The following is a 57,671-nucleotide window of genomic DNA, read 5'->3' as shown; positions in this document are numbered from 1 at the left end:
CAACGTTTTAAATTTGATAAAGCTTTTATTTCATGTGGTTCGTTTGATACGAGTGATTGTTATGAATTTGATCTGGAAGAAGCGCATGCAAGTCACATTATGATTCAAAAAAGTCAACTGAGTTATCTCTTAGCGGATAGTAGTAAGCGAGATGCGCATGCGTCGTATCGTATTGATGGTTTTAGCGAAATTGATTATATGATTTCTGATTATGCTAAACCTCAGAATATAGAATATTTTAATCAGAAGCATTGGTTACAGATTTAACTTATAGAAAATGAAGCCTGAGACTTCGTCTTTTTTAAATAAAAGAAGACGCCTCAGGCTTTATTTAATTTTACGAATGGTAACACCTGAGGCTTTGCCCAAGTATAAGTGCCACTAGCAATGAATATTTTTTCGTTGCAGTGGCACTAAAAAACAGCAGACCTCAAGTGTCAAAGGTCTACTGCTTTTATTGAAACGTCCTATCTTAACGTTAGTCTTTTACGGGCATATAAAAGGGGATAGTTGAAAATGACCAATCCAAAAGAACAACTTGTATGTGGGGGGAATGTTTTTCAATTGGTATTGATAATCATTTTCAATTAACATTATACATGATTGATAATGATTGTCAATTAGAAATATATACATTTTTTCGATTTAATTTAAATATAATGATAATGCTAGAGGGACTTTTTCTAAAGACAGTCTACTTATTCGACTATCTATTAAGGTGGTTCATGGTAAAATGATACTAGTTTCATAACAAATCATTTACAATTTTGAATTACATCTTTAGAAATACGAGTTAATTGTTTAAGATGTAGCGTGAGGTGCAAATATGACAAATATTTTAATCGTAGAAGATGAGCAAAATCTTGCTAGATTTATAGAGCTTGAGTTAACTCATGAAAATTATACTGTTGATATAGAGAATGATGGAAAGGCAGGTTTGGACAAAGCATTATCTAAGCCCTATGATTTATATATTTTAGACTTAATGCTTCCAAACATAAATGGTCTAGAAATTTGTAGACAAATTCGTCAAAAAACAACTACTCCAATTATCATCATTACTGCGAAAAGCGAGACATATGATAAAGTAGCTGGGTTGGACTATGGGGCAGATGACTACATTGTAAAACCCTTTGATATAGAAGAATTGCTTGCAAGAATAAGAGCGGTATTGCGCAGACAGCCAGATAAAGATGTTTTAGATATCAATGGTATTATCATTGATAAAGATGCCTTTAAAGTTACTGTTAATGGCCATCAATTAGAATTAACTAAAACAGAATACGATTTACTATATGTTTTAGCTGAAAATCGTAACCACGTCATGCAACGTGAACAAATTCTCGATCACGTATGGGGGTATAATAGTGAAGTAGAAACGAATGTCGTTGATGTTTATATTCGTTATTTACGTAATAAACTCAAACCTTTTAATAAAGAAAAATCCATAGAAACAGTACGTGGCGTAGGGTATGTGATTCGATGATTAAGCGTCAAAAATTAAAATATAAATGGATGCTTATTACGACGCTCATTACCTTCACGACAATATTACTTTTCTGCTTAATTATTATTTTCTTTTTAAAAGATACTTTACGAAGTAGTGAAATTGACGAAGCTGAAAGAAGTTCAAATGATATCGCCAATCTGTTCCATTCTAAATCTTTAAGTGATATATCTGCATTGGATTTAAATGCATCCTTAGAAAATTTTCAAGAAATATTGATTTATGATGATAAGGGTAGAAAGTTAATTCAAACATCAAATGATAATACACTTGCTTATGATAACAAAATTGATTTCAAACATCCTGAACGTATACATATTCATAGAAGCCACGGTATTAATTACTTAGTAATAACTGAACCTATACGTTCGAAGGAATTTTCTGGATACAGTGTATTAGTCCATTCTCTTCAAAATTATGATAATCTCGTTAAATCACTTTATATCGTTGCACTTGCTTTTGGATTAATTGCAACCATTATTACTGCCGGCGTGAGTTATATCTTTTCTTCGCAAATTACTAAACCAATAGTTACAATGTCCAATAAAATGAATCAAATTAGAAGAGATGGTTTTCAAAATAAACTTGAATTAACTACAAATTATGAAGAAACAGACAATTTAATTGATACCTTTAATGAAATGATGTATCAAATAGAAGAATCTTTTAATCAGCAACGTCAATTTGTCGAGGATGCTTCACATGAATTAAGAACGCCACTACAGATTATTCAAGGTCATCTCAATTTAATTCAACGTTGGGGAAAAAAAGATCCAGCAGTTTTGGAGGAATCTTTGAATATTTCAATTGAGGAAGTGAATCGAATAACAAAACTTGTCGAAGAACTACTTTTACTTACCAAAGATAGAGTCAATCATAATGTTTTGGAATGTGAAAATGTAGACATAAATAGCGAGATTCAATCACGTGTGAAGTCACTGCAACACCTACATCCAGATTATACCTTTGAAACACATCTTGCTACTAAACCTATCCAATTAAAAATTAACCGTCATCAGTTTGAACAACTTTTACTCATATTTATTGATAATGCAATGAAATACGATACTGAACATAAGCACATTAAAATTGTTACTCAACTAAAAAATAAAATGATTATGATTGATATTACTGATCATGGTATGGGTATACCAAAAGCTGACTTAGAATTTATCTTTGATCGATTTTATCGTGTAGATAAATCACGTGCACGTAGTCAAGGAGGCAATGGATTAGGACTATCAATAGCTGAAAAAATTGTACAACTTAACGGTGGCATGATTCAGGTTGAAAGTGAACTACAAAATTACACGACTTTCAAAATCAGTTTTCCAGTACTAAATTAAATAAATAGTATTATTTAAGTAACGAATGATTACGATTAAACAAGTTACAAATAAATTATTACAGGGCTTAAATATTAACAATCCTTAAACTAGTACTATAAATAATCAAATCCATCGACATCTATCATTATAAATAAAGATTCCAGTCACTACACTAAGATGCTGACTAGAATAGCTATATCATGTCATACTAATGAGAGGACACCTTCTTCACAAAGATTCTCTTACTATAGAATCGACGAGCTAAACTTGATAGACGGAGATAGCAATTATACGGGAGCGAGACTATGAATTTGGAGTAAATTCTGTCTTGCTCCTATTTTGTATAATAATAGGTAAATGTACTTTAACAATATATGAAATAATGCTATGATAACCATGTAAGCGTTTCATCATTTTTGTGGAGGGTGTTAAATGACTAAGAACAAGAAAGAATTTACAGAGGCTCCTGTAAACTTCGGTGCAAATCTTGGCCTTATGCTAGATTTGTATGATGATTATCTACAAGATCCATCATCCGTACCTGAAGATTTACAAGTCTTGTTCAGTACAATTAAAACAGGTGAAGCTCATATCGAAGCTAAACCTACCACTGATGGGGGTGGTTCACAAGCGGGAGATAGCACAATTAAACGTGTTATGCGCTTAATCGATAATATTCGTCAATACGGACATTTAAAAGCAGATATTTATCCAGTAAATCCTCCAGAGCGTCAAAATGTTCCTAAATTGGAAATCGAAGATTTTGATTTAGATAAAGAAACTTTGGAAAAAATATCATCTGGAATTGTCTCTGAACATTTTAAAGACATTTATGACAATGCCTATGATGCAATTGTTCGTATGGAAAGACGTTACAAAGGACCGATAGCTTTTGAATACACTCACATTAATAATAATAAAGAACGTGTGTGGTTAAAAAGAAGAATTGAAACGCCTTATAAAGCAAGTTTAAACGATAATCAAAAAAAAGAACTTTTCAAAAAACTCGCACACGTAGAAGGTTTTGAAAAATATTTGCACAAAAATTTTGTTGGAGCTAAACGTTTTTCAATTGAAGGTGTCGACACGTTAGTTCCAATGCTTCAACACACAATCACATTAGCAGGTAACGAGGGGATTAAAAACATTCAAATCGGTATGGCTCACCGTGGACGTTTAAATGTATTAACGCATGTCTTGGAAAAACCTTATGAGATGATGATTTCAGAATTTATGCATACAGATCCAATGAAGTTTTTACCAGAAGATGGTAGTTTAGAATTAACTTCAGGTTGGACTTCAGATGTGAAGTATCACCTAGGTGGCGTTAAAACGACTAACTCATACGGAATAGAACAGCGTATTTCTTTAGCGAATAATCCAAGTCATTTGGAAATCGTTGCACCCGTTGTTGCTGGTAAAACAAGAGCAGCCCAAGATAATACACATCAAGTAGGAGCTCCATCTACCGACTTCCATAAAGCAATGCCGATTATTATACATGGTGATGCGGCATATCCAGGTCAAGGTATTAATTTTGAAACGATGAACTTAGGTAGTTTAAAAGGATATTCTACAGGTGGTTCACTTCATATTATTACAAATAATAGAATCGGTTTTACAACTGAACCTATTGATGGACGTTCAACAACGTACTCTTCCGACGTAGCTAAAGGTTACGATGTTCCAATACTACACGTAAATGCCGATGATGTAGAAGCAACAATTGAAGCTATTGAAATTGCAATGGAGTTCCGTAAAGAATTTCATAAAGATGTAGTTATTGATTTAGTAGGTTATCGTCGTTATGGGCATAATGAAATGGATGAGCCTTCTATTACTAATCCAGTTCCATACCAAAATATTAGAAAACATGATTCAGTTGAAATTTTATATGGTAAAAAGTTAGTTGATGAAGGTATTATTTCTGAAGACGAAATGAATGAAGTCATTGACAGTGTTCAAAAAGAAATGCGAACAGCACATGATAAAATTGATAAAAATGACAAAATGAATAACCCAGATATGGAAAAACCAGAATCACTTCAACTACCTTTACAAAGTGATACGAAAGATTTCTCATTTGATCATTTAAAAGAAATCAATGATGCAATGCTTGATTACCCAAAAGATTTTCATATGCTAAAAAAGCTCAATAAAGTACTTGAAAAACGTAGAGAACCTTTTGAAAAAGAGGAGGGGCTCGTCGATTGGGCTCAAGCAGAGCAACTTGCATTTGCAACCATATTACAAGATGGAACTTCAATTCGTTTAACAGGTCAAGATAGTGAAAGGGGAACATTTAGCCATAGACATGCTGTGCTTCATGATGAAGAAAATGGTAATACATTCACACCATTGCATCATGTACCTCAACAACAGGCTACTTTTGATATTCATAATTCTCCATTATCTGAAGCAGCTGTAGTTGGATTTGAGTATGGTTATAACGTCGAAAATAAAGGTAACTTTAACATATGGGAAGCTCAATATGGCGACTTTTCTAATATGTCTCAAATGATGTTTGACAATTTCCTCTCAAGTTCTCGCGCAAAATGGGGTGAGCGTTCAGGTTTAACACTTTTCTTACCACATGCTTTTGAAGGGCAAGGACCAGAGCATTCATCGGCACGCTTAGAAAGATTTCTACAATTAGCCGCTGAAAATAATTCAACTGTAGTTAATCTATCTAGTGCAAGTAATTACTTCCATTTACTACGTGCGCAAGCCGCTAGTTTAGATACATTAGAAATGAGACCATTAATTGTCATGTCACCTAAGAGTCTTTTAAGAAATAAAACAGTAGCTAAACCTATTGATGAGTTTACATCTGGCGGTTTTAAACCTATCATCACAGAAGATATCGATGAACAAAAAGTCAAAAAAGTGATTTTAGCATCAGGAAAGATGTATATTGACCTAAAAGAATATTTAGCTAAAAATCCTAACGATTCTATTCTTCTCATAGCAGTAGAAAGATTATATCCGTTCCCAGAAGAAGAAATTAAAGAAGTATTAAAATCGTTACCTCATCTTGAAAATGTGTCATGGGTTCAAGAAGAACCTAAAAATCAAGGTGCATGGTTATTCGTGTATCCTTATCTAAAAGCACTTGTTGCTAATAAATATGATTTAAGTTATCACGGCAGAATACAAAGAGCTGCACCTGCTGAAGGCGATGGAGAAATTCATAAACTTGTACAAACTAAAATTATTGAAAGTAGCATTAACAATTAACTAGGGGGAAAATAAGTATGGCAGAGGTAAAAGTTCCAGAATTAGCAGAGTCAATCACAGAGGGTACCATTGCAGAATGGTTAAAAAATGTAGGCGATAATGTAGATAAAGGTGAAGCTATCTTAGAACTAGAAACAGATAAAGTTAACGTCGAAGTAGTTTCTGAAGAAGCTGGGGTATTATCAGAACAATTAGCCGAGGAAGGCGATACAGTTGAAGTAGGTCAAGCTGTAGCTGTAGTAGGAGAAGGACAAGTAAACACATCTAACGATAGTTCTAACGAATCTTCACAAAAAGATGAAGCTAAAGAGAAAGAAACGCCAAAACAATCTAATCCGAATTCTAGTGAAAGTGAAAATACACAAGATAATAGCCAGCAACGTATCAATGCAACACCATCTGCACGTCGACATGCGCGTAAAAATGGCGTTGATTTAAGCGAAGTATCCGGAAAAGGCAATGATGTTCTAAGAAAAGATGATGTTGAAAATAGTCAAAAATCTTCAAGTCAAACAGCTAAAAGTGAAAGCAAATCACAAAACAGTGGTTCTAAACAATCTAATAACAATCCATCAAAACCTGTTATTCGTGAAAAAATGTCTCGACGCAAAAAAACTGCTGCAAAAAAATTATTAGAAGTATCAAATCAAACAGCTATGCTTACTACATTTAATGAAGTTGATATGACAAACGTTATGGATTTACGTAAACGTAAAAAAGAACAATTTATCAAAGATCATGATGGTACTAAATTAGGATTTATGTCCTTCTTTACTAAAGCTGCCGTTGCAGCTCTCAAAAAATATCCTGAAGTAAATGCTGAGATAGATGGCGATGATATGATTACTAAACAATTTTACGATATTGGCATTGCAGTATCCACTGACGATGGATTACTCGTACCATTTGTTAGAGATTGTGATAAGAAAAATTTTGCAGAAATTGAACAAGAAATCGCTAATTTAGCCGTAAAAGCTCGTGATAAAAAATTAGGCCTTGATGACATGGTTAACGGTTCGTTTACCATCACTAATGGCGGTATCTTTGGCTCAATGATGAGTACACCGATTATAAATGGTAATCAAGCAGCTATCTTAGGTATGCATTCAATTATTACACGTCCAATTGCAGTTGATAAAGATACAATTGAAAATCGTCCAATGATGTATATCGCATTAAGCTATGATCATAGAATCATCGATGGGAAAGAGGCTGTAGGATTCTTAAAAACAATCAAAGAACTCATTGAAAACCCTGAAGATTTATTACTTGAATCATAATTTGGAACCTAACATACTTAAAAAACAACGACGTAAATCGTCGTTGTTTTTTTGTTCAATATGTCTAAAGTGTAATGATAATCTTATATATATAAATATCTGTAAAGAAATCAAAATAACACGATGTCTTTACAGATATACTTTAGTATTAACCTATCATTGAGCAAGAAATATAACTTCTATAATCGCTAAGATAATAAACACAACAAATGCGATAGTAAAATATTTAAATCTTGGTTGTTGTTTATGATTTAAATTTGTAAATACTTCAATTGCGGAATAAACTGCTATTAGCACAGTAACTGCAAATATAATCCATAAATTAGACATACTCATGCCTCCTTGATTACTTCTTTAATTACATTTTAATACATACAAAATATTTAGCCAATCTGTATGTTTTATTTTTCTAATAAATAACAAATCAACAACTAATAAATATCTGTCTTTATATGAGTGTTCATCATATTCAAGTGTTACAAAATACGTTATAATGTTACCTGTAAAGATAAATAGAGGAGTGTCAGTTAATGAGTGGACTTAGAAGTGTCACTTTAGGAACAAACGATTTATCTAAAACGAAAGAATTATTTAACCACATTATTGGTTTACAACATTCAACTAAAAATGAACATGCCATAAGATTTGGTGACGCTAATTTAAGTCCTGGAACGCGTGTTCACTTTGTTGAAGTTCCAGAGGAAGATTATAAAAATCTACACATAGATAGCGTTGGACTTAGAACACCTTCTGATTCTGGATTAGTAGAATATCAAAATATTTTTGACAACTTTAATATATCCTATAGTTCAATCACTGAACTTAATGGTCTTAAACATTTTACTTTTGAAGATCATAATCAACAAAAATTTGATATTTATTCTAACGAGTTAAATACGGGTATAGGATTAGGTATGCCTGCTTTTGATAGTCCTGTTAACCCTTTACATCAAGTTCAAGGCTTAGGTCCAGTCATTATTAAGGTGAACGAGTTATCTGTCACCACTTCAATTCTCACACAAGTATTTCAATTAGATTTATTTGCTGAGTATCTTCCACATGAAGATGCCCAACAACCGATTCAAGTGTTTCGTATAGGTGAGGGTGGTCTTGGTGGTGAAATCCACTTATTTGAAAGCGATGAAGATATTCAAATGAATACACACGGGCCAATTGAGCAAGTGGAATTCTCTACAAATGATACCCAATTGTATCTTCAAGCAAAAAATCGTTTAGATGAGATTGGTGTTCCATATCAAACTCTCGAACAGGATACTTCAGAATCTCTTAGAATCACTGAAAATAGTGGCATTTCATTTATTTATACACTTGAAAAGTAAATATGATTTAAGGATGGTTATTACATGTTACATGAAACTTGGAAAGAACGTACACCAATTAAAAAAGTAGAAGTGACAAATACTGATGCCAAAAAATTTACAGTTGCAGATATGCTAACTATCGGCAAACAGTATGATGTTATTAACGAAACTGAAGAATATTATCAAATTATAGATAATTCTGGTTTAGTAGGTGGCTATTACAAAGACTACTTTAAAGAGATATAATTTAATCTTTTTCAACCAAATGCGTTATCATTGCATTGGAAATATTTTTCAATCATCAGTTTACATTAACTCGATAATGACTAAATAAGTCATTTATTTTAATCATTTTAAATAAGACTAAGACTATGCACCAAAAACTAATGTCTTAGTCTTTTTTAACATTAAAGGATGGAAATTATGGTACAAACAGTTTACAAAAATTCAGATCAAACAGTTTTTGAAGATGCTAAAGCTTTATTTCAATTAAATAAGAATATACTACTAAAAGGGCCAACAGGATCAGGAAAAACCAAGCTTGCCGAAACGTTAAGTCATGTTATGAAATTGCCTATGCACCAAGTTAATTGTTCAGTAGATCTAGATACTGAAAGCTTATTAGGTTTTAAAACAATTCAAACTAATGAAGAAGGTCACCAAGAAATTGTCTTCATAGACGGTCCTGTAATAAAAGCAATGAAAGAAGGTCACATTTTATATATAGATGAAATTAATATGGCAAAACCGGAAACATTACCTATACTTAACGGTGTATTAGATTATCGACGTCAATTGACAAATCCTTATACTGGTGAAGTGATTAAAGCAGCACCTGGATTTAATGTAATTGCTGCTATAAACGAAGGTTATGTAGGAACATTACCAATGAACGAGGCTTTAAAAAATAGATTTATCGTCATAGAAGTAGATTATATCGATGGTGACATTCTTAAAACAGTCATTAAAGAGCAAAGTAAATTACAAGATGAACAATTGATTCAAGATATTGTTAAATTTAATGAAGATTTACGTACTATGACCAAACAAGGTCAAATTTCTGAAGAGGCTGCAAGTATTCGAGCTTTAATCGACCTTAGTGATTTAGCAACTGTCATGCCTATTGAACGTGCTGTACAACGTACAATTATTGATAAATTAGAGGATGAGCGAGAACAACAAGCGATACTTAACGCTATCGAGCTCAATTTTTAAAGAGGGATAAAAATGAGTGATCGTTTTATAAAATTCAACGATGAACAATTAGATGCAAAACAAGTAATGATGTTACAAGACTTAGCACGTTTACTTTTAAAAAATGAGCAAACGCAAGTTAAAATACAAAAATTCCCTTACTATAATCCTTATAGTAATACACTCATTGCGAGTTGGTTTTGGTCTCATAGACCGAAACATATTGAACAAGCTGGACTAAAAACAGATGTCTTACTCGCAACGTATGGATATCTGAATATGGATCTTTCAATCATCAATCAAGTTTTACACAACAACGATTTTGAACACCCTAAGTTCTTTCATCAATTATTTAAACTTTTAGAGGACGTACGTATATTTGAACATATTAGACAACAAAGACCTAGTACTACAAAAATGATTGATTTACGCATAGAAACACGATTATCTTTTACAGAATCTCAAATTAATTTCTACAAAACTAAAACTGTATATACTGATTTACTTTTTCTTTATTTAGAACATGCATTTTTAAGTCAAAACTTTTTTAATATTCCATCCATACATCCAGCATTTGATGATATTTTAGTTCATATGTATCAGTACTTACCAAATATTTTTCAGAATCAAACATCAGAAGATAATATGTATTTAGCAGAACGTATTATGTATCAAGTGGATGATTTATTAAAGGAAGATATGCTAAATGAATATTACTACTTACCTCAAAAATTATATGAAGATATTTATGCAGATAGTTTTGAAGACTTAAAGCGTACAGATGCGAGCAATACTGATGGTAAAGATAATCAACAGACAGACGAAGATGTAGAAACAGCTGAAGCTGAAACAAAAGCCGCAGACAGTGAGTCTAAAGGCGGGGCATATTTAGAAATGGAGCTACATGAGGGTGAAAACAGTGAAGTTATGGCTGATAATGATACGGCTCGAGAAGGCGACAGCACTGATGATATGACTGATATGATGACCAAAAAAGGAAAAGGGTCAGAAAATACACTTGATCATGATGAAGGTGGATTTATAGGACAAAACCAAGCTTTTGCTTTAAAAGGCATTAATAAAGACGTAAGTATTGAATGGAATATCCCTGATATTACACCTCAAAATGTGATAGATTATCAATATTCAAAAAATGATGTACAGTTTGAAATTAAAGATTTAATACAAATTATCAAAAAGACCATCGACAGAGAACATGAAGATGAAAGACATAATTTAACAAAGGGCCGTTTACAAAAAGACCTTATTAATTGGTTTATTGATGATCAATTTAAGTTATTTTACAAAAAACAGGATTTAAGTAAGACATTCGATGCAACATTCACCTTACTCATTGATGCATCAGCGAGTATGCACGATAAAATGGATGAAACGATTAAAGGTGTCGTCTTGTTCCATGAAACATTAAAATCTTTGAATATTAAACATGAAATACTAGCATTTAATGAAGATGCTTTTGAAGCTGACCAACGTCAACAACCAAATATCATTGATGAAATCATTAATTATAATTACTCTATCTTTGAAAAAGAAGGCCCACGTATCATGACATTAGAACCTCAAGACGATAATCGTGACGGCGTAGCTATCAGAATTGCGAGCGAGCGTTTATTACAAAGAAGTCATGAACAACGCTTTTTAATCGTATTCTCAGATGGTGAACCGTCTGCATTTAATTACAGTCAAGATGGTATTTTAGATACGTATGAAGCTGTTGAACGTGCGCGTAAATTTGGTATAGAAGTATTTAATGTCTTTCTTAGCCAAGAGCCAATTACTGAAGACATTGAACAAACCATTCATAACATATATGGCCAATTTGCTTTATTTGTAGAAGGTGTGGAACATTTACCGAGTCACTTATCACCATTACTAAAAAAATTGTTACTTAAATCTTTATAAAAGTTAGTTTATCAATTCAAAATCTCTAACTTGTAACTTCATAGATATAAATCATTACGTATTTTTGACGAAGTAATTACATCAATTGTACAATGTTTTAATTTTCTGAAATTTTATATAGACTAATATTTCTTTATTATGATAGAATATTGAATGTTGCATTATTAGATAAAAAGGAGCAGCATTATGAATAAAAATACGTGGATTATAGGCTTTACTTTATTCGCTATGTTCTTTGGCGCAGGTAACCTTATATTTCCAACACAACTTGGACTCGAAAGTGGTCATTTCTTTTGGCCAGCCATACTAGCCTTTGCACTAACGGGTATTGGATTACCGCTTCTTGGCGTTGTGGTAGGCGCACTTGATAAACATGGTTATATTGGGTCTTTTAATAAAATATCACCACGATTTTCGTTAATCTTTTTAATTATCATATATCTCACTATAGGACCATTATTTGCGATACCACGTACAGCTTCAACTTCATTTGAAATGACTGTGACTCCTATTGCACAAAATAGTGGGAATTTAGCATTATTTATTTTTACAGTAATCTATTTTTTGATCGTTCTTTATTTATGCTTGAATCCTAATAAGATGATAGATCGAATTGGTTCATTACTTACACCTTTATTACTTATTACCATTGTCGCTATGATTATTAAAGGTTTTGTAGATTTTAGTGGACATTCTTCAAATTACGGAATGACAAATGCTTATCATTCCAATTTAAGTGGATTTTCACAAGGATTTACACAAGGTTACCTTACAATGGATGCTATCGCTTCAATTGCATTTTCAATGATTGTTGTTAATGCGATTAAAACAACAGGAATACAGCATGCTGATAAAATCTTTAAACAGACCATTATTGCTGGTCTCATCGCTGCAATCGCATTAGTATTTATATATATTTCGCTAGGGTACATAGGCAATCATATTAATATTCCTTCAGACACTCTAAAGGAATTGAAAGCTAAAGATCAAAATATAGGGACGTATTTACTCACAACAATGGCAACGAAGGGCTTTGGAACTTTCGGAAAATACTTACTTGGTATTATCGTATCATTAGCATGTTTAACTACTGCTTGTGGATTAATTGTATCAGTAAGTGAATATTTCCACAGAATACTACCTAAGATACCTTATAAAGTATTTGTGATATTTTTCATTTTAGTTAGTTTCATTCTAGCTAACCAAGGACTTAATTCCGTAATTAAAATGTCAGTCCCTGTACTCAGTGTGATCTATCCAGTGGCTATTACAGTTATTTTGTTAATACTCATTGCTCGCTTCATACCTACAAAACGTATTGCACAACAAATACCGCTAATTATTGTAGCAATTGAATCAATCTTAAGCTTAATAACGACACAAGGGTGGATACGTATTTCATTTATAGATGATTTACCTTTAAAAGAATATTCACTTGAATGGTTCCCAATTGCTGTTGTAGCAACTCTTGTTGGTTATATGATTAGTTATTTTGTTAAACAATCTAACATTGTATATCAAAAAGAATAAGTAAATTTAAAATAAAAAGCACTCGTCAAATAAGTGATTGACTAAATCTAAATCACATGTGACGAGTGTTTTTTATTATTTACGCATAGCTAATAGATGCTGTTTCAAATCTTTTTCTAACTCATTAAGTTCTTTCTCTGCAACTTGACGTTTCTGTCTACCATCTTCTTGAATTTGAAGTGTTTGTTCAATTGTTTCAATAATGTCATTTTGTGTTGTCTTTAACGTTTCGATGTCCACGATGCCACGCTCATTCTCAGCTGCCGTTTCAATAGCATTTTCCTTTAACATTGACGCATTTTGAGTAAGTAACTCATTCGTAGTATCGGTAACCGAACGTTGTGCTGAAACAGCATTTCTTTGTCTCATCAAAGTTAGGGCAATAGCCATTTGATTTTTCCATAAAGGAATACTTGTTAAAATTGAACTTTGAATTTTTTCGGCTAAAGCTTGGTTGACATTTTGTATCATACGGATTTGAGGTGCAGTTTGAATAGCAATTTGCCTAGATAATTGTAAATCATAAATGCGCTTATCTAAACGATCCACAAACTGTTCCATATCAGCAGTTGCCTGAATATCCATTTGATTACCAGTTTGATGCGCCTTTTCACGTAACTGTGGTATGGTTTCTGTCAATATCTCTTTTTTCTTTTTTTGAGCCGCTAAGATATATAAAGTAACGTTATCAAAATAAGTTTTATTTTGCTGATATAATTGATCAAGAAATTCAACATCTTTAGTTAACTGATCTTTATGTTTTTCTAATTGAATAGTAATACGATCAATTTGAGAACTTACAGATTGCATTCTAGAAAACACTTCATTAATAGAAGCTTTAGTACGTTTAAATAAACGCTTTAATCTAGATTGTTTTTCTGGATTTATGTCATTTGGATTTACAGATTTTAATTTTCCCATTAATTGACTTAAAGTTTCCCCAACTGGTCCCATATCTTTTGATTGAACATCATCTAAAATTTGATGCGAAAAATGAGACATCTTTTGTTGAAGATTAGCACCATATTTTAACAATCCTTCATGATTAAGTGGCTCAATTTGCTCACTTATTGATTTAATTCTTTGTTTATCATTTTCAGTTAATTGGATTTCAAGATCTTCAGCGATTGTATGATGATCAGTTGATTGATTATTCATATAGTAATCAAGTGGATGTGACTGATTACTACTTCGTTCACTTACCATCTCACTCATCTCTCCATTTCTATTAATTATTATGTCGACGTTGCTGTTCTAATTTATTTAATTCTATTTCAACATCTAGTCGCTCATAATCTTCCTCATTAAGCCTTTTAAGGTCAGCAATGAGCGTTCTCTTTATTTCATCTAGAGTAATACGTGTTTGTTCTAATTTTAGCTTTTCATCTTGCGACTTACGTGGCATTCTTGCAAGACGTGTATACGAGTCTACTAAGTTAAGTGCATTATCCAAATGAGAATAGAAAAAGCTTTCAACTTTAAAAAACATCGCGGGTCTTTGCTTAATGCTTGTATGAATAGAACGAGAAATTCGATATATATCATTTACTTGTCTAAAATCTTTGATTGAACGAATATTAATAAATGACTTTAAGATATTTCTAATTTTAGTATGTGCATGATGAAGCTGTGATTGAACATATCTGTAATCTCTTCTTGATAAACCAATTTCATTAAGATACTTTCGTGAAGTGAGCCTTTGCGTAGGGAAGTATGATGCAATGAAACTACCAAAACTGATAAGCATGTCTATAATGAATGATAAATCCAACGCAAAAACAGTAATAAGCCAAACAATAAAGGCCACTGGTATACCCACTAACACTCCAAATATACGTGAAATGTTATATCTCAAGTGTCATCTTCCTTTATATTAAAGTCTTATATTATAAACCTAAATTGTCTTAAACTCTGATAAAGATTCATCAAGGTCTAATTCTTCAATATTGTAATTAGACACTTGTGAAGCCGGTGAAGCACCTTGGATTACAGAATCAATAAACTGTTCTAATTCTGTATCGTCGCCCTGAGCATATATATCTACGTAGTCCTCAACATTTTGGACTGTACCTTTAATATTAAATTGATGAGCAATACGTTGCGTGTAAAATCTAAATCCTACACCTTGTACTGTACCAAAAACTTGAATATGTTTACGTTGCATAAAATCACCTCTTGTCTTTATTATACGTATTTTAATTGTAAAAAACTAATATTTGCTATTCAAAAAATTGTTTATATCACAAGTCTTGAAACTTGATTTTAAAACATGAAAAGTTAAAATTATTGATGTAGCTTTATAGTAGGGAAGGGGAAATTAATATGTGGACAGTAGTCAAGATCAGGGCTGACTACGAAGGTTGGTGGCTATTTGAGGATTGGCCACAAAAAATTGTGGAACAATCAGAATTTACTACATACGACCAAATGTTGGATTATTACATAAATGTATTAAACCATAGTAAGAAATGTTACGACAATTATGTAGTAGGGAAGTATAATATACATGCTTTTTACAACAATTGCGATTTAAACTTTTGTGAAGACTGTGAGGAAGATTTACAAATATTTTATAGTTTTATTATTTTAAAAAATAATGAGGTTTATTTTAATCTTCCAAAAATAGATTGAATGATAATTTTCTATAATTGTATTGCAATTTAGCTATGACTAAACTATAATGATTATTAAGCAATTGTTTTATTCCATATTGCAAAGAATATTTGATTTATATTAAATTTTAGACATGTATTTTTTGTAATATGCGAATAATGCATATTGAAAGAATTTAGTCTTGGAGGTTTCAGAATTATGAAACAAGGTACAGTTAAATGGTTTAATGCCGAAAAAGGTTTTGGTTTCATCGAAGTTGAAGGAGAAAACGACGTATTCGTACACTTCTCAGCAATTAACCAAGAAGGATACAAATCATTAGAAGAAGGTCAATCAGTTGAATTTGAAGTAGTTGAAGGCGATCGCGGTCCTCAAGCTGCAAACGTTGTTAAACTATAATAAATAGATTGTAATCATTGACTTTAACTAACACCTTACCAAGCAGTAAGGTGTTTTTTATATCAATACATACCGTATCACAGAAGGAAATTGATTTTAATTTCTTTCTGTTTTTTTATCCCCAAAATAAGAATTATGAGTATCTCATTATTTTTGCATGTCTGTGTCTAAAGACAAGCAAAACTTTCGTTAAATAATATAGCCTGCAATATAATTTTTTATTGATTTATTAATGTAAACTCTTTATAATTTAAAAAGATAAGTAGGGGGGAGGAGACAATGTTATGCCAAATCCTTTTAAATTATTGCAGGTTTCAATTGGTCGTTTTTATTTTGGTTACCGTGGTCGTTTCATTAAATGGTAAATTTTAAAATTGAAAAATTAAGACTAAATAATTTATTCATATCACTAAGTATTGTTATTATTACTACTATTGTACTAAATATAAGCATTGGAATAATAGCATACCTTAAATTATCTGAATATTGTGAATTTTTATCGATGATTCTTTCTCTTATAATAAGTTTTATAATAATACCTACTTATCTCTCTTCAATATTTAATTATAAAACTAATCCATTTAAATTGTTAACTATAAAAAATTTACTTTCATATTTTATAATCTTATTAATTTTAATAGTTTATGTTGATGATTATAAGTTAATCATATTTTATTTCCTTATAGCTTTAGGGGAAGAATTTTTATTTAGGGAAGTAGTATTTAACATTTTGCTAAATAACTTCAGTTTATTAACTTCTATTTCTATTGGTTCTTTACTATTTGCTTTAATCTTACATCTCAATGAGTCATTAGAATCTAATCTATTAATAAGATTTCCCTCAAGTATAATTTTGTATGTTATAAGATATAAATTCAAACTTAGTTTTTCAATTATAACTCATTGGATATATAATATTTTTATTGTAGTAATGAGGTGATTTTCATGAAATCAATATTATTATCCCTATTTTTAAACTGTTTATTTTTCTCAATTTTAGCTCTTTTAGAATTACGCATTGATGTTTACTTGGCAAATTTATTAATTATTTTAGTCCCATCTATTACATCAGCTATCTTAATTATTTTCACTTCAAAAACAAAATTATATTTATGGTTAAATGTAATTTCAAACCTAATTTTTTACATTATTTATAGTAAATATATCATGCATCTAGATGGTTATCTATCCTATATCGAGAGGGCGCAAATCAATAATAGTGATATAGAAATTAAAATATCTCCAAATATGCTTGAATTATCTCAGATTATATTTTTATTTTTTGTTTATTTAATACCTCAAATGATTGTAGTTTTTATTAAACATAAAAGAGGTGAAATCAATGCTAGAATTTAGAAATGTATATAAATCTTTTAAGAAGAAAGAAGTATTATGTGATGTTAATTACAAATTATCTGCTGGAGAAAAGGTTGGTCTTATAGGTTCTAATGGGTCTGGAAAATCAACATTAATGAAACTTATAGCTAAAACTCAATTACCATCTAAAGGAAATGTTTATTTTAACAATATAGATATACATAAATCTCACAATATGATAAAAGATTTTTCTTTCATGATAGGACAAATATATTATCCTGAGTTAAATGCAAGACAAAATATTGAAAATTACCTAAAAATTAATAATAAGATTAGCTATATAAGTGAAATTCAAACGATGCTAAACATTGTAGGTTTAGAAGATAATGAAAAGAAGGTTAAAAATTATTCGTATGGAATGAAACAAAGACTTTGTTTAGCTATTTGTTTAATTACCAAACCAAAAGTAGCTGTATTAGACGAGCCATTCTTAGGTCTGGATCCGTTAGGGGTAAGGGAATTAAATAATATCATTGATAAATATTCAAAAGAAAAAAACACTTTATTTTTAATATCTAGCCACCAGTTAAAAGAATTAGAAGATCTTTGTGATAGATTTCTATTACTCGAAAACCATCAAATTAGAGAAATTGACTTACATAATAGAATATTCACTCAAAAGTTAATATTCAAAAATACTTTAAACAATGCTCCAGAACTAAAAGCTAATTTCAATTTCATTAAAAAAATTGATGGAAATTCAATAACAATTATAAATAAGGATGAAGAAGTAGATCTTACAAATTTACTTAATTTAGTAGGTAAAAATCCCTTAATAAAAATAGAAAGTAATGATAATCTATTATCTTCATATTTCTATAAAGAGTAGGTAATATTATGTTTAAATTTAACTTCTTTTATATTTCAAAGATTCGTGCAACATGGATGCTTTACCTCATTGGGATTTATCCTCTCTTGATATTCCTAGCTGAATTACTTAATAGTAATTTTCTTTCATTATCAGCAACTCATAAGAATAGTGTAAGCTTTTTAGAATTATTTATCGCAATTTATGATACTCAACAAAAAGCAATGCTATCACTTATAATTATTGGATATTTATCTTCTTTATTATTTTATAGCGAAATTAGCACAGGAAGACTATTGTTTTATAAGGATCAAAGTCGCTACAAAATTTTTAATTCTAAATTAACATCTATTATTTCTAGTTATTTTATATTCTTATCCATTTTATTATTATCAACGTTAGTAGTTTATTTGTTTTATGTTAACAACCATGAATATTCATCTCATTCTTTTATGTTAAATAACTCAGAATTAAATCATACTCTAATCTTAAATCTTCTTGGAATCTTTTTAACTGATTTATTCTTAATTTTCTATGTTGTTATTTTTTCTGTGAAATTTAATTCTGGGATAACTATTATCAGTATGATTTTATGTTACGTGGTCATAAAGATTACAGACAATATTAATAAAATCAAGTTTTTCCCTTCAAATTTCACAAATTTAGATACCGATAAAAGTTTTATTTTCAACTTATCAATAATGAGCTCTATTACTATTGTTTATATATTCATTATTTACCTCTTAGCAATTACGATTTTCAGAAAAATTCAATTTTAAATTTCATTTAATTTAATGTAAGTATAAACGCCTCGGATAGATATACTGTACCTATCCAAGGCGTTTTCAAATAGTTTTTAATCGAAATCATATTGATAGTAGTTGAGCTTTTACTCGCTCACTTTTTAGAATTATTTCGTATCATTAATAATTAACTGTCTCAATGATTGACGTTTAATCACTTCACGTGCTTTTCCATCTTTCAAGAAAAATACTGGAGGTTTTTGCATTTGATTATAATTTGAAGCCATTGAATAATGATACGCACCAGTAGAAAGTACTGCTAGGTAATCACCTCTATGAACAGAAGAGGGTAATTGGGCATCTCGTACGATAATATCACCAGATTCACAGAGTTTACCTGCAATTGTTACAGATTCATTAGCTTTTTCATTTCTGTTAACTAACAACGCCTCATACTGTGCACCATAAAGTGCAGTTCGTATGTGATCACTCATTCCGCCATCAACTGATACATATTTATTAACTCCAGGGATATCTTTAATTGTACCAACCTCATATAAAGTGATACCTGCTTCTCCAACAATTGAACGGCCAGGTTCTATCCCAATTTCAGGAATATTGTACTGCAATGCTTGCGCAGTTTCTTTAATAGCTTCAGTAATTTCAGATATTCCTTGCTCAATAGGGAAACTTTCATCTCCTTCGACATATTTAATTCCGAAACCACCGCCTATGTTTAGTAAACTCACTTCAATTCGTTCACTTGCTAACCAATTAAGCACAATTTTAGCTGTCTTAATCATCGCCTCAGTGCCTTCGATTTGAGAGCCAATATGGAAATGTATACCTTTAAGTTGCAAATGTTTCGTTGCTTTTACTTTATTAACTGCATTTAATGCTAGACCGTGTTTGATTGATAATCCAAATTTACTATCTTCCTGTCCAGTTTGAATAAATTCATGTGTATGGGCTTCAACCCCAGGATTTACACGTAATACAACATCTACATTACTATCAGCATATTTATCAATAAGATCTATTTCCTCGAGCGTATCCACTACAAAATAACCAATCTGACTATCTAATGCATATTGAATCTCGCGTTTCGTCTTGTTGTTCCCATGGAAGTGAATACGTTTCGAATCAAATCCTGCTTCAAGAGCAGTATAAAGTTCACCTTCAGAAACAACATCTAATTGTAAATTTTCTTCATCAATTAATTTAACCATCTGAATACAAGTGAAAGCTTTTGAGGCATAAGATATATTGTAGCTTAAACCACTTGCTTCAAATGCTTTATGATATCTTCTTATCTGATTACGAATTTGGTCTTCATCGTAAACAATCGAAGGTGTACCAAAACTTTGTGCAATAGTTTTTAAGCTTGTACCTCCCATTGTCAGTTCGCCATTATCATTATAATTAACTACCATTTATAAATACTCCTTCATAAGAGAATCGTGATTCATTGCGCTTAATTGTTCTGAATTTGCGCCAACACCTTTAAATGTAAATTCATCTATGCGTATATCCTTATTATATAATATGACTTCGTCTTGTGCATGAACTTCGTCATCAACTTCAATAAACATATGACTCATCATTAGTGCTCTAATTGGATATCGCTTGCCATTAATTATAGCTTCGTGTTTTGCTCTTGATTTTAGAATACCATCGCCATAACCTATATCAACAACAGCTAATTGAGTGTGGTCATTCTTTACTTCAAAGGCGAAACTATATCCACAATAATCACCTTTATTTACATCACGAACTTGTATAACATTACCTTTAACAGTCAAAGATTGAGTAATGCGTTCTTCATTTATAAGACTATATGGTCTTGAACCATAAAGGGCAATTCCAACTCTAGCATGAGTGTGATGAGGAAGTAACATTTGATTCTCACGAAAATAACTTGCACTATTTTGTGAATGTATCATATCAAAATGATAATTTTCATTTAAAAGTGTATTTATCAAGTTTAACCAAGCATCACGTTCCATTTTATATTCATCTACGTCAAATTCGTCTGCATACCCAAAATGCGTCCATATTCCTGAAATAATCATTTTATCTTGATTATTTTGATCATGATCTTTTAAAACTTCACGTATTTCTTCGATATTTCTAAAACCGGAACGATGTAATAAATTTTCATATTCTAAATGTACATGAATGCCTTTTAAATCTTGTTTATATTTATAATAATAATTTAAAGAGGGGAGTGTCATATGAATATCATAACGTTTTACTAAATCAAAATCATAAACAGGATTCATTAAAAATATAGTTGCTTCAGGTGCTATTTTTCTAACTCGTATAGCTTCATTTAATGAAGTTGTGCTAAATGTATTAATTTCCGCTTTTAAAAATGTTTTCACTGCAAACTCAAGTCCATAATGATATGCATTGTTTTTTACAACTGCCATTATTGGTTCGTTATTTTTTACTTTTACTGCATTCTGATAAAATGCTTCTGTGTCTAATGACCAAATTGCTGTCAATTGCTTTACACCTCTTTATAATTTCTTAACAAATGCTCGTAATAATTTACAACGTCAATTAATATTTTCTCATCAAAATTAAGATGGGCAGTATGAAGACCAGTCACAAAACCTTTTTCATTGTTTTGAGTACCAACAAATACAAAATATGAAGGGGCAAGTTGTTGACCATAAAAACTAAAATCTTCACCGAACAGGAAGGGTAGTTTTTTTTCAACTATTTCTAAATTTGCACCTTTTATAGCGTTCTCAACGGCTTGACGTAATTGTGGATGATTCATTGTTGGTGGATATCCTTCTTCAAATTTAACCTCACATTCAACATTAAATAATAATTGAACACTTTTCGCAATTTTATGCATTTGGTGTTTTACAATAGCTAAATCTTCTGTGTCATATGTACGAATTGTACCTTCAAGATAACCATGACTCGGTACTGTATTAATAGCTTCACCAGCTTCAAAATGACCCATATGAATAATGTTACGTTTCAATCCATTCAAATGAAATTGTTGGATTTGGCCGATTTGACTTAAGACATGCTGTAACCCCTCACCACATGAATGACCTTGCTCCTTATCAGCAACATGACTAGATAATCCTTTTAAAAAGAAGCGATATTCAGTGGCACTTGCAGTGATTTCTTCATCTCGAATTACAATTTTACCTTCTTTTTCAAACGGATTAACGTGAAAACCAAACACCGCTTCAATAGGGTACTTGTCAAAAGCGCCAGCTTTGATTAAACGATTAGCTCCTCCACCGGTTTCTTCGGCAGGTTGAAATATAAACACTACATTATGAGGTAATTCAGATTTGTCATACAATGCTTTACACCTTTTAACAAAAAGCATAAGTGCTGTCGTATGACCATCATGACCACACGCGTGCATGACATTATCATTCTTACTTTTAAAATCAATATCATTTTCTTCATAAATTGGTAACGCGTCTATATCTGCTCTGAATGCAATAGTGTGGTGACTATTACCTTCCAAATAAGCAATAACACCAGTTTTAAGTGGTCGGTCGTAAGGTACGCCTAAATCCTCTAAAAAAGATGTTATATACGATGTCGTTTCAAATTCATGTAAACTTAATTCTGGATACTGATGTAAATGTCTTCTGTGCAATGTAACGAATTCTAACTCGTTCATAAAATTATCCATCCCTTATATAACTATTTCTTTAATATTTCAATGTGTATCATTCTATAATAAAAAGGCGAAATTAATGATTAATGCATCATATATAAATTAATCATTGGATTCCACCTTGAACATATTTTTTATCTACACAATTATTCTATGTCGTTATTCATTATTTAATTTACGCAGTGCAGACACAATCTCACGTTTTGAGTCTTGAACTTCTGAAGTTTGTTTAATTACTTTAGCAGGCGTACCAGCAACTACAGCTCCAGCTGGCACATCTTGAGTTACAATAGCTCCAGCTGCTACAATAGCACCTGCACCAACGCGTACACCTTCAAGAATAACAGCATTTGCTCCAATTAAAACATTGTCTTCAATGACAACTGGGGAAGCACTTGGAGGTTCAATGACACCAGCTAAAACAGCACCTGCACCAACATGAACATTTTTTCCTGTTGTAGCTCGGCCACCAAGTGTTGCGTTCATGTCTATCATTGTTCCTTCTCCTACAATAGCTCCAATATTAATCGTAGCACCCATCATAACCACAGCACCATCTTCAATGATTGCTTGCTCACGAATAAACGCACCTGGCTCAATACGAGCATTTGTGTTTGTTAAATCTTTAAGCGGTATAGCTGAATTACGACGATCCATCTCAATTTCTAATTCAGTGATTAATGAATGATTTTGTTGATAAAATTGTTTCCATTCATCTGCTTCACAGAAAATTACTTTTGAATGTTCAGAGCCAAAAACTTTAAAAGATTCTGGGAATGTGACATTTTCAAAATGACCATTTACATAAACTTTGAGTGGTGTTGATTTCTTAGCATCACTAATATATTGAATGATTTCTTGAGCTGATAAATGTTGTACCATAAGTTGAATAACTCCTTTGATTTATAGATTATTAAAAGTATAAAAACCTGGGTTTTTGTGAATTAATTTTTCTGCAGCGCCAATGGCACCATTTGCAAAGATATCTTTTGATTGTGCTTTATGTGAGATAGTAATTGTTTCATCAGTACCTGCAAATAATATGTCATGTTCCCCGACAATCGTACCACCACGAACAGCATGTATACCTATCTCATCATGAGTTCTCTTCTCTGTTTTTTCGTGTCTATCATAAACAGGCGAGACATTGTCACGTAATTCTTTAATGACATCATACAATTTAACTAATGTGCCACTAGGAGCATCGACTTTTTTATTATGATGCGCTTCTGTAAGTTCGATATCGAAATCTTGAAGTAGGGGAACTGCAGTTTCTAATATTTTAGTTAATGCATGGACACCGTAACTCATATTTGCACTAAAAAATACAGGTGTTCTTTGACTTAGCGTTTCCAATTTTTGTATTAACGTTTCTTTTTCACCTGTAGTTGCTATGACAAGAGGCAAATTGAATTGTTCTTCTAATAGAGGAAAGAGCAATTCAGGATTTGAAAAGTCAATAGCAACATCAGCTTCTTTACATTCACTAATGTGTTGATATTGTGAATAAGGTGTCGACGCTTTTGAAGTTCTATCTATAACTCCAACAATTTCATGACCTTTATCTTCAGCTAATCGTGCAACTCTTTGATTCATTGCACCATATCCAATTAATAGTATGTTCATTATTGTTCACCTGCTTTAAATTGTTCAAATGCTCGTTCAACTTGTTTACATTGTGCTTCTTCTAAAGGCACTAATGGTAATCTCACTTCGTAGTGACCATAACCCAAATATGTGGTAAGAACTTTAATAGGTATTGGGTTAACGTCAAGTGACAACGCTTCTAACAATTTCTCGATAGGTTTAAAGTAATTAGTAATATCGGTTTCATTTTGTCTTTGGTCATATAAATATTGAAATTCTTGTGGAATTACATTCGCAATTACAGAGATGACACCATTACCTCCACGTTGATAGAACTTCACAACATTGTCGTCATTCCCACTATATAATGCAAATTCATTTGTATTAATACGTTGTTTTACTTGATCAAAATAATCAAAATCATTTGTCGCATCTTTTAAAGCAACGATATATGGATTATGACTGAGAATTTCAACTGTTTCTGGTTCTATCGTCATGTTTGTTCGTGATGGCACATTGTAAAGAATTACTGGTAATTTCACTTCATTTGCGATTGTCTCAAAATGTTGAATTAAACCACGTTGATTCGTTTTGTTGTAGTAGGGCGTAATCAACATGACTGCATCTGCACCAATTTCTTTAGCACGTATTGAAGCTTGAATTGATTTATACGTATTATTAGTGCCAGTACCCGCAATAACAGGAACGCTATGATTCACGAGTTTAACTACTGTTGCCAATACTTTCTCTTTTTCTTCGTCACTTAATGTAGGACTTTCTGCTGTAGTGCCATTCACTATAATTGCTTGAATATTGTTATTTAAAAGAAATTTAACATGTCTTTCTAATGCGTCGAAATCAACCTCATTATTGGTAAAGGGAGTCGCTAATGCTACACCAACGCCTTCAAACATGTGTGTCATATTATCTTGCTCCTTTCAAAGTTAAAATTTGTTCTAACACTTGAACTGCATTTAATGCTGCGCCCTTGAGCAAATTATCAGAGGTACACCATACATGGAACGTATTTTCAAGAGAGTCATCTCGGCGGATACGTCCTACAAACACTTCATCTTTGCCAGTAGAATGAATGGCTAATGGATATTCATTTTTACTTGGATTATCTACAAGAACAACACGTTGATCTTGTGCAAATAATTCTTGTATCTCTTTAACTGTAGTGTCTTGATTTAAAGTCACATCGATTTCAATACTGTGACTATCTTGTACTGGTACACGTACACATGTGGCAGTCACTTTTAAGTCTTGGTCGTTGAGAATTTTTTTCGTTTCATCAATCATTTTTTGTTCTTCTTTTGTATACCCATTTTCAAGAAAAACATCTATATGTGGTAATACATTATTGTAAATTGGATACGGATATGCTTCAGGTTCTTTTCCATTAGCACCTTCAGCTAAATCTCTTTTACCTTTAACACCAGAACCTGATACGGCTTGATAAGTCGTATAAGCGACACGTTTTAAACCATATGCATCTTGTAAAATTTTAAGAGGTACAACTGATTGAATTGTAGAGCAATTTGGATTAGCAATAATACCACGTGTAAATTGAGGCTCATTCACTTCTGGAACAATTAAATCGACATCTTCAGCCATTCTCCATTGGCTAGAATTATCAATAACAATGGCTCCAGCCGCTTCAAATAGTGGAGCAAAGTGCTCACTTGTGCTACCTCCTGCACTCATTAAAATATAATCAAAATGTTCACTTGCTGCTTCATCAGTTAATTCTTGAACAGTATACAATTGTCCTTGAAATTCAACTTTTTTTCCTGCTGAGCGAGCAGAAGAAAATAATACTAATTCATCAAAAGGTATTTGTTTTCGATCTAGTGTCTCTAACATTTTTGTTCCAACTAATCCGGTTGCTCCGGCTACTGCTAATCTTGTCATAATAAATAGTCACTCCATTCTTAATATTGGTAATTTTTAGAAAATTTATAATAAATATATCATATGAATGCTAAATTTCGAAGGCATGATACAATTCTTCTACTGCTTTTTCACCATTTTCTTCGTCTATTACATAAGAAATGCTAATTTCCGATGTCGTCGTTTGATAAAATGGAATATCTGAATTGATAAGTGTCGTAAAAGCTTTTGATGCTACTCCTGACATATCTCTCATACCTGATCCAATTAAAGATATTTTGACATATGCTTCATTAATTTTATAATCAAGTGCTGAAAAGTGTGTTGATAAATTTTCCAGAATTGAAGAAATTTGATGTGCATCACTATCTTTAATTGAAAAAGATAATTGTAAACCTTCTAAATTTACAATTTGAGAAATCATATCAACATTTACAGATTCTTCTTCCAATGCGGTAAACAATTGTGTCAGTAACTGATTATCCGGTAGGGGATAACTTATCGTGACGTGCATCATGTGTGTATCCAATGCGACACCAGTTACTGCTTTTTTCTCTAATAAATCACTTTTAGACATAATCCATGTTCCTTTCACATTTGATAACGTTCTTCCTAAGTAAAGTGGAATATCATAATTCTTAGCTAATTCAACACTTCTCGTTTCAAGTACACCTGCACCAAGCGCGCTCATTTCCATCATTTCCTCATAAGAGACATATTCTAAACGCTTCGCTTCATTAAGTATTCTAGGATCTGTTGCATACACACCATCAACGTCAGTGTAAATTTCACAAGGTGTCTGATTACTTGCTGCTAAAGCTACAGCTGTTGTATCAGAACCACCTCGTCCAAGTGTAGTAAGTTCGAAATCTTCATTTATACCTTGAAACCCAGCTACAACTAAAATGTCATGATTTTTAAAAGCCTCATTAAAAATATTAGGATTAATTTCTGCTATTTTACTTTTTAAGTGATGTCCTACAGTCTTAATGCCAGCTTGATAACCTGTCATCGCTTTAGCATTTACACCTATATCATTGAGTACCATAGAAAGGTAAGAAACCGTTTGTTGTTCACCCGTTGTTAATAGCAATGCAAGTTCTTGATCTTTAGGGGTAGAAGTAAGACTTGATACATTATTCATCAATTGATCAGTTGTCTTACCCATAGCACTGACAACAACGATTAATTCTTCACCATCTTCAATGCGTGTTTTAAGCATTTCAGCGATATTTTTTATTTTTTTAAAATCACTGACGGAAGAACCGCCAAATTTTAAAACACTTCTATTCAATTTCAGTCCTCCTATAATTAGAGGAGACATACACAGTATAAAAAAGAACAAGTTCGGAATGCCGAACTTGTTCTACATTTATGTACAAGTGATGCACTCCATTATTTAATAATAATGACAAACTTATAGCTCTTAACCATTAAGTCCAACGATTCATAACTGCTATTATGAATCATTTCGGCATCTCACCCTTTTAACTCTATAATTGTTAGCAGACAAATTATCTAAAGTTTACTCATGATTGATGCGCCTCATCAAAATCTTATTCAATTGATATGTTTTCATTATACATAGACAATATATCTATGTAAACCAATATTTTAGATTTTTTAAAATATACTGAAAATTTAAGGGTGAATTCACACGATAAGTCATTTTTATAAATTTAATACGCTTATTACAAATTAAATAGCTTATCTAGATTTTCTAAGTATTAGTATTTCAAAGTATATATTTTTAATTTTTTCAATGTTAAAAGCTTATAGCTGAGACGATAACAATAATTAATCTAATATTCATACCGAATAAAGATTAAACTTTATATAAACAAAGAGCCCGGGACATTGATAAATATCCCAGACTCTTGTGTAAATGTTAAAACAATTATTAATTATTTTGTAATACACCAATTTCTTGTAAGTATTCCTCATAAGGTACTTCTTTAGAAAGGGCACCAGCTTGATTCAAGTCAATCACTCGATTTGCGATTGTATTAATAAATTCAAAATCATAAGAAGTGAAGATGATAGAACCTTTAAATGATTTTAATCCGTCATTTACAGCAGTGATACTTTCCAAATCTAAATGGTTTGTTGGCTCATCAAGTAAAAGTACGTTAGCACTTGATAACATCATTTTACTTAACATGCAACGTACTTTTTCTCCACCTGAAAGCACGCTTGCTTTTTTCTTAACTTCCTCACCACTAAATAACATGCGACCTAAGAAACCACGTAAAAATGTTTCAGTTTGTTCATCTTCTGGAGCGTATTGACGTAACCATTCAACTAAATTCATATCGACACCATCAAAGAACTCAGAGTTATCTTTAGGGAAGTAACTTAAAGATGTCGTTACACCCCATTTAAATGTACCTTCATCTGGTTCCATTTCTCCAGCTAAAATTTTTAACAATGTTGTTTTAGCAATTTCGCTATCACCAACTAAAATAGCTTTATCATTAGGATTCATAGTGAATGAAACATTGTCTAGTACTTTTTCGCCGTCAATTGTTTTAGAAAGATTTTCTACTGTAAGTAAATCATTTCCAATTTCACGTTCAGGAGTAAATTTCACGTAAGGGTATCTACGAGATGATGGCTGGATATCATCTAATTCAATTTTTTCTAATTGTTTCTTACGACTTGTTGCCTGTTTAGATTTAGAAGCATTTGCTGAGAAGCGTGCGATGAAATCCTGTAACTCTTTCATTTTTTCTTCTTTTTTCTTATTTTGTTCTTGTGCCATTTTTTGTGCTAATTGACTTGATTGATACCAAAAATCATAGTTACCAACATAAAGTTTAATTTTGCCAAAGTCTAAATCAGCAATATGAGTACAAACATTATTTAAGAAGTGACGGTCATGCGAAACGACAATGACAGTATTTTCAAAATTAATTAAAAAGTCTTCTAACCAACTTATTGCTGGTATATCTAAACCATTGGTAGGCTCATCTAGTAAAAGAACGTCAGGATCACCAAATAAACTTTGAGCTAACAATACCTTAACTTTTTGATTATTTTCAAGTTCAGACATATTTTTATCATGTAAGTCAGGTTCTATGCCTAATCCTGATAATAAGTTAGCAGCATCAGCTTCAGCATTCCAACCGTTCATTTCTGCAAATTCTCCTTCAAGTTCTGCAGCGCGAATACCGTCCTCATCGCTGAAATCAGGTTTCATATAAATTTCATCTTTCTCTTTCATCACTTGATACAAACGTTCATGTCCTTTAATCACAACATCTAAAACACGTTCATCTTCATAAGCAAAATGATCTTGTTTTAACACAGCCAAACGCTCATCTTTACCTAGAGATACATGACCAGTCTGTGAATCAATTTCGCCTGATAAAATCTTCAAGAATGTAGATTTCCCAGCACCATTTGCACCAATTAATCCATAACAATTACCCTCTGTAAATTTTATATTTACATCTTCAAATAGTTTACGATCACCAAAACGTAAACTTACATCAGTTACTTGTAACATTCATCTGCTCCTTTTTGGTTATTCTAACGGAAAAATTATATCATATAATAAGTAGAGTTTCGACCTGACAGTTAAGCTAATGATAGAATACGTAACTCGTGTTATAATTAATAAGAATTTTATAGATACGAATAAAGTTTATTAAATTAAATCTAACTATTTAATATAGAAGAAAGTAAATGAAATTGAATAATAATAGATTAAGGAGAATAGAATGGCACTAGATAAAGATATAGTAGGTTCAATAGAATTTTTAGAAGTCGTAGGATTACAAGGGTCAACATATTTACTTAAAGGGCCAAATGGTGAAAGTGTCAAACTCAATCAGTCAGAAGTTGCTGATGAAGATGATTTTGAATTAGGTGAGGAATATAGTTTTTTCGTTTATCCAAACCGTTCAGGAGATTTATTTGCGACGCAAAACATGCCTGATATTACAAAAGATAAATATGATTTTGCTAAAGTTATAAAAACCGATAGAGACGGTGCACATATTGACGTAGGACTTCCTCGTGAAGTCTTAGTTCCATGGGAAGATTTACCGAAACTTAAAGAACTTTGGCCTAAAGCAGGTGATTACTTGCTAGTTACTTTGAGAATAGACAGTACGAATCAAATGTTTGGACGATTAGCTAGTGAAACGATTGTTGAGTCAATGTTCACCCCAGTAAATGACGATAGCAAACAAAACGAATATATTTCTGCACGCGCTTATAGATTACTCAGAGTAGGTAGCTTCTTATTAAGTAATGAGGGTTATAAAATCTTTGTTCACGAATCTGAACGTAAACATGAGCCTCGGTTAGGTGAGGCAGTAGAGGTCCGAATTATAGGTCATAATGAAAAAGGTGAATTAAATGGTTCGTTTTTACCATTAGCTCATGAACGCCTTGATGATGATGGACAGGTCATATTTGATTTACTTGTTGAGTATGATGGTGAATTACCTTTTTGGGATAAATCTAGTCCTGATGCAATCAAAGAAGTCTTTAATATGAGTAAAGGCTCGTTTAAACGTGCAATCGGACATTTATATAAGAAAAAGATAATCAATATAGAAACAGGAAAAATCACTCTTACCAAAAAAGGGTGGAGCCGTGTAGATGATTAAAGATAATGAAATTAATTAATATACTTAATTAATGTAGATTCTTATAGAATTCGTTGACTCATCATGAAAAAAATTCTAAATTACAGTATTTATAGCATTCTATATTTTGGGAAACTTGTCTGACACAAAAAAACTTAATATAAGCGTACTTTTAATTAATTTAATCATAAGATTACCTATACGTCATACACACTTGAGATATCAACTGATAACTCAAGTGTTTTTTTATGTTTAACACTTATTTAAAAAACTAAATGATATATATTTTAAAGTGCTTCATTTAAAAGAACTAAATTACTCATAAACGTACGTATTTAAATATTTAATATGACCTTAAAGGACCAGTTTAGATACTATTTATTATAATTCTCTTTCCATTTTAATGATTCCCAATTTATCTTCTATTCATTCAATCAAGTATTTTTATTCTTTATAAAACTATGTTAGCAAATTAAATTTTAATACACGTTTCATTAATTCAAATCCCATTCTTAACAAAAAATTTACAATAACTCTATTTTGATTTAATAAAAGATATGTAACATGAGAACTGTAAGAAATACATATACCATTATAGGTTATTTACATTAGGAGGATGTTTCAATGAAAAAGTGGCAATTAGTCGGTACTACTGTATTAGGAGCTTCGGTTTTACTTGGCGCTTGTGGCGGAAATGATGGAGGTTCAGGAGACGGCAAAGATCTTAAAGGTTCTGCTAAAGGTGAAGGTTCGTCCACAGTAGCTCCTATCGTTGAAAAATTAAACGAAAAATGGGCTAAAGATCATAAAGACGCCAAAATTTCTTCAGGTCAAGCCGGTACAGGTGCTGGTTTCCAAAAATTCATTGCTGGCGAAACTGATTTCTCAGACGCTTCAAGACCTATTAAAGACGAAGAAAAGAAAAAATTAGAAGATAAAGGGATTAAATATCACGAATTCAAAATCGCACAAGATGGTGTAACAATTGCGGTTAATAAAGATAACGACTTTGTTAAAGAATTAACTAAATCACAATTAAAAGATATTTACTCTGGTAAAGCTAAAACATGGAAAGACGTTAACTCTAGTTGGCCAGATAAAAAAATCAATGCTGTTTCACCTAACTCAAGTCATGGTACTTACGACTTCTTTGAAGAAGAAGTTATGGACAAACAAGATATCAAAGCTGAGAAGAACGCTGATACTAACGCGATCGTATCTTCAGTAACTAAAAACAAAGAAGGTATCGGTTACTTCGGTTATAATTTCTACGAACAAAATAAAGATAAATTAAAAGAAGTTAAAATCAAAGATGACAATGGCAAAGTTACAGAACCAACTAAGAAAACAATTCAGAACGGTTCATACGCACTAAGCAGACCATTATTTATCTACGCTAAAGACAAATCATTAAAAGACAATAAAGTAATGTCAGAATTCATGAAATTTGTACTTGAAGATGAAGGTAAAGCAGCTGAAGACGCTGGTTATGTAGCTTCACCTAAGAAAACTTATAAATCTCAATTAGATGACTTAAAAGATTTTTTAGATAAACATCAAAAATCTGATAAGAAAGACGACAAAAAATCAGAAGATAAATAATGAATATTAAGGTAATAAACACCTAGGGTTGGGAATTTTTGAAAGGGTATCAGACAAAGTGGTCAATGTGCCACTTTGTCGAACCCTTTTCAGCTTTGCAGATAATGAGTAAATATTCTATTAAATATGAATGAACTCATTTTCTCATAAAAGCAATTCCCACTCTTTTTTTAAATTATTTTGGGAGATAAGAGAGAGGGTTTTACATGGCTTCACAAACAAAGGTGAGAGAAATGATAGCTAAGAATAATGCTAAAAAGGGCGGGCTAAGTGATAAAATTGTTCCAATTATTTTAGCCATTATTTCAGCTATATCTATATTAACTACAATTGCTATTTTATTTACACTTTTAACCGAGACGATTACGTTTTTCACACGAGTGCCATTATCTAAATTCTTTTTATCTGGTACTTGGAACCCAACTGGTTCATCACCAGAATTTGGAATTTGGGCACTCATCATCGGCACATTGAAAATTACTGTTATTGCTACAATCGTAGCCGTTCCGATTGGTTTAGGAGCAGCTATCTACCTTAATGAATATGCATCTGATCGTTCACGTAGAATCATTAAACCAATATTAGAAATTTTGGCTGGGATTCCTACAATTGTATTTGGCTTCTTTGCTTTAACATTTGTTACACCTATATTGAGAAATCTAATTCCTAACTTGGGAGAGTTTAATTCAATCAGTCCCGGTATTGTTGTGGGTATAATGATTGTCCCTATGATTACAAGTATGAGTGAAGATGCAATGTCATCTGTACCTGATAAAATTCGTGAAGGTGCATTTGGATTAGGCGCAACTAAATTTGAAGTCGCTACAAAAGTTGTATTACCAGCTGCGACTTCTGGCGTTGTTGCTTCAATTGTATTAGGTATATCAAGAGCAATAGGTGAAACAATGATCGTTTCTTTAGCTGCTGGTAGTTCACCAACATCATCTCTAAGTTTAACTAGTTCAATTCAAACGATGACAGGATATATTGTTGAAATTGCTACAGGTGATGCAGCATTTGGTTCTGATATTTACTACAGTATTTACGCTGTAGGTTTTACACTTTTCATTTTCACTTTAATTATGAATTTATTATCACAATGGATCTCTAAACGATTCAGAGAGGAGTATTAATATGTCTACACATTCAAATACTGCTAACAAAACATTGATTGATAAAGATGCCGTAGAAAAAAATATTTCTTCTCGTGATAGGAAAAACTCGGTAAACAAATGGTTATTTTTATTATGTACATTAATTGGGCTCATTGTTTTAGTAGCACTATTAATTCAAACTTTCGTTAAAGGGGCGGGACATCTAACTCCCGAATTTTTCACTAATTTTTCATCTTCAACACCAGCAGATGCTGGTATTAAAGGGGCTTTAGTAGGTTCTATTTGGTTAATCTTAAGTATTATTCCAATTAGTATCATTTTAGGAATAGGTACAGCAATTTATTTAGAAGAATACGCAAGAGACAATATTTTTACACAAATCGTAAAGGTGAGTATATCTAATTTAGCTGGTGTTCCTTCAATTGTTTTCGGTTTACTAGGTTATACATTATTTGTAGGCGCGGCAGGTTTAGGTAATAGCGTGCTAGCCGCTGCGCTTACAATGTCACTACTAATCTTGCCTGTTATTATCGTTGCTAGTCAGGAAGCTATCAGAGCAGTTCCTAGTTCAGTCAGAGAAGCATCATATGGTCTTGGTGCTAATAAATGGCAAACAATTAGAAGAGTTGTTTTACCTGCAGCATTACCTGGTATTTTAACAGGTTTCATTTTATCTTTATCACGCGCATTAGGAGAAACAGCACCACTTGTAATGATAGGTATACCTACGATACTTTTAGCAACACCAAGTGGATTACTCGACCAATTCTCTGCGTTACCAACTCAAATTTATACATGGGCAAAAATGCCTCAAGCAGAATTCCAAAACGTTGCATCAGCAGGTATTATCGTTCTACTCGTTATCTTATTATTGATGAACACTGTAGCGATACTTCTTCGTAATAAATTTAGTAAAAAATTCTAATCAAAATTATAAGGGAAATGCATTTTTATAAATAAACGTTATTGACCTATAACATCACATCTAGGTCTCAATATATAAAGGAGTTTTTAATTATGGCTAATTCACAAGTAGCAGAAAAAGAGAAACTAGACGCACAAACAAATAATCAAGACTCAGTTGCCACAATAGTAACTACTGAAAACAATAAGAAAAATACAATTCCAGACAGTGAAAAGAAGATTGTTTATTCAACTCAAAATCTAGATTTATGGTATGGAGAAAATCATGCGTTACAAAACATTAATTTAGATATATTGGAAAATAATGTAACTGCAATAATCGGACCTTCTGGATGTGGTAAATCTACATACATCAAAGCTTTAAATAGAATGGTCGAATTAGTTCCATCTGTGAAAACTGCAGGTAAAATTTTGTATCGTGACCAAAATATATTTGATGCAAAGTATTCTAAAGAAAAGCTACGTACTAACGTTGGAATGGTCTTTCAACAACCTAACCCATTCCCTAAGTCAATTTATGATAATATTACTTATGGCCCTAAGACTCACGGTATTAAAAACAAAAAAATTCTAGATGAAATCGTAGAAAAATCATTACGTGGCGCTGCAATATGGGATGAATTAAAAGATAGATTGCATACAAATGCTTATGGATTATCAGGTGGACAACAACAACGTGTTTGTATAGCTAGATGTTTAGCAATTGAACCAGATGTCATTTTAATGGATGAACCTACATCAGCATTAGATCCTATTTCTACGTTAAGAGTTGAAGAACTTGTACAAGAATTAAAAGAAAATTACTCAATTATCATGGTTACGCACAACATGCAACAAGCTGCGCGTGTTTCAGATAAAACTGCTTTCTTCTTAAATGGATATGTCAATGAATATGATGATACTGATAAAATCTTTTCAAATCCTGCCGACAAACAAACTGAAGATTATATATCTGGTCGTTTTGGATAAGATGCAATGGCAATTATTAGACAAAAATATGAAGGTCAGCTAGATGGATTAATTAAAGATTTACGGCGTCTTGGTCTTCGTGTATATTTTAATATTAACAATGCACTAGTATCTTTAGGGGAAGAAAAGAAATCATTCGCAAGACAAACCATTGAGAAAGACAAAGAAATTAACCATTTAGATCATGAAATTAACGAGAAGGTAATCATGCTAATTACGAGACAACAACCTATTGCCAAAGATTTACGTATGATGATGGCAGCACTCAAAATCTCTACTGACTTTGAACGAATGGGGGATAATGCTGCTAGTATCGCTCATATACGTTTAAGAGTTAAAATAAATGATAACTATGTGTTTACACGTTTAAAAACCATGGGTAAATTAGCGATGCTCATGTTAGAAGATTTAAATAACGCTATTAAAAATAAAGATTTACCACTGATAAAAGAAGTCATTGAGAGAGATGAAGATATTGATGATTTATACGTTAACATCGTCAATACCAGTTACTTAATTGATAATGACCCATTCGTAGCTGGTCAAGCACACTTAGCAGCTAGACACTTAGAACGAATAGGTGATCATATAAGCAATATTGCTGAAAGTGTTTATTATTATTTAACAGGCCAACATTTTGAAACTTTTGATTAAATTATCAAATCCTATTGTATATCTATAATGAGCAACCCCACCTGAATTTTATGCCACAATTTCAGGTGGGGTTTGATATTTTTCTTTAACTTTTTATGAATTTTCTTCTATTTGATATGTTAATACTTCTAATTCATCTACTAAATTTGAAATATAGTTAATTGTCTCTTTTAAAGGGGCGTCAGTCGTAATATCAACGCCAGCTATTTGCGCCAATTCAATTGGAGATTGACTACCACCAGCTTGTAGCGTTTTTAACCAGCGATCAACAGCAGGTTGACCTTCTTTCTTGATACATTGTGATACAACTGTACCAATTGTCAATCCAGCAGAGTACGTATATGAGTACAATCCCATATAATAATGTGGTTGTCTCATCCATGTTAATTCAACCCCATCTGTCATTTCAACAGTGTCACCGAAAAATGCTTTATAAGTGTTCAACATTATTTCATTTAGCAGTGGGGCAGTTAATGACTCTCCATTGTCGACTCGGCTATACACTTCACGTTGATAAGCTGCTTCTAAAAGGTGGGTAACCATATTATGATAATAAGTTCGAGATAAAATCGAACCAATAACCCAACGTTTAAATCGAGGATTATTACTACTATTAAATAAGTAATTTGCCATCAACATTTCATTCATTGTGGAAGGTGCTTCTACAAAATACATAGACGCTTCAGATTCCAACAAATTTTGATGATTCTGCGCTAATGCAAAATGACCTGCATGTCCTAATTCATGCGCAAGAACGAATGTTTCAGCCATTTTCCCAGTCCATGAAATAAATACATATGAATGTGTAATGTATGGACTTGCACAATATGCTCCAGTATCTTTTCCTTTATTCTGAGCAAAATCAATCCAACGGTAATCATAGGCAGACTCTAACATTTTGACATAATCATCACCAAGTACTTTGAGCGCTCCATAAATGTATTTTTTCGATTCTTCAATTGATATTTCTGGTTCAAAGTTAGGGTCTATTGAAATTTTTAAATCCTCAAATCGCATTTTATCCAGGTTATGTACACGTTGAATAATCTTTGCATACTTTTGCATAACTGGGGCTAAATCACTCATAATGACATCAATTTGTCTATCGAACATATCTTTTGTTACTTCTTGATCTTGTAGTAGATAATCAATAACAGAATCATATCCTCGTAAATCCGCTTCAATCTTTTCTTGTTGGACTTGCATATTATATGTTGCGGCCGTCGTATGTTGATATTGTCGTAATGCATCACTAAAAGCTCTAAAACTTTTACGTCTAAATTCAGGAGATGGATGATCTTCATATTCATTTTCAAATGTTGCATAATCCAATGGATAGGTAACACCCTCATAATCAAACGATTCAAAATTAATATCCAAACTCTTTGTAGTACCATACAATTCAAACGGACTTCTCAATGTTGGTGTTAATGTAGCTAATACTTTTTCAACATCAGCAGATAATTGATAAGGCTTACGATCTTGAAGTTGTTTAATAAAATGAGGGTATTTTGTTTGAGACCTCAATTCGCTTATTATCTCATCGGGTAACTCCAAAATCTCGGAATCAACAAAAGATAATAAACCAGCAAGTTTTCCAGAAGTCGTATTAAGTTTTGCGTTAACTTTTTGTGCTTCTTCATTAGACGTATCAACGCTTAATCTAAGTTCTGGATAATTATATAAACGATCTATTTCTATAAGTATCCTTTCATATTCATCTAATGCCTTTTCTATTGTTTCTATGTTATTAAGTTTCTGATAATATGTATGATTAAAATCTAAAGACATTTGTACTACTTGTTCCAATGTTTGATAGAATGCTTGATCACTTGTAAATAAATCTTTCAAATCCCAAGTTTCTTTTACCGGAACTTCTTCTCTCAAAGGTAAACCTTCACTCATTTATGACACTCCTTTATAAATCATTTAATGACATTATACTAAAATTCAATAACAAACTCACAAAGGACGCCTAAACAGATGATGTGTAACATTTAGTAATGTTATAATTAGTTTAATCATATTATGAGTATTAACATATTCTTGTTAAATAAATAATATTAAAAAATGATTACTTCTTAAGTCTGAATGATATTATATTAATAAGTTGTATAATAGTAACTAAATATTACTTATAGGAGCACGTGCAATGACAATATTTGATATGCCAAACTATTTGTGGATTACCATTCTTGGTATGATTTTATTAACTGTATTTTACACACTTGTATTAAATAAATGGTTCCAGTCTGCAATCATTACTTTTGTAGTTTTAGCAGTACTTGCCTTTTTTATACCAAATTTTCAAAACATTTCATATCAACCACTGCTTGGATATGCAGGATTCTTAGGCATAATGAGCTTAATCATAAGCTTTCTTATTTGGTATTTTTCTAGAAACTGGAGAAAAAATCGTAGAAAAATAAAATTGGAAAAAGAGATTCGCAAATATGATGATGAAGAGTCACTTCGTCGTCATCATAAATAACAACTTTTCAACTTTGCTACCATCTTATCTTAAGCAAAGTTGTTTTTTATTTCTTTTTTATCTCTTTTCCTATTAATTTTAAAAAAGTCATACTATAATAGATTTTGATGAAAACATTTTAATAAAATTTATTATTTAATATTTTTTATATTCGTTGAAAGTGAAAGGATGCCAACATATGTTTAAAATGATAATTTATAAACTTTCACAAATGATTGTCGTACTATTTATATTAACTACAATCACATTTATATTAATGAAACTCTCTCCAGGTAATCCTGTAGACAAAATTTTACATCTTGATATTTCGCATGTATCTAATGAGCAAATAGAAACGACAGAGAATAAGCTTGGCTTAAATGATCCTATTTTTATTCAATGGTGGGACTGGTTAAATCAATTGTTTCATTTTGATTTAGGAACAAGTTATCAAACAAGCGAGCCTGTAATTAAGGAAATAGCAAATTATCTTGGTCCTACACTTATTATTACTTTTGGTACGCTTATAGTGTCATTAGTTATTTCAATACCATTAGGGATTATAGCAGCAGTTTACTACCATAAAATTTGGGATAGGATAATCCGTGTTATGACATCATTATCCGTAAGCCTACCATCATTTTTTATCGGTCTTATCTTATTATATATATTTAGCTTGAAGTTGAATATTTTACCAACTTCAGATGAGGGGCGTTTCACTTCATATATTTTACCAATAATTACCATGAGTATTGGAATGTGTGCTTATTATATTCGATTTATTCGTTCTACTTTATTAGAACAATATCAAACACCTATAGTTGAATCGTCTCGTCTCAGAGGTATGCCCGAAAGATATATACTTTTTCAAGATATCCTTAAACCTACGATACTACCAATCATACCTCTATTAGGATTATCCATTGGTAGTTTGATAGGTGGAACAGTAGTCATTGAAAATTTATTTGATATTCCTGGGTTAGGCTATTTTTTAGTTGACAGTATAAAGTCGAGAGATTATCCAGTCATTCAAGGTTGTGTATTATTTATTGGTTTCTTTGTTGTGATTATAAACACAATTGCAGATTTACTTTCATTACTTATCGATCCTAAACAACGTTATGCTATTACTCAGAAAGAAACATCAAAGTTTAAATGGTTTAATTCACATAGAAAAGAAGGTCGTAACGATGAAGTTTAAGTTGTCAAGGAAAAACACTATATTTTTCATTTTTACGGTCTATATTATATGTCTTATTATATTACAATTTATAGTCAATGATGAAGCTGCGTATCAGGTACATTTGTCAAACTCATTTGAACCTATGAGTATGAATCATTTACTTGGCACAGATGATTACGGACGTGATTTATTCAGTCGTTTAGTCGTGGGCTCTCGTGCAACATTGTTTGTTACACTACTTACTTTACTTTTCACTGTAGTGGTTGGAGTACCTTTAGGGTTACTTGCAGGCTATAAAAAAGGTTGGATTGATACGATTATCATGCGAATTATTGATATAGGATTAAGCATACCAGAATTCGTTATTATGATTGCCTTAGCAAGTTTTTTTCATCCTAGTCTTTGGAATTTAGTAATAGCTATTACAATCATAAAATGGATGAATTATACTCGCGTGACAAGAGGGATTGTCAATACCGAAATGAATCAATCGTATATACAGATGGCACAATTTTTTAATGTCTCAACTTTGAATATCTTATTTAAACACTTATTACCAAAAGTTTTACCATCTATATTTGTTATTATGATAGTTGATTTTGGAAAAATCATTTTATACATTAGTTCATTATCATTTTTAGGTTTAGGTGCACAACCACCATCTCCAGAGTGGGGGGCAATGTTACAAGCAGGGCGTGAATTTATTACTTCACATCCTATCATGATTATAGCTCCAGCATCTTTGATATCAGGTACAATATTGATATTTAATTTAACTGGTGATGCAGTAAGAGATCGTTTATTAGAACAAAGAGGTGTAAAAGTTGAAACTTTTAACAATAAAAAATCTAAACATCAGTGATAAAGAAGGGCAAGCAATTATTAAAAATGTCGACTTAAATATATATAATCAATCTCTAAATGTCATTATAGGTGAAAGTGGTGCTGGAAAAAGTTTGACTGTTAAAGCAATATTAAATCATTTACCTACTCAGTTACATATGAGTTTCGATGAATTTAAAATGCAAGGTCAAAATACTTCTGGTATCAAGCAACTTTTAGGTAAACATATCGGCTATATCTCTCAAAATTATGCTCAAAGTTTTAATGAATATACTCGGTTAGATAAACAACTTATAGCTATCTATCGTTATCATTTTAATGTTTCTAAGGATAATGCATTGAAAAAGATAAAAAAAGCTTTAACTTGGGTTAACTTAAATGATGAATCAATCATTAATAAATATAGTTTCCAACTTTCTGGAGGACAATTAGAGCGAGTTAATATTGCTAGCGTTTTAATGTTAGATCCAGAATTAATTATTGCAGATGAACCTGTTGCATCTTTAGATGTAGTGAACGGTCATCAAATAATGCAACTTCTTCAACACATTGTTAAAGATCATCATAATACTGTATTACTTATCACTCATAACATGAATCATGTCCTCAAATATGCTGATTATTTTAATGTAATGAGAAATGGCATGATGATTGAATCTGGAGAAATAGACAAATTATTTAATCACCATCATCTTCATCGGTATACAGAACAATTATTAAACTATAGAAGCAAGCTGCAAAAGGAGGACAACATCTAATTATGATTCAATTTGATCATGTAGATTATTCATATCATCGAAAACAGCCTGTTTTAAAAGATATTAATATAAGTATTCAACGTGGTGAAAAAATAGGGGTTTTAGGGGAAAGCGGTGCTGGAAAAAGTACTATTGGTTCTTTAATATTAGGTCAATTAAAGCCAACAAAAGGAAAAATAAGTATCGATTCAGGAAAGGTTCTACCTATTTTTCAACATGCGACAGAAAGTTTTGATCGTCAATTCACGATTGAACAGTCATTGAGAGAGCCACTTTTATTTTATCGACAATTAATACCACAAAACATCAAAAATATCATTCTTAACTATTTAATTGAATTTAATTTGTCTACAGATCTAATAACAAAGTTTCCTCAAGAAGTAAGTGGTGGGCAACTACAAAGATTAAATATTATACGCTCTCTCTTAGCACAACCAGATATATTGGTTTGTGATGAAATAACTTCGAACTTAGACGTCATGGCCGAACAAAATGTAATCAATATTTTACTTAACGAAAAAAACATTCAAAATAAAACATTAATCGTCATCTCGCATGATTTATCTGTTTTACAAAGGTTAACGAATAGGATAATAGTTATCAAAGACGGTCAAATAGTAGATGATTTTAAAAGTAAAGATTTATTTAGCCATCAAAGACATCCATATACAAAACTATTAATTCAAACGTATGAATATTGAATATAGTCATAGTCATTTAAATGATTAAGATATTTTTCATTCACATAATAACCCCAAAAGTTGGAATTAAAATCTAACTTTTGGGGTTATTAGTTAATCATTTGAGTAAATTTTACCGCTATATAATCATTTTACTTTAGGAATGCCTGTTTAATTCTCTTTAGTTGTTCAATCGTTATTTGATTGCCAGCTTCACCAAAATACCATGCATTGGACTCAAATTGTTAATTACAGATATCGATTTAAAACCTCACATATTGCATATATTGTGTCATCAATAACTGTAATATTTTTATTTTTAAAAAATGATGTGTGTTCTATAAATTGATTAGTCACAAAATAACCTTGGCTCGCATGTTCAAGCATATGAACATCATTGTGATCATTACCAAAAGCGATATAATCACTATTAGTTCCTAAAATATATTGAATAGTAGTATACTTATCAACGCCACGTGCCGTTACATCAATATAGGACTCACTGTAATGACGAATTAATTCAATACCATGAGACTGACTTACTAATTGATGAGCAATCATGTCAAAATCTTTGTTATCTATATTTAATAGAATTGCTTTTATAGGATTTCGAATCTCATCCATATCTAGAGATTGTGCTTTACCATCAGGATCAATGCGTTGATACAGTTCATTATTACTATCCAAATTTGAAGCATAATTAAATTTATCATCAATGATGTATGATAATTGATATTTCTTTATAATTTTTTTAATTAGACTGATATCATGCTCATTGATTACCGAAACAATTTCGATTTGTCCATTTTTAGAGATAATTGAGCCATTACCACCAATCAAGGTATCATCCGCAAATTCAGGAATGACTGGAAGCAAGTCTCTAATGGGACGTGCTGAAGCAAATATTACATTGTGATTAGCTTGACGTAGCTTGAAAAGTCGTTGCTTAATAGATGAATCGATGGAACATCCATCAAAACAAATCGTACCATCAATATCAAAAATAAAATTCATTATTAGTCACTCCAAAATTTTAGAATGATTTAATTATAGCATATGAGCACGAACTCAAATTTAAATATTTTGATTTAAATTGTATAAACTTGAAACTTGGCATTCCAACTTGTTAATATATATAAATTAAAAAATATAGATTGCTATAATGAACTCAACTAAAAAAGTAAATAAGAGAAAACTCTGTAGATAATAAATATAAATGCCATGTAGATTTAACTGTAAATTGAGTGAAGGGCTTTTATGATTATATATACAACTTCCTATAATATATATTATGTAAACTAAAATGAAGAATTAAGACATTTAGCCATATAGATGAACATATGCTTTATTTATGTTGTTACATATACTATATATTTTTTATTTGGAAGTATTTACACGTATCAAAAGTTATGTATTGATCAAGAGTTCTTTATTCATTAAAGACTTAAATATTTAATTCTTTGTATTTACAAGAACGTTCCTTTAATTAGCATCAGTAATAATTAATTACGTATTACATAATTGCATTACGTATTTATTTATCATGTTTAAATGCTAGTAAGTAGTATCATGATAAATATTATACGTTACAACAACTTAGCAATGTAATTGCTATTATCATGAATATTCATTTTTATATTTAGATAAATCATCAAAAATCTTTTGTTACAACACCCAAATACACAACTACAAAATTTAATATAAGAGAATTATAAGTATTATTATTAAATCGCAGTATAAATATACCTTTAGTTTACATAATGTTTTTATAATCTTCTCACCGCACTAAAAGAATTACATTTAAAGCATTTTAGTATTACAAAATTATAATTCGTATATAAAAAATATATTGGCGAGCATTATTGTATAGTTTTCATAATATGCTATGATTAAATATGTAGGGAGCAACATGAATTTTCATCCTAGACTCAAACATCCTACGCCGAGTGCTTTAGAGTACACAATCCTTCTCTAAAGCTAAACGAGCAGATTGGATATCTCAATCTGCTCGTCATATACTTGTATCATTTATTTTTACTTTTTCAATTTATTACGTATGCGATCTAATGTATTGAATAACCAATATTTCACTTTATTGATTGGTTTATAGAAATCACCGATTAATTCCTCAATCCTAACATTAAAACCTCTCTTAAAGCGATAAACACCATAGTCTTCACTGTTTTCAGTAAAATCACCTGATAAGCCATAGAAATTATATCTATCATAACCGTTATCAAAACAATAATTAATCATGTGCCAATGCATTGCATATGGTCCCATATATTGATTATATTTTTCTGAAGACCCTCCAGAGAAATAGTTCACTTCATATGCATTAGCAAAGTATACTCCTGAAGCTAAATTTAAAATTTCGCCATCTGTTTGACGTAATTCACTAGCTTGAAGCAATTCTTTTTTATCGTGATCAATTTGTTTATCTAACTCAGCTATTTTCTTTAACTGTTTATCTGTTTTATTTTCTTTCGCCATCATATCATCACGTCGATTTTCTTTATCATTTAGTGATTCTTGCAAATGTTGTATATATTCATTTAAATCTATGTAAGCTAAAGGAACTAATACTTTATCGCCATAATGCTCTATAAAGTTATAGAAATAATCGTCAGTTTTAGAAGCAAATCCAGTTCTAGCTTCAGTCTCTCGGTATAAGTCTAAGAATAAATCAAATTCATCCTTACTAAGAAATCTAACTTTCACACCGTAGTTTATCGCTTTATTAATATTTCGTTTTCTTTGACTATCAAACTCTTTCCTTAGAGATGCAGGGGTTTTGCCTTCTAAATCTAATACCCCCATCCATCTAACTTGGCTGGAAGAATCATATTGGGTTGTAAATCCGTGATGATCATAACCATGTGATTTAAATAGATTTACTAAAGCATCATTTTTTTCTGTTAAAGGATTAATATCTTTATCATAAACTTGATACAACCAGTAAGGATCTAATTTTACATATAAGCATTGATGTTGATGTAAATATTTATCAAGCTCTTTTAAATAAAAATCCACTAAACCTAAATCTGAATAGTCCATTACAGGGCCTCTATTGGAATAATACACATAACTGCCCATTGTAGGGATTTTAGAAAACAGGCTAGCTGCTATCACTCTATTGTCGTCGTCTTTTACACCTAATAACACTACTTGAAACCCATCTGATTCACGTGTAGCAATATTTTCCTTCACTTGGAAATAATGACTTTCTAATGATGGATTTTGTACAAAGTTTTCAAATTCTTTAACTGTTAACTCTGTAAATTTCATAATTAGATAATTCCCTTCTTAAAATCTATTTCTTTAGTTTTTTAAGTGTTCTATAAATGTTATACATTGGTTTATTAATAGGTTTAATAAAGTCACCAACGTATTCTATAACATCGGCATCATAGCCCTTTTTAAACTTAACTACGCCAGCATCTTCAGCATCTTCACTAAAGTCACCACTAATACCATAGAAATTATACCGATTAATACCATGTTCAATTGCATAGTTAATCATCTTCCATTGAACCGCATAGCTCCCTGCAAAATGGCGATAACGATTTGAAGTTCCACCAGCGTAGTAAACTACTTCAAACGGATTAATTATAAAGAAGCCAGCAGAGATGGGTAATTCATTGCCATGTTCTTGTTTTAAGTTTTTAGCTTCATTAATTTTTTGCTGATTTGCATCGAGTTGTTGTTCTAAATTTTCCTTTTTGTTATGTGCTTTTTTATTCTCTGGACGTTTCTCAATGTCTTTTAAAGCTTTATTATAATCTTTATTAAGCACATTTCTTTCATTATTTAGTTCCTCTATATACTCATCAAAGTTAATATAGGCTAGTGGTACTAAAACACGGTCTTTATAATGTTTGAATCTGTTGTAATAAAAACTATCTTCTCTATCTGCAAAATCTTTAGTTTCAGAGGTATCCTCCATAAATGACCTAAATATAGGTAACTCTTCTTCAGATAAAAAGCGGACTTTAACTCCATTTTTCTTAACTTTTTTAGTATTACGCTTTCTTAAACCATCCATGTTTTTTAAAACATCATTAGCACTTTTGTTTGCTAAATTTAGAACAGAATGATATCGGATTTGTAATACAGGATCAAATCCTTTGTGGAATCCTTCGTGTTTATATCCTAAACTCTCTAATTCATCAAAAATCCAATCATGACCTGCATTTCCAGTTATTTCTCCCTCATGATTTAAATATTGATATGGAAGGTATGGGTCAACTCTTAAATATAAACAATTATATTTTTTTACATATTTACTCAATTCATTAAAGAAAAAATGTACAAGCTCTTTATTATTATAATCTATTACTGGACCGCGATTGGAATAAAAATATTTAAATATTTTCATTACAGGAACAGCTGTTAATAAACAAGCTGCAATCACTTCGTTATCATTATTTTTAATTCCAACTAAATGTGACTCGGTACCTTCAGCAACCTTTAATTCGTAATTACCTTCCATTTGTGTAAAATGACTATATGTCATACGATCAGTAAAGTCACTAAATTCTTTAGCTGTCAAATTCGTAAACTTCATCTTCATAACTCCCATTTATATCTTTATATCTATTTCTTTTTATTTTTAGAAAAATAGGTCGTTTTACTTCACCTTTTATATTTAACATTTGGTTCATTTAATACTATTTATATTTCTAATCTAAACAAGTATACAATAGTTGTAGTGAAAACTAAAATATTATCCTGCAAAACTTTTATATAAAATTAAAAGTTAAATCTCGTTTATTCTGTTTATGTATAAAATAATATGGGCTAAACACTAATGTCGCCCATATCACTAATTATTTACTATTATTTTAATTCATTTGCAAGTGCTTTACCAATGTCTTCACTTGATTGGGGATTTTGTCCAGTGATAAATTGACCGTCTTTTTCTACGTGAGATGTAAAGTCATCTTTCACTACAAAATTTGCACCTTGCTCTTCTAATTTAGATTGAGTTAAAAATGGTACTTTATTTTCAAATCCCATTGCTTTTTCTTCACTATCAGTAAATGAAGTTATTTTGACACCATCTACTAGATAGTGATTATTTGCATCTTTTACACCTACAAACGCACTAGGTCCATGACATACTGAAGAGATTATTTTATTACTATTTTTAAATTGAAGTAAAATATCAGCTAATTTCTCATTATTGGCAAAATCGTATACAGTACCATGTCCACCTGGTAGATAAATAGCGTCATACTCATCTGCATTTACATTTTCGATACTAGGTGTATCGTTTAAGTGTGACACGAATTTAGCATACTGATTCAGTGATTCATTAGAAACAGAATTAGGATCAAGATTTACTTTTCCACCTTTAATAGAAATAACATCAACATTGATACCTTCTTCAGTCAATATATTATATGGTGCTCCAGCTTCTTCTAACCATAATCCAGTTTCTGTACCGTCTGTAAATTGACTTGTACTTGTTAAAACAAATAAAACTTTTTTACTCATGAATATATACACCTCTTCAAATTAATTGTGATTATTATTTACCCACATTAGTAGTAGATTATTCAATAGTGATCATTTAATTTTTTGAAGTTACTATTAGTATAGTAGTTAATTCATAGAGTAATCATTGTTTTTGATATGTATATTTTTCATCTATTTTCTTAACTTTGATTTAACTTAATATTAATTTTTATAAAGAATTCAACGTAGTTCTTATTGATTTGATATAAGTGATAAATTCTTTTCTTGAATCTATTTCAATACGTTTTACAATTTCACTACCAATTACAATACCATCTGCAACGGACGCTATATCTTTAACATGTTCAGGATTTTTGATACCAAATCCAGCAACCACAGGAATTTTTGAAACTTTTTTTATATATTCAATTTTTCTCTTTAAATCTGGATGGAACTCCCCACTGTTACCTGTTGTGGCATTCATTGTTACCGTGTAAATAAATCCTTCTGAGTTCTTTGCAATTTGCATAATCCTAGCATCACTTGCGGTCATGGCAATTAACGATATTATTTTAACAGAATGATGATAAAAATCTTTTTTAAACTTTTTTGTAAGTTCGTAAGGTAAATCTGGAATAATTAAACCATAAACACCAGCTTCATCACACTTATCCAAAAATAATTCTTCTCCATAAGCACTTAGAATATTATAATAAGTCATTAATACATACTTAGATGAAATAGTATTTTTATTTTTTATTAATTCATCAAAAATGAATTTAATGTTTGAACCCTCGTCAATAGCGTTGCGCCCTGCTTTCATGATTATAGGTCCATCTGCAACAGGATCAGAAAATGGCACACCAATTTCAACAATGTCTGCTCCATTCTCAGTTAATGTTTTTAAATGATGAATAAAATTTAAATCACCCATAATATACGGAATGAATAATTTACTCATTTTGTTCACCACCGTTTTCTTTGTATTGTTTAATTGTTTCCATATCTTTATCTCCACGACCTGAAATAGTCACAACAATAATTTCTTTTTCATCCATATTTGGCGCTAATTTTTCAACATAACTCAATGCATGTGCACTTTCAATTGCTGGAATGATACCTTCAACTTTTGAGAATGTTATAAGTGCTTCCATAGCTTCATTATCTGTAGCACTTACATATGATACACGACCAATATCATTATAATACGAATGTTCAGGTCCAATACCTGGATAATCTAGTCCCGCTGATATAGAGTGTGCCAATTCAATTTGTCCATCATCATTTTGAATAAGGTACATTTTGGAACCATGTAATACACCTGGTTTACCTTTCCCTATAGCTAAAGCATGATTATGCGTATGACTTCCTTTTCCCGCAGCTTCTACCCCATATAATTTAACATCATCTTGTATAAATGGATAGAACGTACCTATTGAATTGGATCCTCCACCAACACACGCGACTAACGCATCTGGAAGTCGTCCTTCTTTACTTAAAATTTGGCTTTTAATTTCATTACCAATCACACTCTGAAAATCTCTGACCATAGTTGGAAACGGATCAGGTCCCAACGCTGAGCCTAATAAATAATGTGTATCCTCGACATGATTCACCCAATATTGCAAAGCTTTATTTACAGCATCTGATAGTGTTCCTTGCCCATCTGACACAGACACTACTTTAGCTCCTAGCAATTCCATTCTAAATACGTTAAGTTGTTGACGTTTGATATCTTCACTTCCCATGAAAACAATAAGATCCATATCGAATAAAGCAGCGATGGTGGCACTTGCTACACCATGTTGACCAGCACCTGTTTCGGCTACTAATTTAGTTTTCCCCATCCTTTTAGCTAATAGTGCCTGTCCTATCGCGTTATTAATTTTATGAGCACCAGTGTGATTTAAGTCTTCTCTTTTAAGATATATTTTGGCACCACCTAACAATTTTGTGTATGATTCAGCAAATGTTAAAGGCGTTTCTCTACCAACATATTCACTTAAATAATAATTAAATTCTTTCTTGAAGTGAGTATCTGATTTCGCGTCCTCATATGCTTTTTTAAGTTCAATAATAGCTGGCATCAATGTTTCAGGTACATATTGGCCACCATATTCACCGAAAAAGCCCAATTCATCTACTTCTGTTTGAATTTTCATTAATCATTCGTCTCCTTTCAAAAATTTTAATATTCGAGTCATCTTATTAAAATCTTTTTCATTATGTGACTCAATGCCAGTTGAGATGTCATAACCACATTGTCCAAATGAATATATTTCTAATCGTTTTATCTTTTCAAAATCCAAACCACCCGCAATGAGAAAATCAACGCCCTTTATTTTTTTTAATAATTTCCAGTCAAAACTTTGACCTGTCCCTCCGTATGTGATTGATGGTGTATCTATAATAAACATGTCTATCTCATCTTTATACTTTTGAATGTTATTATTTAAATTTCTTGTTGCTGGAATTGCTTTTATGATTCTTATTTTTGAATTAAGTTTCTTAATATTTCTAATTAATTGAATGCTTTCATTTCCATGTAATTGGATTGTGTTAATATCAGTTTGATTAATTATTCTCTTTATGGTGGACATTTGAGGATTTACTACGACCACTACTTTCTCTATATGATCTGGCACTATTTTAGCCAAATATTTTAATTGTTTCAGTGAGACATGTCTCTTACTATCGGGATAATGTATAAACCCTACTGCATCAACTTCTAATTTTTTAATTTTCTTAATATCACTTTCGGTTTTAAAACCACAAAATTTAACTATCATAGAGATTCTTCTTTAACTTTAAACTAGGCAAAAACTGACTTAAGTCATTTGTTTTCATTAATGCCTCCCCTACAAGTAAACCGTCAATACTTGAATCTACTATTTTCTCAACATCTTCTTTTGTATGAATGCCACTCTCTGAAATGTAGCAGCAATTAGACTTTTTAAACTTAAGTAATTTATTTGTATGTAGAACATCGGTTTCAAATCGTTTTAAATCACGATTATTAACACCAATAATTTTAGGGTTAATTTGGTGTGCACGTTCAAGTTCTCTAATTGTATGAACTTCTACTAGAGCTTCTAAATTATGGTTTGTTGCATATGAATACAATTCTTTTAATTGGTCATCACTTAAAATATTTACTATTAATAAAATAATAGATGCACCAGCTCGTTTTGCAACATCTATTTGAATTTTATCAATAATAAAATCTTTACATAAAACTGGTAACGATGTTATCTTTGATAACTGATTTAATCGTTCAAAACTACCGCCAAAGTATTTTTCATCAGTTAATATTGAAATAGCATTAGCACCATATTTTTGATAATCTTTAACTTGTTGAACAAGATCACGTTGCGGTAATTGAGGTACAGATGGGCTTTTCGATTTTATTTCAGCAATAACTGATAATGTTCTATCATAGTTAAGTGAATCAATCAGCTTTCTCCTCTTAACATTTCCGTTATCTTGTAAAATTTCAAGTTTTTTATCATAGTATTTACGCTCAAGCAAAGTTTTTTTATACTCAATAATTTCATTTAAAATAGTCATTACTTAACCTCCCATTTTTAAATATTGTTTCATTGCCATACCTGTATCAATGAGATATTTCGCTCTCTCTACGCCATGTTTGATACTTTCCACTTGCTCAGCAACATATAAAGCAATTCCAGCATTTAACAAAACTACATCTCGTTTACTTGAGTGATCCGTGCCACTTAGGATATTCAATGCAATTTGTTTATTTGTTTGAGGTGAACCACCTATCAACGTGTCATTATTTGCATAAGCTAAACCGACTTCTTCTGCTTTTAAACTATATTTTTTTAATGCTCTTTCGCTGCTAACTTCATAAATGATATTTTCACCAGAAAGCGTGGCCTCATCCATCCCATTTGCACCATGAATTAAAATTGCTCGTTTTCTACCTAAATCCTTTAATGTTTGTGCTATATTTTCAAGTTGTGAAGCTTCATATACCCCCATCACTTGATAAGTTAATTTGAAAGGATTAATTAATGGTCCAATCAAGTTAAAAATTGTAGGTGTTGCAATCGATTTTCTAATTGATTGAAGCTTTTTCATCATTGGATAAGAATCAGTTGCACTTATGAATGCTAATCCTTTCAAATTTAATTGTTGCTCTACTTCGTTCATTTTGTTTGTTTTTATATTCATTTCATGTAATACATCTGTACTTCCTGAATGTGAAGTAATACTTTTATTACCGTGTTTAATGACTGGCACTCCTGCACTTGCTACAACAAAAGCTACAGTTGTAGAAATATTAAAGCTATTTGATTGATCTCCACCTGTGCCACAAACACACATAGCTTTATTATAAAATGGTTGGTTTGGATAGTTTGTCTGGATAAAATATTCAACTAAATACGTTAGCTCATATTGACCCATGTCTTTATTTGTATAAGCTTTCAATAATTCAACCTTTACATTGGTTTCTATATTTGAATCAAACAGTGTAACAATAAATGATTGCATATCTTTTTTAGATAAAGATTTATTTTGTTTAATTTTCTCAAGAAGGGTCATTTTCAACTTCCTCTCGTTGCTATATTTATAAAATTAATAATGATTTGTTTCCCATTTTCTGTAGCGAATGACTCTGGATGAAACTGTATGCCATAATGTTTTCTGTTTTTGTGTTGGAAAGATTGTATACTATCATATGTTTGGCCAGTGATTAATAAACTTTCTGGAAATGAGCATGGATCACTAATTAATGAATGATAACGCATAACTTTGAAACTTGACTTAATTCCTTTGTATAGTGGTGACTGATTAACAATAGTTAAAGTATCTACTTTTCCATGTTTGACACAACTACCTTGTATAACATCGCCACCGTAATAACAAGTGAGCGCTTGTGCACCTAAGCAAACACCTAAAATAGGTAAATTTTCGAAATTTTCAATTAATTTAATTAATAATTGATTGTCTAATGGATGTCCAGGTCCTGGTGAAATAATAACTGCTGTAATACCTTTCAGATTACATATATCTGTATCATCGGGATATTTAACAATCGTTTCACATTGTTTTTCTACAATATCTACAAGATTGTAGGTAAAAGAATCATAGTTATCTATTATTAATATCATGGAGTTACCTCCAATAAACTTTTAGCTTTAAGTTTTGTTTCTTCAAGTTCTTTCTCTGGAATAGAATCATATACTACTCCACATCCTGCCTCGACACTGACTTTTTCCTCATCGATAATCATGGTACGTATAGCCAATGCAAAATCTAAATGATGATTACAGTTGATATACCCAACACCACCGCTATAGATACCTCTTTTATAAGGATAAGATTCGTATATTCTCTGTATAGCTCTAAGTTTAGGTGCACCTGAGACAGTACCCGTTGGTAGCAAACTTGCGATGACGCTCATAGGAGATAGATGGGGTTTTAATTCTCCAATAACTTCACTAACGATATGCATGACATGTTCATAACGTTCTATTGTCATTAGTTTGGTAATTTGTGAAGTGCCTGTTTTACTTATTCGATGAATATCATTTCTTCCTAAATCTACGAGCATACGATGTTCACTCAATTCCTTTTCATCTTTCATTAATGTCTTTTCATTATTTTCATCTTCTTTTTTATTTTGACCTCTTTTAATTGTTCCAGCTATAGGATTCGTATAAACTTTTCCATCTTTTACCTTTACAAAACTTTCAGGAGAACTTCCTATTACAATCGGTACATCTTTATTAATATAATACATATATGGACTAGGATTTTGTCGCTTTAAATTTTGATATAACTGAAAAGTTAATTGATGTAAATTGTGTTGAAAATGGTGTTTATAACTATAAATTCTTGAAGGAACTACTTGAAACATATCTCCTTCAGTAATTTTCTTTTTTAAAATTCTAATAGTTTGAACAAATTGTTGCTCTGATATATTGGTGGTTATATGTCGAGGGATGGATTTATAATTTATATCCTCAACCGAAAAATGTATGTTTTTTAAATCTTCAATTTTACGTTCAATAGATTCCTTTAATCTCTCTTTTGTTCTATAAGAAAATAAGTTACTTGCGATAATATATAATTCATCTTTATAATGATCAAAAACAAATACATCTTCCACTAGATAAAATTGGACATCATGAGTTTGATGATCTTCTAATTTAATATCTTGTAATTTTTTAAATTCATGTCGTACTAAATCAAAGCTACATGTCCCTATAAAGCCCGAAATAAAAGGTAAATCTTTTAAATATTTATCTTTGATTTCAAAATAATATTTATCTACAAATTCCTTAAGTCGTTGATACGGTTGATTCTTAACTATTTCACAATGATTGTCTAACTTAATTAAAAGTTGAGAATTATCTAATGTAATTTTGCCATAATGATCGAATACTACTATCGAGTACCTACCTTTAAGTTTCTGTTGATTTGTACTTTCAAAAATGATCTTTTTTTGTTTTAATTTTGCTAAAGCTTCTGGCGTAATTTGAGCATTCACCTTTTTGTATACAATATCCATTGATTTCCTCCTTTTCTGAAAAAAATCAGCCTCCTTCGTTATAAGGACGCTGACGCGCGGTACCACCTTTATTAGCAGAATATAATATATTCATAGCTCACTTGTTCAATTTATGTTAAGTTGTTCCACAAAACCCAATTTCACTAAAGACGGTGTTAGTTCTCATCTACCACTAACTTTCTGGTGCTACCTCAACTTTAGTTACTTCACTTTGCTTCAAAAAAACCACAATAACGCTATCATTCTATAAGGACGCGTTACCGTGGTGCCACCTTAGTTAACATATATGTTCACTTTAATGATTAAGTTAAAATTTGAAAGCCCATTTCATCTATTATCATGTGCTAATTTACATCTACCATTAACTTTCTGCTTGCTACAAAATATAATGATTACTCTATCAATCAAATTATCTGATTTTTCTAATTATTTAGTATAATACCTATCCTCCTCCAGTTTGTCAACTAGCTTAAAATGAAAATGAAAAATTTGTTGTGTTTATCTTTATTTCCTATACAAAATGTACTGAAATCAAACTATAAATCTTTCTTTATTTAATATCTTAAAATCATACATAAGTTATATTTGTTATTGAATACTTGAAATGACTCATATACAATATTGTTATTCTGAAAATTCTGAAACAAGGAGGCGCTCTATGCGAAATATTTTATTTGTAGGGTTAGGCCTTATTGGCGGTAGCTTGGCGAGTAATTTAAAATATCATTACAGTAATTTCAATATTCTTGCATACGATTCGGACTACACACAACTTGATGAAGCCCTTTCTATAGGTATTATTGATCAAAAAGTTAATGATTATGCTACTGCTGTTGAGATAGCGGATATAATCATCTTTGCAACTCCTGTTGAGCAAACAATTAAATATCTATCTGAACTTACAAATTACAATACAAAAACTCATTTGATTGTAACAGACACAGGTAGTACCAAACTTACTATACAATCATTCGAAAAAGAATTATTAAAACATGATATTCATTTAATTAGTGGTCATCCTATGGCAGGAAGTCATAAATCTGGTGTTTTAAACGCGAAAAAACATTTATTTGAAAATGCTTATTACATTCTTGTATTTAATGAAATCGAAAATAATGAAGCCGCGACATATTTAAAGAAATTACTTAAACCTACGTTAGCAAAATTTATCGTTACTCATGCAAATGAACATGATTTCGTAACCGGTATAGTGAGTCATGTTCCACATATCATCGCTTCAATTTTAGTTCATCTAAGTGCTAATCATGTCAAAGACCATTCTTTAATCGAAAAATTAGCAGCCGGTGGCTTTAGAGATATAACTCGTATAGCAAGTAGTAATGCTCAGATGTGGAAGGATATCACTTTAAATAATCAAAATCATATTTTATCTTTACTTAACGAGATTAAAGAACAAATTACTGGTATTGAAAATTTGATACGAGAACAAAATAGTAATAGTATTTACGATTTCTTCGTTAAAGCTAAAGATTATCGTGATCAACTTCCTGTTAAACAACACGGTGCAATATCTACTGCGTATGATCTTTATGTTGATATCCCTGATAAGCCGGGTATGATAAGTCAAATTACAAACATCATAAGTTCACATAATATTTCTATTATAAACTTAAAGATTTTAGAAGTACGGGAAGATATTTATGGAGCTTTACAAATCAGTTTTAAAAGTCCCGAAGATCGAGAGAATGCTATAAAAGCCCTCGCAAATTTTGATACTTATTATTAAATAAATCCCCTTCAAGTCGTTATCTTTTCGCTTCTATATGTTGCACGACGAGGGGGACTCTCTTTGTATATCTACATTTTATGACCAGCCATTAGTCCTAATCGACCATGCTTTGTACCAGCTTCGGTGTATGAAGTCGCTTTTGACACAATTCCTTTTCCATATTTTAAATGTAAGTGATCAATGGTTTTAGCAAGTTTTACATCTTTCTTACGTTCATATTCATCAATGAATAAGTTGAGTTGTCGATCGCTTTCTTTAATAAACTGAGTTAACGATACACTTAACGTTCTATACAATGCTTTTTTGTCACACAGACGATTTGCAAAATAATTAATGACTTTGAATATATCTCTTTCTAAATTTGTAGGATCCTCCAAAGTATATTGCTTATGTATGCCACCACCTTCAGCATAACCGAAAGAAAAATGAATTGTTCGAGCAAGCTTCTTTTCTGCTCTTAAACGACTTGCTACATCTTCTATCAATTCTTGCATGACAACTTTGGATTCTTCAAATTGATAATCTCGCATTAGAATCTGACTTTTACATATTGAAGGATTTGTTACTTTATATTTTTCTCTTACTTTACTTTGATCAATACCGTTTGCATGTAGATGCATATCTATACCTAAAACTCCAAAATCTCTTTTTAAATAATGATATGGATACTTTGCTAAATCTCCTATTGTAAATATTCCTCTTTTATTCAATTTCTTTTCTGTACGCTTATTAATCCCCCAAAAATCTCTAAGTGGTTGAATTGGCCATAATTTTTCAGGTACATCTTGATAACGCCATTCAGCTATACCGTTTTCCGAATGCTTAGCTTCAATATCCATTGCAACCTTGCTCAATAGCATATTCGAGCCTATTCCAATGGTACAGTGAATACCTGTTTCTTCTAATATTTCATTTTGAAATCTTTTACAAAAAGCAAAAACTGTTGAATTAAATCTATGGTAACTATCCGTTACATCCATGAAAAATTCATCAATACTATACTGATGTAAATCTTCAGGTGGAACGTACCGCAGTGCAATCTTTGAAATTGCAACAGATACATTTAAATACTTTCTCATACTTGGATTAATAATATAAATGTCATTACGATGTGGTATCTCAAAAAGTCTTGATCCCGTTTTAATACCTAATTCTTTTAACTTTGGAGTTGCTGCTAGAACGACCGAACCTTGCCTTTTCGTATCTGCTACAACTGCTAGTTTAGTTGTTAATGGGTCCAATCCTTTTTCCATACATGATACACTCGCAAAAAAACTTTTTTGGTCTATGCAGAGTACATCCCTATCTTCTAATAAATTGTAATCATACATAACTGATCCTCCCTTACAAAAACATTATATAAGAACACATGTTCTATTTCAATATTTATAAGAACATTTGTTCTTATTCATTCTTCTCATTTTCATGCTATACTAAAAGAGCCAACGTTATATAGCAAAGGAGAATGTTGATTATGCCAATCATTAATGTGAAATTATTAGAAGGCCGTTCTGATGAACAACTTAAGGATTTAGTTACAGAAGTCACTCACGCTGTAGAAAAAACTACAGGTGCAAATAAAGAAGCGATTCACGTGGTCATTGAAGAAATGAGAAAAGATCATTATGCTGTCGGTGGCGTAAGAAAATCTGATCAGTAAACATAAAATCCCTGAAGAGGCTGGGACATAGTTCCCTAGCATAATAGCCAGTAAATGAGTTTTCA

General features: G+C 31.3%; 55 protein-coding genes and 1 riboswitch (1 of these 56 running past the window's edge). Of the genes, 29 read left to right on the top strand and 26 right to left on the bottom strand.

The window, feature by feature from the left end; genetic code table 11:
* From HMPREF2576_RS00275 to sucB, 5 genes are all read left to right on the top strand, one after another.
* Positions 1 to 267, top strand: the 3' end of a protein-coding gene (locus HMPREF2576_RS00275; protein ID WP_001831263.1) for a DeoR/GlpR family DNA-binding transcription regulator. Its footprint begins 501 nt before the window's first position; 267 of the gene's 768 nt are visible here — the last part of the coding sequence; the start codon falls outside the window, past its left edge; the stop codon is at positions 265 to 267.
* Between the two features lie 559 nt (positions 268 to 826).
* Entirely contained in the window at positions 827 to 1,486 is a 660-nt protein-coding gene (locus HMPREF2576_RS00270) for a response regulator transcription factor (protein ID WP_002446427.1), read from the top strand.
* On the top strand, positions 1,483 to 2,853 hold the full coding sequence (locus HMPREF2576_RS00265) for a HAMP domain-containing sensor histidine kinase (protein WP_002446426.1): 1,371 nt from the start codon (positions 1,483 to 1,485) through the stop codon (positions 2,851 to 2,853). Before HMPREF2576_RS00270 ends, HMPREF2576_RS00265 begins: the two co-directional genes overlap by 4 nt.
* Positions 2,854 to 3,267: 414 nt before the next feature.
* A complete protein-coding gene (locus tag HMPREF2576_RS00260; protein WP_032606498.1) occupies positions 3,268 to 6,072 on the top strand; it encodes a 2-oxoglutarate dehydrogenase E1 component in 2,805 nt (934 codons plus the stop codon).
* A 17-nt stretch (positions 6,073 to 6,089) separates the two neighbouring features.
* Positions 6,090 to 7,352 (top strand): dihydrolipoyllysine-residue succinyltransferase, encoded by a 1,263-nt coding sequence (sucB, locus tag HMPREF2576_RS00255; protein ID WP_001832759.1) that lies wholly within the window; start codon positions 6,090 to 6,092, stop codon positions 7,350 to 7,352.
* A 156-nt stretch (positions 7,353 to 7,508) separates the two neighbouring features.
* Here the strand turns inward: sucB and HMPREF2576_RS00250 are convergent, their stop codons facing one another.
* Positions 7,509 to 7,682: a hypothetical protein gene (locus tag HMPREF2576_RS00250; RefSeq protein WP_001831077.1), complete on the bottom strand. Its 174-nt coding sequence runs from the start codon at positions 7,680 to 7,682 to the stop codon at positions 7,509 to 7,511.
* 200 nt (positions 7,683 to 7,882) lie between these two features.
* Between HMPREF2576_RS00250 and HMPREF2576_RS00245 the strand changes: the two genes are divergently transcribed.
* The 5 genes from HMPREF2576_RS00245 (at position 7,883) to brnQ (ending at position 13,321) form a co-directional block, all read left to right on the top strand.
* Positions 7,883 to 8,692: a VOC family protein gene (locus HMPREF2576_RS00245; protein WP_002470604.1), complete on the top strand. Its 810-nt coding sequence runs from the start codon at positions 7,883 to 7,885 to the stop codon at positions 8,690 to 8,692.
* 24 nt (positions 8,693 to 8,716) lie between these two features.
* Positions 8,717 to 8,920: a DUF6501 family protein gene (locus HMPREF2576_RS00240; RefSeq protein ID WP_001831030.1), complete on the top strand. Its 204-nt coding sequence runs from the start codon at positions 8,717 to 8,719 to the stop codon at positions 8,918 to 8,920.
* Positions 8,921 to 9,097: 177 nt separating this feature from the next.
* Positions 9,098 to 9,889, top strand: a complete 792-nt coding sequence (locus HMPREF2576_RS00235; protein ID WP_002469511.1) for an ATP-binding protein — start codon at positions 9,098 to 9,100, stop codon at positions 9,887 to 9,889.
* Positions 9,890 to 9,901: 12 nt separating this feature from the next.
* Positions 9,902 to 11,791 carry a vWA domain-containing protein gene (locus tag HMPREF2576_RS00230; RefSeq protein ID WP_001831071.1) on the top strand — a complete coding sequence of 630 codons (1,890 nt, stop codon included), beginning with the start codon at positions 9,902 to 9,904 and terminating at the stop codon, positions 11,789 to 11,791.
* Between the two features lie 186 nt (positions 11,792 to 11,977).
* Positions 11,978 to 13,321 carry a branched-chain amino acid-like transporter carrier protein BrnQ3 gene (gene brnQ / locus HMPREF2576_RS00225; RefSeq protein ID WP_002489039.1) on the top strand — a complete coding sequence of 448 codons (1,344 nt, stop codon included), beginning with the start codon at positions 11,978 to 11,980 and terminating at the stop codon, positions 13,319 to 13,321.
* Positions 13,322 to 13,396: 75 nt separating this feature from the next.
* On the opposite strand, the gene HMPREF2576_RS00220 is transcribed toward brnQ, so the two are convergent.
* From HMPREF2576_RS00220 to HMPREF2576_RS00210, 3 genes are read right to left on the bottom strand one after another with little or no spacing between them, the layout of a single operon-like run.
* Positions 13,397 to 14,527 carry a toxic anion resistance protein gene (locus HMPREF2576_RS00220; protein ID WP_002485276.1) on the bottom strand — a complete coding sequence of 377 codons (1,131 nt, stop codon included), beginning with the start codon at positions 14,525 to 14,527 and terminating at the stop codon, positions 13,397 to 13,399.
* A 22-nt stretch (positions 14,528 to 14,549) separates the two neighbouring features.
* A complete protein-coding gene (locus tag HMPREF2576_RS00215) occupies positions 14,550 to 15,176 on the bottom strand; it encodes a 5-bromo-4-chloroindolyl phosphate hydrolysis family protein (protein WP_002476740.1) in 627 nt (208 codons plus the stop codon).
* A 39-nt stretch (positions 15,177 to 15,215) separates the two neighbouring features.
* Complete coding sequence (locus tag HMPREF2576_RS00210) at positions 15,216 to 15,485, bottom strand: acylphosphatase (protein ID WP_001831190.1); 270 nt, start codon at positions 15,483 to 15,485, stop codon at positions 15,216 to 15,218.
* 158 nt (positions 15,486 to 15,643) lie between these two features.
* Between HMPREF2576_RS00210 and msaA the strand changes: the two genes are divergently transcribed.
* The 6 genes from msaA (at position 15,644) to HMPREF2576_RS00180 (ending at position 19,297) form a co-directional block, all read left to right on the top strand.
* Positions 15,644 to 15,952 (top strand): regulatory protein MsaA, encoded by a 309-nt coding sequence (msaA, locus tag HMPREF2576_RS00205; protein ID WP_002439708.1) that lies wholly within the window; start codon positions 15,644 to 15,646, stop codon positions 15,950 to 15,952.
* A gap of 180 nt (positions 15,953 to 16,132) precedes the next feature.
* The gene (gene cspA, locus HMPREF2576_RS00200) at positions 16,133 to 16,333 is read left to right on the top strand and encodes a cold shock protein CspA (protein ID WP_001831260.1); all 201 of its coding nucleotides are present in this window, start codon (positions 16,133 to 16,135) and stop codon (positions 16,331 to 16,333) included.
* 358 nt (positions 16,334 to 16,691) lie between these two features.
* Complete coding sequence (locus HMPREF2576_RS00195) at positions 16,692 to 17,273, top strand: CPBP family intramembrane glutamic endopeptidase (RefSeq protein ID WP_002439704.1); 582 nt, start codon at positions 16,692 to 16,694, stop codon at positions 17,271 to 17,273.
* Between the two features lie 5 nt (positions 17,274 to 17,278).
* Positions 17,279 to 17,689 (top strand): Msa family membrane protein, encoded by a 411-nt coding sequence (locus HMPREF2576_RS00190; RefSeq protein WP_002439702.1) that lies wholly within the window; start codon positions 17,279 to 17,281, stop codon positions 17,687 to 17,689.
* Positions 17,676 to 18,539, top strand: a complete 864-nt coding sequence (locus HMPREF2576_RS00185) for an ABC transporter ATP-binding protein (RefSeq protein ID WP_002439701.1) — start codon at positions 17,676 to 17,678, stop codon at positions 18,537 to 18,539. Before HMPREF2576_RS00190 ends, HMPREF2576_RS00185 begins: the two co-directional genes overlap by 14 nt.
* A gap of 8 nt (positions 18,540 to 18,547) precedes the next feature.
* A complete protein-coding gene (locus HMPREF2576_RS00180) occupies positions 18,548 to 19,297 on the top strand; it encodes an ABC transporter permease (RefSeq protein ID WP_002439699.1) in 750 nt (249 codons plus the stop codon).
* Positions 19,298 to 19,428: 131 nt separating this feature from the next.
* Here the strand turns inward: HMPREF2576_RS00180 and lysA are convergent, their stop codons facing one another.
* From lysA to HMPREF2576_RS00135, 9 genes are all read right to left on the bottom strand, one after another.
* Positions 19,429 to 20,694 (bottom strand): diaminopimelate decarboxylase, encoded by a 1,266-nt coding sequence (gene lysA / locus HMPREF2576_RS00175; protein ID WP_002439697.1) that lies wholly within the window; start codon positions 20,692 to 20,694, stop codon positions 19,429 to 19,431.
* The gene (locus HMPREF2576_RS00170) at positions 20,695 to 21,768 is read right to left on the bottom strand and encodes an alanine racemase (protein WP_001831203.1); all 1,074 of its coding nucleotides are present in this window, start codon (positions 21,766 to 21,768) and stop codon (positions 20,695 to 20,697) included.
* A gap of 5 nt (positions 21,769 to 21,773) precedes the next feature.
* Positions 21,774 to 22,925 carry an amidohydrolase gene (locus HMPREF2576_RS00165; protein WP_001832789.1) on the bottom strand — a complete coding sequence of 384 codons (1,152 nt, stop codon included), beginning with the start codon at positions 22,923 to 22,925 and terminating at the stop codon, positions 21,774 to 21,776.
* 156 nt (positions 22,926 to 23,081) lie between these two features.
* Positions 23,082 to 23,804 carry a 2,3,4,5-tetrahydropyridine-2,6-dicarboxylate N-acetyltransferase gene (gene dapD / locus HMPREF2576_RS00160; protein WP_001830955.1) on the bottom strand — a complete coding sequence of 241 codons (723 nt, stop codon included), beginning with the start codon at positions 23,802 to 23,804 and terminating at the stop codon, positions 23,082 to 23,084.
* 21 nt (positions 23,805 to 23,825) lie between these two features.
* Positions 23,826 to 24,548, bottom strand: a complete 723-nt coding sequence (gene dapB, locus HMPREF2576_RS00155; RefSeq protein WP_001830951.1) for a 4-hydroxy-tetrahydrodipicolinate reductase — start codon at positions 24,546 to 24,548, stop codon at positions 23,826 to 23,828.
* Entirely contained in the window at positions 24,548 to 25,432 is an 885-nt protein-coding gene (dapA, locus tag HMPREF2576_RS00150; RefSeq protein WP_002439691.1) for a 4-hydroxy-tetrahydrodipicolinate synthase, read from the bottom strand. The genes dapB and dapA overlap by 1 nt, the downstream gene beginning before the upstream one ends.
* 1 nt (position 25,433) lies before the next feature.
* The gene (locus tag HMPREF2576_RS00145) at positions 25,434 to 26,423 is read right to left on the bottom strand and encodes an aspartate-semialdehyde dehydrogenase (protein WP_002439689.1); all 990 of its coding nucleotides are present in this window, start codon (positions 26,421 to 26,423) and stop codon (positions 25,434 to 25,436) included.
* Positions 26,424 to 26,493: 70 nt separating this feature from the next.
* The gene (locus HMPREF2576_RS00140) at positions 26,494 to 27,726 is read right to left on the bottom strand and encodes an aspartate kinase (RefSeq protein ID WP_024051125.1); all 1,233 of its coding nucleotides are present in this window, start codon (positions 27,724 to 27,726) and stop codon (positions 26,494 to 26,496) included.
* A gap of 53 nt (positions 27,727 to 27,779) precedes the next feature.
* Positions 27,780 to 27,959, bottom strand: a riboswitch (Lysine riboswitch).
* Positions 27,960 to 28,302: 343 nt separating this feature from the next.
* Complete coding sequence (locus tag HMPREF2576_RS00135) at positions 28,303 to 29,910, bottom strand: ABC-F family ATP-binding cassette domain-containing protein (protein ID WP_001830940.1); 1,608 nt, start codon at positions 29,908 to 29,910, stop codon at positions 28,303 to 28,305.
* 214 nt (positions 29,911 to 30,124) lie between these two features.
* On the opposite strand from HMPREF2576_RS00135, the gene cvfB reads away from it, so the two are divergent.
* From cvfB to phoU, 6 genes are all read left to right on the top strand, one after another.
* The gene (cvfB, locus tag HMPREF2576_RS00130) at positions 30,125 to 31,021 is read left to right on the top strand and encodes an RNA-binding virulence regulatory protein CvfB (RefSeq protein WP_002502406.1); all 897 of its coding nucleotides are present in this window, start codon (positions 30,125 to 30,127) and stop codon (positions 31,019 to 31,021) included.
* Positions 31,022 to 31,624: 603 nt separating this feature from the next.
* On the top strand, positions 31,625 to 32,602 hold the full coding sequence (locus HMPREF2576_RS00125; protein ID WP_001831206.1) for a PstS family phosphate ABC transporter substrate-binding protein: 978 nt from the start codon (positions 31,625 to 31,627) through the stop codon (positions 32,600 to 32,602).
* 206 nt (positions 32,603 to 32,808) lie between these two features.
* Positions 32,809 to 33,735, top strand: a complete 927-nt coding sequence (pstC, locus tag HMPREF2576_RS00120; protein ID WP_001830936.1) for a phosphate ABC transporter permease subunit PstC — start codon at positions 32,809 to 32,811, stop codon at positions 33,733 to 33,735.
* Between the two features lies 1 nt (position 33,736).
* A complete protein-coding gene (gene pstA / locus HMPREF2576_RS00115; RefSeq protein WP_001831209.1) occupies positions 33,737 to 34,642 on the top strand; it encodes a phosphate ABC transporter permease PstA in 906 nt (301 codons plus the stop codon).
* A 92-nt stretch (positions 34,643 to 34,734) separates the two neighbouring features.
* Positions 34,735 to 35,610 carry a phosphate ABC transporter ATP-binding protein PstB gene (gene pstB, locus HMPREF2576_RS00110; RefSeq protein WP_001831097.1) on the top strand — a complete coding sequence of 292 codons (876 nt, stop codon included), beginning with the start codon at positions 34,735 to 34,737 and terminating at the stop codon, positions 35,608 to 35,610.
* 6 nt (positions 35,611 to 35,616) lie between these two features.
* Positions 35,617 to 36,264, top strand: coding sequence for a phosphate signaling complex protein PhoU (gene phoU / locus HMPREF2576_RS00105; RefSeq protein ID WP_070856551.1), 648 nt, complete (start codon positions 35,617 to 35,619; stop codon positions 36,262 to 36,264).
* A gap of 93 nt (positions 36,265 to 36,357) precedes the next feature.
* Here phoU and pepF read toward each other — a convergent pair whose 3' ends face one another.
* Positions 36,358 to 38,169, bottom strand: a complete 1,812-nt coding sequence (gene pepF / locus HMPREF2576_RS00100) for an oligoendopeptidase F (protein ID WP_002439680.1) — start codon at positions 38,167 to 38,169, stop codon at positions 36,358 to 36,360.
* 247 nt (positions 38,170 to 38,416) lie between these two features.
* Here pepF and HMPREF2576_RS00095 point away from each other — a divergent pair, with 247 nt between their 5' ends.
* The 5 genes from HMPREF2576_RS00095 to HMPREF2576_RS00075 all read left to right on the top strand — a co-directional run bounded on the left by HMPREF2576_RS00095 (position 38,417) and on the right by HMPREF2576_RS00075 (position 42,219).
* Complete coding sequence (locus tag HMPREF2576_RS00095) at positions 38,417 to 38,755, top strand: membrane protein (RefSeq protein WP_002439678.1); 339 nt, start codon at positions 38,417 to 38,419, stop codon at positions 38,753 to 38,755.
* A gap of 178 nt (positions 38,756 to 38,933) precedes the next feature.
* Positions 38,934 to 39,935: a nickel ABC transporter permease gene (gene nikB / locus HMPREF2576_RS00090; RefSeq protein ID WP_002467938.1), complete on the top strand. Its 1,002-nt coding sequence runs from the start codon at positions 38,934 to 38,936 to the stop codon at positions 39,933 to 39,935.
* Positions 39,925 to 40,779 (top strand): nickel transporter permease, encoded by an 855-nt coding sequence (gene nikC / locus HMPREF2576_RS00085; protein ID WP_002439674.1) that lies wholly within the window; start codon positions 39,925 to 39,927, stop codon positions 40,777 to 40,779. Before nikB ends, nikC begins: the two co-directional genes overlap by 11 nt.
* Positions 40,742 to 41,518 (top strand): ATP-binding cassette domain-containing protein, encoded by a 777-nt coding sequence (locus HMPREF2576_RS00080; protein WP_002439673.1) that lies wholly within the window; start codon positions 40,742 to 40,744, stop codon positions 41,516 to 41,518. Before nikC ends, HMPREF2576_RS00080 begins: the two co-directional genes overlap by 38 nt.
* A gap of 2 nt (positions 41,519 to 41,520) precedes the next feature.
* Positions 41,521 to 42,219: an ABC transporter ATP-binding protein gene (locus HMPREF2576_RS00075; protein WP_002439671.1), complete on the top strand. Its 699-nt coding sequence runs from the start codon at positions 41,521 to 41,523 to the stop codon at positions 42,217 to 42,219.
* 228 nt (positions 42,220 to 42,447) lie between these two features.
* On the opposite strand, the gene HMPREF2576_RS00070 is transcribed toward HMPREF2576_RS00075, so the two are convergent.
* From HMPREF2576_RS00070 to HMPREF2576_RS00020, 11 genes are all read right to left on the bottom strand, one after another.
* Positions 42,448 to 43,212 (bottom strand): HAD-IIB family hydrolase, encoded by a 765-nt coding sequence (locus tag HMPREF2576_RS00070; protein ID WP_070856549.1) that lies wholly within the window; start codon positions 43,210 to 43,212, stop codon positions 42,448 to 42,450.
* A gap of 1,020 nt (positions 43,213 to 44,232) precedes the next feature.
* Positions 44,233 to 45,486 (bottom strand): aminoacyltransferase, encoded by a 1,254-nt coding sequence (locus tag HMPREF2576_RS00065; RefSeq protein ID WP_002439665.1) that lies wholly within the window; start codon positions 45,484 to 45,486, stop codon positions 44,233 to 44,235.
* Between the two features lie 25 nt (positions 45,487 to 45,511).
* Positions 45,512 to 46,765, bottom strand: a complete 1,254-nt coding sequence (locus tag HMPREF2576_RS00060) for an aminoacyltransferase (protein WP_001830979.1) — start codon at positions 46,763 to 46,765, stop codon at positions 45,512 to 45,514.
* 272 nt (positions 46,766 to 47,037) lie between these two features.
* Positions 47,038 to 47,697: a type 1 glutamine amidotransferase domain-containing protein gene (locus tag HMPREF2576_RS00055; RefSeq protein ID WP_001830963.1), complete on the bottom strand. Its 660-nt coding sequence runs from the start codon at positions 47,695 to 47,697 to the stop codon at positions 47,038 to 47,040.
* 190 nt (positions 47,698 to 47,887) lie between these two features.
* Positions 47,888 to 48,619: a tryptophan synthase subunit alpha gene (gene trpA / locus HMPREF2576_RS00050; RefSeq protein ID WP_002456200.1), complete on the bottom strand. Its 732-nt coding sequence runs from the start codon at positions 48,617 to 48,619 to the stop codon at positions 47,888 to 47,890.
* Positions 48,612 to 49,820, bottom strand: coding sequence for a tryptophan synthase subunit beta (gene trpB / locus HMPREF2576_RS00045; RefSeq protein WP_001831324.1), 1,209 nt, complete (start codon positions 49,818 to 49,820; stop codon positions 48,612 to 48,614). Before trpB ends, trpA begins: the two co-directional genes overlap by 8 nt.
* A gap of 3 nt (positions 49,821 to 49,823) precedes the next feature.
* On the bottom strand, positions 49,824 to 50,447 hold the full coding sequence (locus HMPREF2576_RS00040; RefSeq protein ID WP_001832767.1) for a phosphoribosylanthranilate isomerase: 624 nt from the start codon (positions 50,445 to 50,447) through the stop codon (positions 49,824 to 49,826).
* Complete coding sequence (trpC, locus tag HMPREF2576_RS00035; protein WP_001831115.1) at positions 50,437 to 51,225, bottom strand: indole-3-glycerol phosphate synthase TrpC; 789 nt, start codon at positions 51,223 to 51,225, stop codon at positions 50,437 to 50,439. Before trpC ends, HMPREF2576_RS00040 begins: the two co-directional genes overlap by 11 nt.
* A gap of 3 nt (positions 51,226 to 51,228) precedes the next feature.
* A complete protein-coding gene (gene trpD, locus HMPREF2576_RS00030; RefSeq protein ID WP_001830976.1) occupies positions 51,229 to 52,224 on the bottom strand; it encodes an anthranilate phosphoribosyltransferase in 996 nt (331 codons plus the stop codon).
* A gap of 2 nt (positions 52,225 to 52,226) precedes the next feature.
* Entirely contained in the window at positions 52,227 to 52,793 is a 567-nt protein-coding gene (locus HMPREF2576_RS00025) for an anthranilate synthase component II (RefSeq protein WP_001831157.1), read from the bottom strand.
* A complete protein-coding gene (locus HMPREF2576_RS00020) occupies positions 52,790 to 54,196 on the bottom strand; it encodes an anthranilate synthase component I (RefSeq protein WP_002439659.1) in 1,407 nt (468 codons plus the stop codon). Before HMPREF2576_RS00020 ends, HMPREF2576_RS00025 begins: the two co-directional genes overlap by 4 nt.
* Positions 54,197 to 54,854: 658 nt before the next feature.
* On the opposite strand from HMPREF2576_RS00020, the gene HMPREF2576_RS00015 reads away from it, so the two are divergent.
* Positions 54,855 to 55,943 (top strand): prephenate dehydrogenase, encoded by a 1,089-nt coding sequence (locus HMPREF2576_RS00015; RefSeq protein WP_001831297.1) that lies wholly within the window; start codon positions 54,855 to 54,857, stop codon positions 55,941 to 55,943.
* Positions 55,944 to 56,014: 71 nt separating this feature from the next.
* Here HMPREF2576_RS00015 and HMPREF2576_RS00010 read toward each other — a convergent pair whose 3' ends face one another.
* The gene (locus HMPREF2576_RS00010; RefSeq protein ID WP_001831129.1) at positions 56,015 to 57,277 is read right to left on the bottom strand and encodes a Y-family DNA polymerase; all 1,263 of its coding nucleotides are present in this window, start codon (positions 57,275 to 57,277) and stop codon (positions 56,015 to 56,017) included.
* Between the two features lie 143 nt (positions 57,278 to 57,420).
* On the opposite strand from HMPREF2576_RS00010, the gene HMPREF2576_RS00005 reads away from it, so the two are divergent.
* Positions 57,421 to 57,606, top strand: coding sequence for a 2-hydroxymuconate tautomerase (locus HMPREF2576_RS00005; RefSeq protein ID WP_001831035.1), 186 nt, complete (start codon positions 57,421 to 57,423; stop codon positions 57,604 to 57,606).
* Positions 57,607 to 57,671 lie beyond the last annotated feature (65 nt).

Source organism: Staphylococcus sp. HMSC063F05 (genome assembly GCF_001837075.1).
GTDB classification, from domain to species: Bacteria; Bacillota; Bacilli; order Staphylococcales; family Staphylococcaceae; genus Staphylococcus; species Staphylococcus epidermidis.
The sequence above is the reverse complement of the archived record's forward strand: the minus strand, read 5'-3'. Positions and strand labels throughout refer to the sequence as shown.

What these genes read in the sequence shown, in the direction of transcription:
- msaA (WP_002439708.1), top strand. Translation starts at nt 15,644, where the DNA reads ATGTGGACAGTAGTCAAGATCAGGGCTGACTACGAAGGTTGGTGGCTA.
- HMPREF2576_RS00195 (WP_002439704.1), top strand. Translation starts at nt 16,692, where the DNA reads ATGGTAAATTTTAAAATTGAAAAATTAAGACTAAATAATTTATTCATA.
- HMPREF2576_RS00165 (WP_001832789.1), bottom strand. Translation starts at nt 22,925, where the DNA reads ATGAACGAGTTAGAATTCGTTACATTGCACAGAAGACATTTACATCAG.
- HMPREF2576_RS00125 (WP_001831206.1), top strand. Translation starts at nt 31,625, where the DNA reads ATGAAAAAGTGGCAATTAGTCGGTACTACTGTATTAGGAGCTTCGGTT.
- HMPREF2576_RS00245 (WP_002470604.1), top strand. Translation starts at nt 7,883, where the DNA reads ATGAGTGGACTTAGAAGTGTCACTTTAGGAACAAACGATTTATCTAAA.
- HMPREF2576_RS00060 (WP_001830979.1), bottom strand. Translation starts at nt 46,765, where the DNA reads ATGAAGTTTACGAATTTGACAGCTAAAGAATTTAGTGACTTTACTGAT.
- HMPREF2576_RS00055 (WP_001830963.1), bottom strand. Translation starts at nt 47,697, where the DNA reads ATGAGTAAAAAAGTTTTATTTGTTTTAACAAGTACAAGTCAATTTACA.
- pepF (WP_002439680.1), bottom strand. Translation starts at nt 38,169, where the DNA reads ATGAGTGAAGGTTTACCTTTGAGAGAAGAAGTTCCGGTAAAAGAAACT.
- HMPREF2576_RS00095 (WP_002439678.1), top strand. Translation starts at nt 38,417, where the DNA reads ATGACAATATTTGATATGCCAAACTATTTGTGGATTACCATTCTTGGT.
- phoU (WP_070856551.1), top strand. Translation starts at nt 35,617, where the DNA reads ATGGCAATTATTAGACAAAAATATGAAGGTCAGCTAGATGGATTAATT.
- nikC (WP_002439674.1), top strand. Translation starts at nt 39,925, where the DNA reads ATGAAGTTTAAGTTGTCAAGGAAAAACACTATATTTTTCATTTTTACG.
- trpA (WP_002456200.1), bottom strand. Translation starts at nt 48,619, where the DNA reads ATGAGTAAATTATTCATTCCGTATATTATGGGTGATTTAAATTTTATT.
- HMPREF2576_RS00020 (WP_002439659.1), bottom strand. Translation starts at nt 54,196, where the DNA reads ATGGATATTGTATACAAAAAGGTGAATGCTCAAATTACGCCAGAAGCT.
- HMPREF2576_RS00260 (WP_032606498.1), top strand. Translation starts at nt 3,268, where the DNA reads ATGACTAAGAACAAGAAAGAATTTACAGAGGCTCCTGTAAACTTCGGT.
- HMPREF2576_RS00240 (WP_001831030.1), top strand. Translation starts at nt 8,717, where the DNA reads ATGTTACATGAAACTTGGAAAGAACGTACACCAATTAAAAAAGTAGAA.
- HMPREF2576_RS00075 (WP_002439671.1), top strand. Translation starts at nt 41,521, where the DNA reads ATGATTCAATTTGATCATGTAGATTATTCATATCATCGAAAACAGCCT.
- HMPREF2576_RS00220 (WP_002485276.1), bottom strand. Translation starts at nt 14,527, where the DNA reads ATGGTAAGTGAACGAAGTAGTAATCAGTCACATCCACTTGATTACTAT.
- dapB (WP_001830951.1), bottom strand. Translation starts at nt 24,548, where the DNA reads ATGAACATACTATTAATTGGATATGGTGCAATGAATCAAAGAGTTGCA.
- pstA (WP_001831209.1), top strand. Translation starts at nt 33,737, where the DNA reads ATGTCTACACATTCAAATACTGCTAACAAAACATTGATTGATAAAGAT.
- HMPREF2576_RS00140 (WP_024051125.1), bottom strand. Translation starts at nt 27,726, where the DNA reads ATGTCTCCTCTAATTATAGGAGGACTGAAATTGAATAGAAGTGTTTTA.
- HMPREF2576_RS00265 (WP_002446426.1), top strand. Translation starts at nt 1,483, where the DNA reads ATGATTAAGCGTCAAAAATTAAAATATAAATGGATGCTTATTACGACG.
- HMPREF2576_RS00065 (WP_002439665.1), bottom strand. Translation starts at nt 45,486, where the DNA reads ATGAAATTTACAGAGTTAACAGTTAAAGAATTTGAAAACTTTGTACAA.
- HMPREF2576_RS00180 (WP_002439699.1), top strand. Translation starts at nt 18,548, where the DNA reads ATGTTTAAATTTAACTTCTTTTATATTTCAAAGATTCGTGCAACATGG.
- pstB (WP_001831097.1), top strand. Translation starts at nt 34,735, where the DNA reads ATGGCTAATTCACAAGTAGCAGAAAAAGAGAAACTAGACGCACAAACA.
- HMPREF2576_RS00135 (WP_001830940.1), bottom strand. Translation starts at nt 29,910, where the DNA reads ATGTTACAAGTAACTGATGTAAGTTTACGTTTTGGTGATCGTAAACTA.
- dapD (WP_001830955.1), bottom strand. Translation starts at nt 23,804, where the DNA reads ATGGTACAACATTTATCAGCTCAAGAAATCATTCAATATATTAGTGAT.
- HMPREF2576_RS00025 (WP_001831157.1), bottom strand. Translation starts at nt 52,793, where the DNA reads ATGATATTAATAATAGATAACTATGATTCTTTTACCTACAATCTTGTA.
- trpD (WP_001830976.1), bottom strand. Translation starts at nt 52,224, where the DNA reads ATGACCCTTCTTGAGAAAATTAAACAAAATAAATCTTTATCTAAAAAA.
- HMPREF2576_RS00230 (WP_001831071.1), top strand. Translation starts at nt 9,902, where the DNA reads ATGAGTGATCGTTTTATAAAATTCAACGATGAACAATTAGATGCAAAA.
- HMPREF2576_RS00015 (WP_001831297.1), top strand. Translation starts at nt 54,855, where the DNA reads ATGCGAAATATTTTATTTGTAGGGTTAGGCCTTATTGGCGGTAGCTTG.
- dapA (WP_002439691.1), bottom strand. Translation starts at nt 25,432, where the DNA reads ATGACACACATGTTTGAAGGCGTTGGTGTAGCATTAGCGACTCCCTTT.
- cspA (WP_001831260.1), top strand. Translation starts at nt 16,133, where the DNA reads ATGAAACAAGGTACAGTTAAATGGTTTAATGCCGAAAAAGGTTTTGGT.
- HMPREF2576_RS00005 (WP_001831035.1), top strand. Translation starts at nt 57,421, where the DNA reads ATGCCAATCATTAATGTGAAATTATTAGAAGGCCGTTCTGATGAACAA.
- HMPREF2576_RS00185 (WP_002439701.1), top strand. Translation starts at nt 17,676, where the DNA reads ATGCTAGAATTTAGAAATGTATATAAATCTTTTAAGAAGAAAGAAGTA.
- HMPREF2576_RS00040 (WP_001832767.1), bottom strand. Translation starts at nt 50,447, where the DNA reads ATGATAGTTAAATTTTGTGGTTTTAAAACCGAAAGTGATATTAAGAAA.
- brnQ (WP_002489039.1), top strand. Translation starts at nt 11,978, where the DNA reads ATGAATAAAAATACGTGGATTATAGGCTTTACTTTATTCGCTATGTTC.
- HMPREF2576_RS00070 (WP_070856549.1), bottom strand. Translation starts at nt 43,212, where the DNA reads ATGAATTTTATTTTTGATATTGATGGTACGATTTGTTTTGATGGATGT.
- trpC (WP_001831115.1), bottom strand. Translation starts at nt 51,225, where the DNA reads ATGACTATTTTAAATGAAATTATTGAGTATAAAAAAACTTTGCTTGAG.
- cvfB (WP_002502406.1), top strand. Translation starts at nt 30,125, where the DNA reads ATGGCACTAGATAAAGATATAGTAGGTTCAATAGAATTTTTAGAAGTC.
- HMPREF2576_RS00250 (WP_001831077.1), bottom strand. Translation starts at nt 7,682, where the DNA reads ATGTCTAATTTATGGATTATATTTGCAGTTACTGTGCTAATAGCAGTT.
- HMPREF2576_RS00010 (WP_001831129.1), bottom strand. Translation starts at nt 57,277, where the DNA reads ATGTATGATTACAATTTATTAGAAGATAGGGATGTACTCTGCATAGAC.
- nikB (WP_002467938.1), top strand. Translation starts at nt 38,934, where the DNA reads ATGTTTAAAATGATAATTTATAAACTTTCACAAATGATTGTCGTACTA.
- HMPREF2576_RS00145 (WP_002439689.1), bottom strand. Translation starts at nt 26,423, where the DNA reads ATGACAAGATTAGCAGTAGCCGGAGCAACCGGATTAGTTGGAACAAAA.
- HMPREF2576_RS00235 (WP_002469511.1), top strand. Translation starts at nt 9,098, where the DNA reads ATGGTACAAACAGTTTACAAAAATTCAGATCAAACAGTTTTTGAAGAT.
- HMPREF2576_RS00210 (WP_001831190.1), bottom strand. Translation starts at nt 15,485, where the DNA reads ATGCAACGTAAACATATTCAAGTTTTTGGTACAGTACAAGGTGTAGGA.
- sucB (WP_001832759.1), top strand. Translation starts at nt 6,090, where the DNA reads ATGGCAGAGGTAAAAGTTCCAGAATTAGCAGAGTCAATCACAGAGGGT.
- trpB (WP_001831324.1), bottom strand. Translation starts at nt 49,820, where the DNA reads ATGAAAATTCAAACAGAAGTAGATGAATTGGGCTTTTTCGGTGAATAT.
- pstC (WP_001830936.1), top strand. Translation starts at nt 32,809, where the DNA reads ATGGCTTCACAAACAAAGGTGAGAGAAATGATAGCTAAGAATAATGCT.
- lysA (WP_002439697.1), bottom strand. Translation starts at nt 20,694, where the DNA reads ATGGTAGTTAATTATAATGATAATGGCGAACTGACAATGGGAGGTACA.
- HMPREF2576_RS00190 (WP_002439702.1), top strand. Translation starts at nt 17,279, where the DNA reads ATGAAATCAATATTATTATCCCTATTTTTAAACTGTTTATTTTTCTCA.
- HMPREF2576_RS00270 (WP_002446427.1), top strand. Translation starts at nt 827, where the DNA reads ATGACAAATATTTTAATCGTAGAAGATGAGCAAAATCTTGCTAGATTT.